The sequence below is a fragment of the Gordonia westfalica genome, from assembly GCF_900105725.1.
Taxonomy (GTDB): domain Bacteria; phylum Actinomycetota; class Actinomycetes; order Mycobacteriales; family Mycobacteriaceae; genus Gordonia; species Gordonia westfalica.
Map to the genome: position 1 here is coordinate 517809 of NZ_FNLM01000036.1, position 56795 is coordinate 574603.

General features: G+C 67.9%; 53 protein-coding genes and 3 pseudogenes (2 of these 56 cut by a window edge). 36 read left to right on the forward strand and 20 right to left on the reverse strand.

Annotation, left to right across the window (positions count from 1 at the left end; genetic code table 11):
• Positions 1-1012, forward strand: the 3' portion of a protein-coding gene (locus tag BLU62_RS28705) for a zinc-dependent metalloprotease (protein WP_074854307.1). 86 nt of this gene lie to the left of the window's left edge; the window shows 1012 of its 1098 coding nt (coding positions 87-1098); its start codon lies off the left edge, out of view; it ends in the stop codon at positions 1010-1012.
• A complete protein-coding gene (gene tilS, locus BLU62_RS28710; protein WP_208863710.1) occupies positions 1009-1947 on the forward strand; it encodes a tRNA lysidine(34) synthetase TilS in 939 nt (312 codons plus the stop codon). Before BLU62_RS28705 ends, tilS begins: the two co-directional genes overlap by 4 nt.
• A 27-nt stretch (positions 1948-1974) precedes the next feature.
• On the opposite strand, the gene BLU62_RS28715 is transcribed toward tilS, so the two are convergent.
• Entirely contained in the window at positions 1975-2694 is a 720-nt protein-coding gene (locus BLU62_RS28715; protein WP_074853906.1) for a DUF8020 domain-containing protein, read from the reverse strand.
• Between the two features lie 302 nt (positions 2695-2996).
• Between BLU62_RS28715 and hpt the strand changes: the two genes are divergently transcribed.
• The 9 genes from hpt (at position 2997) to BLU62_RS28760 (ending at position 11464) form a co-directional block, all read left to right on the forward strand.
• Entirely contained in the window at positions 2997-3560 is a 564-nt protein-coding gene (hpt, locus tag BLU62_RS28720) for a hypoxanthine phosphoribosyltransferase (RefSeq protein ID WP_074854308.1), read from the forward strand.
• 182 nt (positions 3561-3742) lie between these two features.
• On the forward strand, positions 3743-6139 hold the full coding sequence (gene ftsH / locus BLU62_RS28725; RefSeq protein WP_074853907.1) for an ATP-dependent zinc metalloprotease FtsH: 2397 nt from the start codon (positions 3743-3745) through the stop codon (positions 6137-6139).
• 10 nt (positions 6140-6149) lie between these two features.
• A complete protein-coding gene (folE, locus tag BLU62_RS28730; RefSeq protein ID WP_074853908.1) occupies positions 6150-6761 on the forward strand; it encodes a GTP cyclohydrolase I FolE in 612 nt (203 codons plus the stop codon).
• A gap of 17 nt (positions 6762-6778) precedes the next feature.
• A complete protein-coding gene (gene folP, locus BLU62_RS28735; protein ID WP_483099068.1) occupies positions 6779-7687 on the forward strand; it encodes a dihydropteroate synthase in 909 nt (302 codons plus the stop codon).
• A complete protein-coding gene (folB, locus tag BLU62_RS28740; RefSeq protein WP_074853909.1) occupies positions 7680-8051 on the forward strand; it encodes a dihydroneopterin aldolase in 372 nt (123 codons plus the stop codon). The genes folP and folB overlap by 8 nt, the downstream gene beginning before the upstream one ends.
• A complete protein-coding gene (folK, locus tag BLU62_RS28745; protein ID WP_074853910.1) occupies positions 8048-8581 on the forward strand; it encodes a 2-amino-4-hydroxy-6-hydroxymethyldihydropteridine diphosphokinase in 534 nt (177 codons plus the stop codon). The genes folB and folK overlap by 4 nt, the downstream gene beginning before the upstream one ends.
• Positions 8578-9093, forward strand: coding sequence for a DUF3180 domain-containing protein (locus BLU62_RS28750; RefSeq protein ID WP_074853911.1), 516 nt, complete (start codon positions 8578-8580; stop codon positions 9091-9093). The genes folK and BLU62_RS28750 overlap by 4 nt, the downstream gene beginning before the upstream one ends.
• A gap of 158 nt (positions 9094-9251) precedes the next feature.
• Positions 9252-10376 (forward strand): DUF6779 domain-containing protein, encoded by a 1125-nt coding sequence (locus BLU62_RS28755; protein ID WP_074853912.1) that lies wholly within the window; start codon positions 9252-9254, stop codon positions 10374-10376.
• Between the two features lie 302 nt (positions 10377-10678).
• Positions 10679-11464: a hypothetical protein gene (locus tag BLU62_RS28760; RefSeq protein WP_074853913.1), complete on the forward strand. Its 786-nt coding sequence runs from the start codon at positions 10679-10681 to the stop codon at positions 11462-11464.
• A 24-nt stretch (positions 11465-11488) separates the two neighbouring features.
• Here BLU62_RS28760 and BLU62_RS28765 read toward each other — a convergent pair.
• Positions 11489-12918, reverse strand: a pseudogene (locus BLU62_RS28765) (serine/threonine-protein kinase).
• Positions 12919-13220: 302 nt separating this feature from the next.
• Between BLU62_RS28765 and BLU62_RS28770 the strand changes: the two are divergent.
• The 4 genes from BLU62_RS28770 to BLU62_RS28785 all read left to right on the forward strand — a co-directional run bounded on the left by BLU62_RS28770 (position 13221) and on the right by BLU62_RS28785 (position 16541).
• The gene (locus BLU62_RS28770) at positions 13221-14273 is read left to right on the forward strand and encodes a Rossmann-like and DUF2520 domain-containing protein (protein ID WP_074853914.1); all 1053 of its coding nucleotides are present in this window, start codon (positions 13221-13223) and stop codon (positions 14271-14273) included.
• Positions 14274-14365: 92 nt separating this feature from the next.
• The gene (gene panC / locus BLU62_RS28775) at positions 14366-15268 is read left to right on the forward strand and encodes a pantoate--beta-alanine ligase (protein WP_425284632.1); all 903 of its coding nucleotides are present in this window, start codon (positions 14366-14368) and stop codon (positions 15266-15268) included.
• Positions 15269-15270: 2 nt separating this feature from the next.
• Positions 15271-15711: an aspartate 1-decarboxylase gene (panD, locus tag BLU62_RS28780; RefSeq protein WP_074853915.1), complete on the forward strand. Its 441-nt coding sequence runs from the start codon at positions 15271-15273 to the stop codon at positions 15709-15711.
• 26 nt (positions 15712-15737) lie between these two features.
• On the forward strand, positions 15738-16541 hold the full coding sequence (locus BLU62_RS28785; RefSeq protein WP_074853916.1) for a type III pantothenate kinase: 804 nt from the start codon (positions 15738-15740) through the stop codon (positions 16539-16541).
• An 8-nt stretch (positions 16542-16549) separates the two neighbouring features.
• Here the strand turns inward: BLU62_RS28785 and BLU62_RS28790 are convergent, their stop codons facing one another.
• Entirely contained in the window at positions 16550-17137 is a 588-nt protein-coding gene (locus tag BLU62_RS28790) for a TetR/AcrR family transcriptional regulator (RefSeq protein WP_074853917.1), read from the reverse strand.
• A gap of 60 nt (positions 17138-17197) precedes the next feature.
• Here BLU62_RS28790 and BLU62_RS28795 point away from each other — a divergent pair, with 60 nt between their 5' ends.
• Positions 17198-18184: an alpha/beta fold hydrolase gene (locus tag BLU62_RS28795; protein WP_074853918.1), complete on the forward strand. Its 987-nt coding sequence runs from the start codon at positions 17198-17200 to the stop codon at positions 18182-18184.
• Here the strand turns inward: BLU62_RS28795 and BLU62_RS28800 are convergent.
• Entirely contained in the window at positions 18164-18667 is a 504-nt protein-coding gene (locus BLU62_RS28800; RefSeq protein WP_074853919.1) for a TetR/AcrR family transcriptional regulator, read from the reverse strand. The genes BLU62_RS28795 and BLU62_RS28800 overlap by 21 nt on opposite strands.
• A gap of 48 nt (positions 18668-18715) precedes the next feature.
• On the opposite strand from BLU62_RS28800, the gene BLU62_RS28805 reads away from it, so the two are divergent.
• The 3 genes from BLU62_RS28805 to lysS all read left to right on the forward strand — a co-directional run bounded on the left by BLU62_RS28805 (position 18716) and on the right by lysS (position 22091).
• Complete coding sequence (locus tag BLU62_RS28805) at positions 18716-19837, forward strand: FAD-dependent monooxygenase (RefSeq protein WP_074854311.1); 1122 nt, start codon at positions 18716-18718, stop codon at positions 19835-19837.
• 153 nt (positions 19838-19990) lie between these two features.
• Positions 19991-20446, forward strand: coding sequence for a hypothetical protein (locus BLU62_RS28810; RefSeq protein ID WP_074853920.1), 456 nt, complete (start codon positions 19991-19993; stop codon positions 20444-20446).
• An 88-nt stretch (positions 20447-20534) separates the two neighbouring features.
• Positions 20535-22091: a lysine--tRNA ligase gene (gene lysS / locus BLU62_RS28815; RefSeq protein WP_074853921.1), complete on the forward strand. Its 1557-nt coding sequence runs from the start codon at positions 20535-20537 to the stop codon at positions 22089-22091.
• Positions 22092-22096: 5 nt separating this feature from the next.
• On the opposite strand, the gene BLU62_RS28820 is transcribed toward lysS, so the two are convergent.
• Together BLU62_RS28820 and BLU62_RS28825 are read right to left on the reverse strand one after the other, a co-directional pair.
• Positions 22097-23029 (reverse strand): DUF559 domain-containing protein, encoded by a 933-nt coding sequence (locus tag BLU62_RS28820; protein ID WP_342028665.1) that lies wholly within the window; start codon positions 23027-23029, stop codon positions 22097-22099.
• 44 nt (positions 23030-23073) lie between these two features.
• On the reverse strand, positions 23074-24654 hold the full coding sequence (locus BLU62_RS28825; RefSeq protein ID WP_074853923.1) for a FadD3 family acyl-CoA ligase: 1581 nt from the start codon (positions 24652-24654) through the stop codon (positions 23074-23076).
• Between the two features lie 41 nt (positions 24655-24695).
• Here BLU62_RS28825 and BLU62_RS28830 point away from each other — a divergent pair, with 41 nt between their 5' ends.
• The 7 genes from BLU62_RS28830 to BLU62_RS28865 all read left to right on the forward strand — a co-directional run bounded on the left by BLU62_RS28830 (position 24696) and on the right by BLU62_RS28865 (position 34623).
• Positions 24696-25955: an acyl-CoA dehydrogenase family protein gene (locus BLU62_RS28830; RefSeq protein WP_074853924.1), complete on the forward strand. Its 1260-nt coding sequence runs from the start codon at positions 24696-24698 to the stop codon at positions 25953-25955.
• Positions 25956-26780 (forward strand): SDR family oxidoreductase, encoded by an 825-nt coding sequence (locus tag BLU62_RS28835; RefSeq protein ID WP_074853925.1) that lies wholly within the window; start codon positions 25956-25958, stop codon positions 26778-26780. It begins immediately after the preceding gene.
• 35 nt (positions 26781-26815) lie between these two features.
• Positions 26816-27973, forward strand: a complete 1158-nt coding sequence (locus tag BLU62_RS28840; RefSeq protein WP_074853926.1) for an acetyl-CoA C-acetyltransferase — start codon at positions 26816-26818, stop codon at positions 27971-27973.
• A 631-nt stretch (positions 27974-28604) separates the two neighbouring features.
• Positions 28605-30134 (forward strand): aldehyde dehydrogenase family protein, encoded by a 1530-nt coding sequence (locus BLU62_RS28850; protein WP_074854312.1) that lies wholly within the window; start codon positions 28605-28607, stop codon positions 30132-30134.
• 124 nt (positions 30135-30258) lie between these two features.
• Entirely contained in the window at positions 30259-30909 is a 651-nt protein-coding gene (locus BLU62_RS28855; protein WP_074853928.1) for a TetR/AcrR family transcriptional regulator, read from the forward strand.
• A gap of 58 nt (positions 30910-30967) precedes the next feature.
• Positions 30968-32890 carry an ABC transporter ATP-binding protein gene (locus BLU62_RS28860; protein WP_074853929.1) on the forward strand — a complete coding sequence of 641 codons (1923 nt, stop codon included), beginning with the start codon at positions 30968-30970 and terminating at the stop codon, positions 32888-32890.
• Positions 32887-34623 (forward strand): ABC transporter ATP-binding protein, encoded by a 1737-nt coding sequence (locus tag BLU62_RS28865; protein WP_074853930.1) that lies wholly within the window; start codon positions 32887-32889, stop codon positions 34621-34623. The genes BLU62_RS28860 and BLU62_RS28865 overlap by 4 nt, the downstream gene beginning before the upstream one ends.
• 77 nt (positions 34624-34700) lie before the next feature.
• On the opposite strand, the gene BLU62_RS28870 is transcribed toward BLU62_RS28865, so the two are convergent.
• From BLU62_RS28870 to echA20, 5 genes are all read right to left on the reverse strand, one after another.
• Positions 34701-35486 carry an ABC transporter ATP-binding protein gene (locus tag BLU62_RS28870; RefSeq protein WP_074853931.1) on the reverse strand — a complete coding sequence of 262 codons (786 nt, stop codon included), beginning with the start codon at positions 35484-35486 and terminating at the stop codon, positions 34701-34703.
• A 135-nt stretch (positions 35487-35621) separates the two neighbouring features.
• On the reverse strand, positions 35622-36710 hold the full coding sequence (locus BLU62_RS28875; RefSeq protein WP_074853932.1) for an NAD(P)H-dependent flavin oxidoreductase: 1089 nt from the start codon (positions 36708-36710) through the stop codon (positions 35622-35624).
• Complete coding sequence (locus BLU62_RS28880) at positions 36707-37498, reverse strand: CoA-transferase subunit beta (RefSeq protein WP_074853933.1); 792 nt, start codon at positions 37496-37498, stop codon at positions 36707-36709. The genes BLU62_RS28875 and BLU62_RS28880 overlap by 4 nt, the downstream gene beginning before the upstream one ends.
• A complete protein-coding gene (locus tag BLU62_RS28885) occupies positions 37495-38388 on the reverse strand; it encodes a CoA transferase subunit A (RefSeq protein WP_074853934.1) in 894 nt (297 codons plus the stop codon). The genes BLU62_RS28880 and BLU62_RS28885 overlap by 4 nt, the downstream gene beginning before the upstream one ends.
• A 1-nt stretch (position 38389) precedes the next feature.
• Positions 38390-39175, reverse strand: a complete 786-nt coding sequence (gene echA20, locus BLU62_RS28890; protein WP_074853935.1) for a (7aS)-7a-methyl-1,5-dioxo-2,3,5,6,7,7a-hexahydro-1H-indene-carboxyl-CoA hydrolase — start codon at positions 39173-39175, stop codon at positions 38390-38392.
• Between the two features lie 92 nt (positions 39176-39267).
• On the opposite strand from echA20, the gene BLU62_RS28895 reads away from it, so the two are divergent.
• From BLU62_RS28895 to BLU62_RS28905, 3 genes and pseudogenes are all read left to right on the forward strand, one after another.
• The gene (locus BLU62_RS28895; RefSeq protein ID WP_074853936.1) at positions 39268-40056 is read left to right on the forward strand and encodes an SDR family oxidoreductase; all 789 of its coding nucleotides are present in this window, start codon (positions 39268-39270) and stop codon (positions 40054-40056) included.
• A 44-nt stretch (positions 40057-40100) separates the two neighbouring features.
• A pseudogene (locus tag BLU62_RS28900) lies at positions 40101-40996 on the forward strand (SDR family oxidoreductase).
• Positions 40993-41370, forward strand: coding sequence for a DUF8021 domain-containing protein (locus BLU62_RS28905; RefSeq protein ID WP_074853937.1), 378 nt, complete (start codon positions 40993-40995; stop codon positions 41368-41370). Before BLU62_RS28900 ends, BLU62_RS28905 begins: the two are co-directional and overlap by 4 nt.
• A 9-nt stretch (positions 41371-41379) precedes the next feature.
• On the opposite strand, the gene BLU62_RS28910 is transcribed toward BLU62_RS28905, so the two are convergent.
• Complete coding sequence (locus BLU62_RS28910; RefSeq protein WP_074853938.1) at positions 41380-42036, reverse strand: GNAT family N-acetyltransferase; 657 nt, start codon at positions 42034-42036, stop codon at positions 41380-41382.
• 155 nt (positions 42037-42191) lie between these two features.
• Between BLU62_RS28910 and fadD8 the strand changes: the two are divergent.
• Positions 42192-43837 (forward strand): annotated as a pseudogene (fadD8, locus tag BLU62_RS28915) (fatty-acid--CoA ligase FadD8).
• 130 nt (positions 43838-43967) lie between these two features.
• Here the strand turns inward: fadD8 and BLU62_RS28920 are convergent.
• Positions 43968-44909, reverse strand: coding sequence for a helix-turn-helix transcriptional regulator (locus BLU62_RS28920; RefSeq protein ID WP_074853940.1), 942 nt, complete (start codon positions 44907-44909; stop codon positions 43968-43970).
• Positions 44910-44998: 89 nt separating this feature from the next.
• On the opposite strand from BLU62_RS28920, the gene BLU62_RS28925 reads away from it, so the two are divergent.
• A complete protein-coding gene (locus tag BLU62_RS28925) occupies positions 44999-45604 on the forward strand; it encodes a TIGR03086 family metal-binding protein (protein WP_074853941.1) in 606 nt (201 codons plus the stop codon).
• A 15-nt stretch (positions 45605-45619) separates the two neighbouring features.
• Here the strand turns inward: BLU62_RS28925 and BLU62_RS28930 are convergent, their stop codons facing one another.
• The gene (locus tag BLU62_RS28930; protein ID WP_074853942.1) at positions 45620-46864 is read right to left on the reverse strand and encodes a cytochrome P450; all 1245 of its coding nucleotides are present in this window, start codon (positions 46862-46864) and stop codon (positions 45620-45622) included.
• 167 nt (positions 46865-47031) lie between these two features.
• Between BLU62_RS28930 and BLU62_RS28935 the strand changes: the two genes are divergently transcribed.
• On the forward strand, positions 47032-47652 hold the full coding sequence (locus BLU62_RS28935; RefSeq protein WP_074853943.1) for a TetR/AcrR family transcriptional regulator: 621 nt from the start codon (positions 47032-47034) through the stop codon (positions 47650-47652).
• Between the two features lie 14 nt (positions 47653-47666).
• On the opposite strand, the gene BLU62_RS28940 is transcribed toward BLU62_RS28935, so the two are convergent.
• From BLU62_RS28940 to BLU62_RS28950, 3 genes are all read right to left on the reverse strand, one after another.
• A complete protein-coding gene (locus BLU62_RS28940; protein ID WP_074853944.1) occupies positions 47667-48785 on the reverse strand; it encodes an IS110 family RNA-guided transposase in 1119 nt (372 codons plus the stop codon).
• 363 nt (positions 48786-49148) lie between these two features.
• Entirely contained in the window at positions 49149-49640 is a 492-nt protein-coding gene (locus BLU62_RS28945) for a nitroreductase family deazaflavin-dependent oxidoreductase (RefSeq protein ID WP_074853945.1), read from the reverse strand.
• Between the two features lie 8 nt (positions 49641-49648).
• Positions 49649-50812: a steroid 3-ketoacyl-CoA thiolase gene (locus BLU62_RS28950; RefSeq protein WP_074854313.1), complete on the reverse strand. Its 1164-nt coding sequence runs from the start codon at positions 50810-50812 to the stop codon at positions 49649-49651.
• A gap of 344 nt (positions 50813-51156) precedes the next feature.
• On the opposite strand from BLU62_RS28950, the gene BLU62_RS28955 reads away from it, so the two are divergent.
• The 3 genes from BLU62_RS28955 to BLU62_RS28965 all read left to right on the forward strand — a co-directional run bounded on the left by BLU62_RS28955 (position 51157) and on the right by BLU62_RS28965 (position 53576).
• Positions 51157-52476: a cytochrome P450 gene (locus tag BLU62_RS28955; RefSeq protein WP_074853946.1), complete on the forward strand. Its 1320-nt coding sequence runs from the start codon at positions 51157-51159 to the stop codon at positions 52474-52476.
• On the forward strand, positions 52473-52922 hold the full coding sequence (locus BLU62_RS28960; protein ID WP_074853947.1) for a nuclear transport factor 2 family protein: 450 nt from the start codon (positions 52473-52475) through the stop codon (positions 52920-52922). The genes BLU62_RS28955 and BLU62_RS28960 overlap by 4 nt, the downstream gene beginning before the upstream one ends.
• A 174-nt stretch (positions 52923-53096) precedes the next feature.
• A complete protein-coding gene (locus tag BLU62_RS28965) occupies positions 53097-53576 on the forward strand; it encodes an RNA polymerase sigma factor (protein WP_074853948.1) in 480 nt (159 codons plus the stop codon).
• Between the two features lie 175 nt (positions 53577-53751).
• Here the strand turns inward: BLU62_RS28965 and BLU62_RS35130 are convergent, their stop codons facing one another.
• Positions 53752-54051 carry a hypothetical protein gene (locus BLU62_RS35130; protein WP_483099067.1) on the reverse strand — a complete coding sequence of 100 codons (300 nt, stop codon included), beginning with the start codon at positions 54049-54051 and terminating at the stop codon, positions 53752-53754.
• 144 nt (positions 54052-54195) lie between these two features.
• Here BLU62_RS35130 and BLU62_RS28975 point away from each other — a divergent pair, with 144 nt between their 5' ends.
• A complete protein-coding gene (locus BLU62_RS28975) occupies positions 54196-54744 on the forward strand; it encodes a carboxymuconolactone decarboxylase family protein (RefSeq protein WP_074853949.1) in 549 nt (182 codons plus the stop codon).
• A 42-nt stretch (positions 54745-54786) separates the two neighbouring features.
• Here the strand turns inward: BLU62_RS28975 and BLU62_RS28980 are convergent, their stop codons facing one another.
• Together BLU62_RS28980 and BLU62_RS28985 are read right to left on the reverse strand one after the other, a co-directional pair.
• The gene (locus tag BLU62_RS28980) at positions 54787-55965 is read right to left on the reverse strand and encodes a thiolase domain-containing protein (protein ID WP_074853950.1); all 1179 of its coding nucleotides are present in this window, start codon (positions 55963-55965) and stop codon (positions 54787-54789) included.
• A protein-coding gene (locus BLU62_RS28985) for a thiolase domain-containing protein (protein ID WP_074853951.1) crosses the window boundary here: on the reverse strand, positions 55965-56795 show its 3' portion. The gene runs 219 nt beyond the window's last position; only the last 831 of its 1050 coding nucleotides appear in the window; the start codon falls outside the window, past its right edge — the gene reads right to left on this strand; it ends in the stop codon at positions 55965-55967. The genes BLU62_RS28980 and BLU62_RS28985 overlap by 1 nt, the downstream gene beginning before the upstream one ends.

Consider the following 56795-nt stretch of genomic DNA (forward strand, 5'->3'; position numbering starts at 1 on the left):
GCCGCTCGCCGCGTCGACCGCGAAACGGCTCGTCCGGCCCGGTCCCAAGACCACGGCCTACACCTACGAGACCGCACAGGCCGAGCTCGCCGACGCGGCGACGCGTGCGGAGGCGCCGGTTCGCGAGGTCACGGGTCTCGCCGACGGACTCCGCGTCCCGAATACCCGCATCCTCGATCGGCCGGGCTGGATCGACGCGGCATCCGACTCGATGCGCTCGATGCTCGGGTCCGACGCCGGCGGCGTGGAGGCGGGCTCGTCGGGGCTGGCCGCCAAGTTCGGCGGCGTCCAGGCCGGCGGTCTCCTGGCCTTCCTCTCCACGGCCATCCTCGGCCAGTACGACCCCTTCACCCCGGACCCGGAGACCGGTGAACCCGGTGTGCTGATGGTCGTGACGCCCAACATCATCAACGTCGAACGCCAGCTCAAGGTCGTGCCGTCGGACTTCCGCCTCTGGGTGTGCCTGCACGAGGTCACCCACCGGGTGCAGTTCTCGGCCAATCCGTGGCTGCGTGACTACATGCAGGACAACGTCGCCGTGCTCACGTCCGAGACGGGCGAGTCGACCACCGAGATCGTCACGCGGATGACCAGGGCGCTCAAGGGTTCCGAACCCCGCGAGAAGGGCATCATCGGCGCCATGCAGCTGCTGCAGAGCCCCGAGCAGTTCGAGGCCTTCCGGCGGATGATGGTTCTGGGCACGCTGCTCGAGGGCCACGCCGACCACGTGATGGACGCCGTCGGTCCGGCGCACGTTCCGTCCGTCGCCCGCATCCGCACCGCGTTCGACAAGCGCCGCAAGGCGCCGCGGAACCCGGTGCAGCGCATCATCCGCGCGTTGATCGGCATGGACGCCAAGATGGCGCAGTACATCCGCGGCAAGGCCTTCGTCGACGAGGTGGTGGAGACCGTCGGCATGGAGCGGTTCAACACCGTGTGGACCTCGCCCGAGACGATGCCGCTCCCGGACGAGATCGACACCCCGCAGGCATGGATACGACGCGTGCTGTGACGCAGGTGGTCGCGGATTACGCGGCCACCTCTCTCGCCGGTCCGCGCGCATCCGTCTGCGTCGGGCTCTCCGGCGGTGCCGACTCGCTCGCCCTGACGGCGACGGCGGTCCGCGCGGGACTCGACGTCACCGCGCTGGTCGTCGACCACGGACTGCAGGAGGGTTCCGCCCACGTCGCCGCCCGAGCCGCCTCCATCGCACGCGAACTCGGCGCCGACGCACGCGTGCTCGAGGTCGGCGTCGGGACCCGCGGGGGACTCGAAGCCGCTGCCCGGGACGCGCGGTACGCGGCGCTCGACGCCGCGCGGGACGGTCGCCCGGTTCTTCTCGCGCACACCGCCGACGACCAGGCCGAGACGGTGTTGCTCGGACTCGCACGCGGTTCAGGGTCGCGTTCGATCGCCGGTATGCGTGCGTGGAAGGCCCCGTGGGGGCGGCCGCTGCTGCGGGTGCGCCGGATGCAGACGCTCGCGGTGTGTACCGAACTCGGACTGGCCGTGCACCACGACCCGCACAACCGCGACCCCCGGTTCACCCGGGTTCGATTGCGTGCCGAGGTGATCCCGCTGCTCGACGACGTCCTCCGGGGCGGTGTCGTGGATGCGCTGGGACGCACCGCGGACGGCCTGCAGGACGACAACGATGCGCTCGATGGCTGGGCGGAGGCGGTGTGGGAGAGGGCCGGCACTCCCGACGGCCTGGAGATCGCGCCGCTGCACGACCTGCCGAGGGCCGTGCGTACCAGGGTCATCCGACGCTGGTTGCTCGACGTCGGGGCCACCGAACCGACGCATCGGGTGATCGCCGCGGTCGATCGGCTCGTCGTGGACTCCGGAACGGTGCGCGCGCAGGTGGCGATCGGCGGCGATCCGGACGTGCGGACCGTCGTGGAACGAAGCGCTGAGACACTGACGGTCCGCCTCACCGAGAGGTGAGACGGACCGTCGTGTGAATGGTCGGACTTACTTCCTGGGTGGCGTGAACGGCGAGTTGATCGTGTTGAAGTACTGGATCGCCGTTCCGATCAGAGTGCCGCCGCCGCCGAGGACGAGACCGACGAGACCGCCGACCGCGGCCGCCGGGGCGACTCCGACGAGACAACCCACGACGGCGGCCGTGATCCCGAAGATGCAGCCGATCATCCCGCCGACGATCGCGCCGATGATCGTGCCGACCAGCGAAGAGACGGTCGTTCCCGCACTGAGCTGCTGCTGGAAACGGACGAGTGCCTGGTCGTCCCGCTCCTGGCGGGTCTGCGGGGCCGCCACCTGATGCCGTGCGATGCCGCGGACGTTCTCGACCTCGGTCGGATTGACCTGCACCGATCGCGCAATGTTACGAGAAGGAATGAGCGTTATTTTGTTGCCGGCCTGGCGAGCGTCGATCGGGAACTGCCGGTACTCATTGCGATATGCAAGAGGCATACGGAAGAGCTCCGCGCCGGCTCGATCGCGAATGGTCAGCTTCCCGTTATCGGTGCTTGCCGAGGCATTGTGCAGCGTGAGGGTCAGCGACGTCGCATTCCAGGATGCGTCGTAGGTCGACGGCCCGAATTGCTTGGGGGCGGCCTGCGCGGTCCCGGCGAGGGCTGTGATCGCAACCGTGGCAAGGGAAATGACAACGGCGACCAATGTGCGCGTGCGTATGCGCGACAAGGCCCCGTCCTGTCGTTCAGTTGACATGAAGGAATTCTTTCCATCGAGGGGAGTTCCCCGAGGGGGGAATAGGGGAACTGGGATCGATCATATTCACAGGTCGAAAAACCCCTGCTGCCCACGTTGCTGGCGGGTGGTCTAACGTTCACAAACCCGACAAAACAATTGTTTGAAAATGTTTCGCGAGTGACCAATGTTAAACTTCGTTATCTCACTGTTATCTTCGCGAACGGTTTTGCCCCGTCGGCCGACGCGTACCCGTGGGTAATTTCCGGCCATGGATCCCACCCGTCGGCCATGTGACCCGCGAAACATGACAAGCTGTGAAGGTGCAGTCCGCAGACCCCTATGCCGCTGACATCGATGCTGTTCTGATCACCGAGGAACAGATCCGGCAGCGCACCGTCGAACTCGCCCACTCCGTCGCCTCCCGGTACACCGACATCGAGGACGATCTGGTCCTGATCGGTGTGCTCAAGGGAGCGGTCATGTTCATGACCGACTTCGCCCGGGCCCTGCCGATCCCCTCCCAGCTGGAGTTCATGGCGGTGTCGAGCTACGGGTCGTCGACGTCGTCGTCGGGTGTCGTGCGGATCCTCAAGGACCTCGACCGCGACATCGAGGGCCGCGACGTGCTGATCGTCGAGGACATCATCGATTCCGGCCTCACGCTGTCGTGGCTGATGAAGAACCTCGCCACACGCTCGCCGCGCAGCCTCGAGGTGTGCACGCTGCTCCGCAAACCCGAGGCCGTGCGGTCGCCGGTGCGTGTCGCCGAGGTCGGCTTCGACATCCCGAACGAGTTCGTCGTCGGCTACGGACTCGACTACTCCGAGCGTTACCGGGACCTGCCGTACATCGGGCGCCTCAAGCCCGCGGTCTACAGCAGCTGACCCCGCCGGGTGCTCCACCCGCCGTGGCCTGCGCGTCGTGGCGGCAGATCTGCGTCGGGAACGGTTTCACCAGCGTGATCGTTGACCGGTAGCCTCAATGTGTACGTCGATGGGAAGGACATGGGAACGGAGTGGGCGCCGGGACTCGATCCCGCACGCCGGTCGAACCCCCACCAACTGGCATGAACCGTAAGACAGTCTTCCGCAACCTCGCCATCCTGGCGCTCGTCCTGCTCGCCCTGTGGGGCTGGAGCGTGATGAGCAACTCCGACCGCGAGTACCGGGGCGTCGACACCTCCGTCGCGCTGGAGCAGCTGAACAAGAAGAACACCAAGTTCATCAGCATCGACGACCGCGAGCAGCAGCTGCGCATCGAGCTCAACACCCCGATCAAGGTGAACGACGCCGACGCGGACAAGATCAGCACCAAGTACCCCGCGCAGGCCGGTGAGCAGATCTTCGACGCGGTCCAGAACACCGGCACGAAGTACACGACGAATGTCAACGAGCAGTCGGTGCTCTGGCAGATCCTCATCTTCGTGCTGCCGATGATCCTGCTGTTCGGCCTGTTCTTCTTCGTGATGAGTCGCATGCAGGGCGGTGGCCGCGGCGGCGTCATGGGATTCGGCAAATCGAAGGCCAAGCAGCTGTCCAAGGACATGCCGAAGACGACCTTCGCCGATGTCGCCGGCGCCGACGAGGCCGTCGAGGAGCTCTACGAGATCAAGGACTTCCTCCAGAACCCGGCGCGCTACCAGGCGCTGGGCGCGAAGATCCCCAGGGGCGTACTGCTGTTCGGTCCGCCCGGAACCGGCAAGACGCTGCTGGCCCGCGCCGTTGCGGGCGAGGCGGGGGTGCCGTTCTTCACGATCTCCGGCTCGGACTTCGTCGAGATGTTCGTCGGTGTCGGTGCGTCTCGTGTCCGCGACCTGTTCGAACAGGCCAAGAACAACAGCCCGTGCATCATCTTCGTCGACGAGATCGACGCCGTCGGCCGCCAGCGTGGTGCCGGTCTCGGCGGTGGTCACGACGAGCGCGAGCAGACACTCAACCAGCTCCTCGTCGAGATGGACGGTTTCGGTGACCGTTCGGGTGTCATCCTGATCGCGGCCACCAACCGCCCCGACATCCTCGACCCGGCACTGTTGCGCCCCGGTCGCTTCGACCGCCAGATCCCGGTCGGCAACCCCGACATGGCCGGCCGGCGCGCGATCCTCAAGGTGCACGCCAAGGGCAAGCCGATCGACTCCACCGCCGATCTCGACGGTCTCGCCAAGCGCACGCCGGGCATGTCCGGCGCCGACCTGGCCAACGTCGTCAACGAGGCCGCACTGCTCACCGCGCGTGAGAACAAGCAGACGATCACCGCCGAGGCGCTCGAGGAAGCGGTCGACCGGGTGATCGGCGGTCCGCGTCGCAAGGGCCGGATCATCAGCGAGCACGAGCGCAAGGTCGTGGCGTACCACGAGGGCGGCCACACCCTGGCTGCCTGGGCCATGCCCGATCTGGACCCGATCTACAAGGTCACGATCCTCGCGCGCGGACGCACCGGCGGCCACGCCCTCGCCGTTCCCGAGCAGGACAAGGACCTGATGACGCGGTCGGAGATGATCGCACGTCTGGTGATGGCGATGGGCGGCCGGGCCGCCGAGGAACTGGTGTTCCACGAGCCGACCACCGGCGCGTCGTCGGACATCGACCAGGCCACCAAGATCGCCCGTGCGATGGTCACCGAATACGGCATGAGCGCCAAGCTCGGCGCCGTGCGATACGGCCAGGATCAGGGTGACCCGTTCCTGGGCCGTTCGATGGGTGCGCAGTCGGCCTACTCCGCCGAGATCGCCAGCGAGATCGACGACGAGGTCCGTCGCCTCATCGAGGCGGCGCACACCGAGGCGTGGGCGATCCTCACCGAGTACCGCGACACCCTCGACGTGCTCGCCACCGAGCTGCTCGAGAAGGAGACGCTCACCCGCAAGGATCTGGAGAAGATCTTCTCCGAGGTCGTCAAGCGCCCGCGGATCACCGCGTTCAACGAATTCGGTGACCGGACCCCGAGCGACAAGCCGCCGGTGAAGACGCCGGGCGAGCTCGCTATCGAGCGCGGCGAGCCGTGGCCCCCGCCGGAGGAGGCGAAGGTCGCCGAGCCCGTCGGTGCCGGGTACCCGGGTGGTGCGCAGGTACCGGGTCACGTGCCGAACTACCCGCCGATCTACCCGGAGCCGGGTGCTTCGGGAGGACCGGTTCCGCCGGCGCCGGGGAATCCGGATCCCCAGTACCCCAACCCCCAGTATCCGAACCCCCAGTACCCGGGACCTCAGGACCAGGCTCCTCGGTACCCGAACCCCCAGTACCCGAACCCGGGTCAGTCCGCGCCGCCGCCCGGTGGTCCGTACACCGGTGGCTCGCGGCCGGATTACGGTGCGCCGCGCGACTGGTCGGCACCGGGGTGGCCGCCGGAGCAGTCCTCCACCGATCGTCCCGCCACCAACGGGACCAACGGCTGGGGACGGCCCGGCGACAACGGGAATCCCGGATCGGACAGTGCCGGTGACGGCGAGAACGGACGAAGCTCGTAAGGTTTGACGAATGACGATCAGCGAGGGGCGCGACGCCGTGGTGAATGGGCACCGATCGGAGTTCGATCAGGCGCGCGCCGAGGCCGCGGTTCGGGAGCTGCTGCTGGCCGTCGGCGAGGACCCCGACCGTGAAGGTCTCGTCCGCACGCCGACGCGAGTGGCGAACGCCTATCGCGAGATGTTCGCGGGTCTGTACACCGATCCCGACGAGGTTCTCGCGACCACCTTCGACGAGGACCACGACGAGCTGGTGCTGGTGAAGGACATCCCGATGTACTCCACCTGCGAGCATCACCTGGTGTCCTTCCACGGCGTCGCGCACGTCGGCTACATCCCGGGCACGTCGGGCCGGGTCACGGGTCTGTCGAAGCTCGCGCGACTGGTCGACCTGTACGCCAAGCGGCCGCAGGTGCAGGAGCGGCTGACGAGCCAGGTCGCCGACGCCGTCATGCGCAAGCTCGAACCCCGCGGCGTCATCGTCGTGATCGAGGCCGAGCACCTGTGCATGGCGATGCGCGGCATCCGGAAGCCGGGAGCGACCACCACCACCTCGGCCGTCCGCGGAATCTTCAAGACCAGTGCGGTGTCCCGCGGCGAAGCCCTCGACCTGATCACCCGGTGAGTCCGGCCGTTCACCAGATGACCCAGGCACGCGCGATCCCGGTCGGTGGTGGGAACCACCGGACGCTGGTGATGGGTGTCCTGAACGTCACCGCCGACTCCTTCTCCGACGGCGGCCGATACCTCGACACCGACGCCGCGATCGCGCACGGGCTCCAACTGGTGGAGCAGGGTGCCGACCTCATCGACGTCGGCGGTGAATCGACACGGCCGGGAGCGGTACGCGTCGATCCCGGGCTCGAGGCGGAGCGTGTCGCCCCGGTCATCGCTGCCCTCGCCTCGCGCGGCGTCGTGGTGTCGGTCGACACCATGCGGGCCGACGTGGCGTCCGCCGCGATCGACGCCGGTGCCGCGATCATCAACGACGTCTCGGGCGGACGCGCCGACGCCGACATGGCGCGTGTGGTCGCCGACGCCGGTCTGCCGTGGATCCTGATGCACTGGCGGCCCGCGGGGGAGAGCTCGGACCGCCGGTTCACCCATCGCACCGGCGACGTCGGCGGCTACCGCGACGTGGTCGCCGAGGTGAGCGGCGAGTTGCTGGCGCAGGTCGACGCCGCGGTCTCGGCGGGTGTAGATCCGGACCGACTCATCCTCGATCCCGGACTCGGCTTCGCCAAGACCGCCGAACACAACTGGGCTCTGCTGCATGCGCTGCCGACCTTCATCGGCCTGGGCTTCCCCGTCCTCGTCGGTGCTTCCCGCAAGCGGTTCCTCGGCACGCTGCTCGGTCACGACGGCATCGACCGTCCGCCGGCGGGCCGCGACGCCGCGACCGCGTCGATCTCGGCGCTGACCGCGGCGGCGGGAGCCTGGGGTGTGCGCGTCCACGATGTCGCGAGCAGCTACGACGCCGTGACCGTCGCCGAGGCCTGGCGTGCGGGCGGTTCACGGACAACGTTCGGAGCAGGAGGGTCGCATGGCTGACCGGATCGAACTACGCGGACTGAAGGTCCGGGGCAATCACGGGGTCTTCGACCACGAACGCGCCGACGGCCAGGACTTCTTCATCGACGTCATCCTGTGGCTCGATCTGCGTGCCGCCGCCGACTCCGACGACCTCGCCGAGACCGTCGACTACGGTGCACTCGCGCAGCAGGTCGCCTCGATCGTCGGGGGCGAGCCGCGCAACCTCATCGAGACGGTCGGGGCGGAGGTCGCGGAGACGATCATGGCCGACGAACGCATCTCCGCATGCGAGGTCACCGTGCACAAGCCGTCGGCGCCGATCCCGCTGACCTTCGACGACGTCGCGGTGGTGACCCGCCGCTCCAGGAAGGGCATGCGATGAGTCGCGCGGTTCTCTCGGCGGGCTCCAATGTCGGTGACTCGCTCGGTCATCTGCGATCGGTGGTCGAGGGCTTCGCCGACGAACTCGTCGCGGTGTCCGCGGTGTACGCGACACCGCCCTGGGGCGGGGTCGAACAGGACGACTTCCTCAACGTCACGCTGGTCGTCGAGGGGCCGCTGAGCGCCCGGGAGTGGCTCGACCGGGGTGCAGGTCTGGAGCAGGCCGCCGACCGTACCCGCGAAGTCCGCTGGGGCCCAAGAACACTCGACGTCGATGTGATCTCGGTGGCCGAGGCCGGACGCGTCGTCGTCGACGACGATCCGGTTCTGACGCTTCCCCATCCACGGGCCGTGGACCGTGCGTTCGTGCTCATCCCGTGGCTGGAGATCGAACCGGATGCCACGTTGTGGACGCCCGAGGGCGAGCGTCCGGTGCGCGAGCTCATCGATGCGCTCGACCCCGCCGAACGGGACGCGGTGCGTGCCGTCGCGCGGTTGACGGGTGGCCCGGCCGGGGGTGGGGCGTCATGACCCGGCCCGACCCGCGCCGCCCGGGACAGGACGACGAGGAGACCGGCCTCGGTCCCACCCGCATCCGCGACCTCCTCGTCATCGCCGTGGTCACCGCGATCGCCGCGTGGATCCTGGTGCGGTACAACTACAACGAATTCCCGCCGATGCCTCTCCTGGCCGGGATCGTGCTCTACGTACTCGCCGCGCTCGAGGTCGTCATCGCCTTCGTCGTGCGGTCGAGGGTCGAGTCCCGCGACGTGGGTCGTGCTCGCGGACAGCTTCATCCGCTGACCGCGGCACGAGTGCTCGCCCTCGCCAAGGCTTCTGCCATCCTCGGCGCGATCGCCGTCGGGGTCTGGACCGGTCTGCTCGTCTTCCTTCTCAGCCAGCAGCACGTGGCGGCCGCCGACCAGGACCGGCCCGGTGCGATCGTGGGTCTGATCGGAGGCGTGGTGCTGGTGGGTGCGGCCATGTGGCTCGAGTACTGCTGCCGGGCGCCCGACGATCCGCCCCCCGTCGGCGATTCGTGACATTCGCGCACCGGTGACCGTGGAAAAGACACCCGCCGGCAGGATCGAGCCGATATCGAAGAGCGGGTCGAATATGCGAGACATAACACGTCGGCGATCTGAGAAACTCCGCGCCCGGTTGGCCTCTGAATGTACTCACAGCGGGTAAGTTCACGATCATGACGACCTCGAACGGCCGTTCTGCCGACTCGCGACGTTCCAGTCGGTCGGCGGCGCAGTGGCTGCTCGGTCTGCTGATCGTGCTCGCCCTCGCGGCCAGCGTACTGATGGTCTTCACCGACCGCTTGTCGATTCTCGGTTCGCTGGCGGTGATCGCGGCCCTGTGGGCGGCGGTCATCGGCGCGATCCTCGTCACCAAGTTCCGGCGCCAGGCCGAGAGCGCGGAGGCGAAGAGCCGGGACCTCCGACTGGTGTACGAATTGCAGCTCGAGCGTGAGATCGCGGCGCGCCGTCAGTACGAACTCGACGTCGAGACGACCATCCGCAAGGAGGTCACCGCCGAGTCCAACGAGGAGCTCTCCGAGCTCAAGGCCCAGGTGCTCGCACTCCGGTCGAGCCTCGAAATGCTTCTCGGGGAACCGCTCCCGGATCAGCGTGCGGCGCTGTCGAGCGAGAAGATGCGCGAGCTGGCCTCCGGATTGTCCGGCACCAAGCCGGGGTCACCCTTCGGCGGCGAGTTCGGCGGCGTCCCGCCGTACAGCTCGACCTACGACGACGACGGCCTGCTCGCCGCACGCGACTTCGCGGCCACCGCACCGACCTCGGACGACGGCCGCCACATCGACTCGGTCGACCCGAACGAGATGACCGAGGTCATCCCCGTGGTCACCGACGACCCGATCTCCGGTCGCATCGCGACCGAGGTTCCGGTCGAAGAGGTCGACGAGCACGCCGCCGGCGTCGCCGAGGAAGTGTCCGACGCGGAGGTCGTCGACGATGTGCAGACCGGCGACGACGCATCCGTCTACACCGACGAGACGCCGACCGACGAGTGGGCGACCGGTGCGAGTGCCGAGCCCGAATCCGCCGACGCGACCCCGACCCCGGTGGAGGAAACATCCGCGACCTCCGACGTCGACGCTCCTGCGTTCTCCGGTGCAGGACGTCACGAGGGGAGTGTCGGGCGCCCGGCCTCCACCTACGGAGGAGGTCGTCGCCGACGCGCCTCCGACGACGACTCCGAGTCGGCCCACTCGGCAGGCCTCCCGGTTTCGGAGTTGCTCAGCCAGTTGCGCCAGCAGACCGGCTCGGCCGGCGGCGGCCGTCGCCGGCGCGAGAGCTGACGCGGCCTCTCGCCGGACAGGTGTGATTCCCGTATTCGGGGGTATCGCCTTTCTCACCAGTGGGTCAATGACTTCCGGATCGTTTTCGGCCACCTGACTCAAAGGTGCCGGAAACGACCACGGGTTATGTGCCCAAAGCGGCACGGATAACGCCTCGGGTCGTTTTTGCATCGGTGATGTCCTGGCCCGGCGCAGACGATTCTTCGAATTCGTATCAGTTTCGTCATCCGGTCGGATCAGTTCTGTGACGTAAGCTCCTGATTCGCTGAGTAGAAGTTGGACGATCGCCCTACACTTCCCGCATGAGCGGAGCTCTGGCGGGTGGTGAGCCCGGTCTGGTCGGCCGGACCGGCACTCCCTATGCGCCGGTCCGCTACACCGACCGGGGCACTTCGATCAAACGGACGATGGTCAGTGCCGCGCTCTTCCTGCCGCTGCTCGCCTGGTGGCCGATGGTGTTGTGGCTGTTCACCTTCGACCCGCTCAACGAGACCCCGTTCCCCGAGTACTACGCCGACTACCTCGCCAACGGGCCGGCGATGAGCCTGATCCTGATCTGGGCGCTCACCGCGCTGATGCCGGTCTACATGGTCCTCGTGCTCGCGTTCTGGTCCCGAAGTGTGGTCCGCGCGGCGATCGCGGTTCCCCTCGGAGCGATCGGAGCACTGGGATTCTGGGGCGGTCAGATCCCGGTTCTGGTGCGGTCGGGTGAGTACGGGATTCTCAATCTCTGTTCCGACCACATGCCGGTCTGGGTGGTGATGCTGATCGTCGCCTGGTCGATCGCACGCCGACGACAATTGTGGTGGGTGCTCGCGGTTCCGGTGATTGCGCTGCTCGCCATCAATGCCTACGAGGGGTGGGCAGTGAATCCGGTCGACGGCATCGTCGACGGCGCCGGTGATCTGCTGGGCGTGCCCGCCGCCAAGGTCCTCGATCCGTTCTCACCGCGTTTCCGGTCGCCGTTCGACGATGCCGTCGACATCATCGCCGGCGTGGTGACGCTGTGGATCTTCGATGCGGTGATCGGTGCGCTCGCAGGCCAGGGGAAACCCGGGCAGTCGCCCTACACGCTCGACGAGCGGTGACCGCGAGGGGCGTCGGCGGGTACGTCAGAACTGCAGGGCGATCGCCCGGCCGACGGTGAAGCCGAGGAGACCGAAGCTCAACAGCATCCCGAGGACGCACAGGGTCCGGGCCAGTCGCGCGGCCGACGAGGCGCGCCCGCGGCCGGCCAGGTACCAGCCCGCGATGCCCATGGGCAGGCCGAGGCCGCCGACGACGCTCAGCGGTACCGCGGCGATCCCGCAGGCCAGCGACGCCGTCGTGAGGCGCTCCGCCTCGGCCCCGGTCGGGGGCGGGTCGATCACGTGGAGGTCGCCGGAGGCCCGGATCATCGTCGACTCGAGTGCGGGCCCGGGGACCGTCTGCCCCGGGAGTTCCGAGTACGCCGTCGCCGTGTGGAACCCGTGACCGGGTGAGGAGGGCGGCGATGGGTGTCCGGTGTCCGATGTTGCCGGGGGTGTGGTCGGTACCGCCGTGGTGCGCAACGCCGCGACCTCGGTCGGGGGCGTGGCGCCGCGGGCGCGCATCGTCTGGGTGTGCGGCCGGCTCGGGGTGTTCGATCCCGTGCGCGTCCGGCTCCCTGCGCGGGGGTGTGCGCCCGGTGCGGGGAAGAAACCGGTGGTGTCGACCGCGTGCCGGAACTCCGCGGCGAATGCGCCCGCCGAGGGCGGCCGGTCCGCGGGGTTCTTCGCGAGCCCGTGGCGCACCGCCTCGGACACCGCCGGCGGGAGGCCCGGCCGAAGGGAGGAGACGTCCGGCGGCGGAGTCGCGAGGTGATGATGGATCAGCATCATCGGTGTCCGTCCGGTGAACGGGACTGTGCCGGTGAGCAACTCGAAGATCGAGCAGGCCAGCGAGTAGACGTCGCTGCGCGCGTCGAGGGTCTCCGCCGACAGTTGCTCGGGTGATGAATAGGGGAACGATCCGAGGACCAGGTTGGCCGACGTCAGCGACGTGCTGCCGCCGTCGGTCTGGCGTGCGATCCCGAAGTCGGCGAGTCGAATCCGACGTTCCTCGGGTTCCCCGGTTCCGGATTCGGCGGCGCTGATGAGGATGTTGGCGGGTTTCACGTCGCGGTGCAGGAGGCCGTGTCGATGCGCATGGTCGAGGGCGGCGCCGATCGAATCGCTTACCGCCGCAACGTCATCGAGGGGGAGGCCGCCGGGGGACGACTTGACGAGAGCCGCCGCGTCGGTCCCCGCCACGTACTGCATCGAGATCCACAGCCGGCCGTCGACGTCGCCGCGGTCGTAGACGCTGACGATGCACGGGTGGTCGAGCTGGGCGGCCAGGTCGGCTTCGCGGGTGAAGCGCGCACGGAAGGTCGGGTCGTTGGACACATGCTCGGCGAGCACCTTGATGACGTCGAGGCGGGGAGCCGGGGGTGTTGCGCGAGATAGACCTCTCCCATGCCACCGGCACCGATCTTGCGCACGATCGTGTAACCGGCGAATCGTGTACCCGCTTCCAGGCTCATCTGCGGACCCCCTGAGGTCTGGCGTGGAGTGACGAGATGCCTCGGACGGCATCAGCGTACGCCGGTTCGGGCCAGGTCACAGCTGTCGTCGGTCGCGCAGCGGACCGGACTGCGGTCCGCTCACCACCGGCGGCGGTCGGCGGTGGCGGGTGACACCTGTCACAAGGTTGGCTCCGACCGCGGTGAGAGTCCTACCCTGGCTCTGCAACGTCTGGTACCCGTGCCGACGCCGTTGTGGAGAGCTCGTTCTTCCACGCGGAGTCCGGCGACGACGGGACTGGAACGAACCATGGAGGACAGCGGTGACCTCACCGACCGGTGATCCCGGCGTGCCGTTCGCGCGGCAGACCGGTGGCGACGATGCTGTCGGCAGCCACGCCGACTCGGCCTTCGGTGATCGTCCGTACCCGGTCCACCCCGATCCGTTCCCCGGAACCTCGAACCTGCCCGCGCCCGCCCGCCTCACCGTCGGCATCGTTTCCGCCGGACGCGTCGGGACCGCGCTGGGCGAGGCCCTGGAGAAGGCCGGCCACGTCGTCGGCGCGGTCGTCGCCCGGTCCGCGCAGTCGCGGGAGCGGGTCGCGCAGCGCCTCCCCGATTCCGAGATCCTCGAACTCGACGCCGTCGTCGCCCGATCGGAGTTGCTGCTGGTCAGCGTGCCCGACGCCGAGCTGACCGCGGTGATCGACGAGATCGCGGAGTCGGGTTCGCTGCGTCCCGGCACGATCGTCGCGCACACCGCCGGCGCCCAGGGAGTCGACATCCTCACCCCGGTGACCGCGCGCGGGGCTCTCGGGCTGGCCCTGCATCCCGCGATGACCTTCGTCGGCACCGCCGAGGACACCGCCCGCCTGACCAACGCATGCTTCGCCATCACCGCCGCCGACCCCGTCGGCGAGGCCATCGCGTCATCGCTCGTCCTGGAGATGGGCGGCGAACCGGTCCGGATCGCCGAAGCCGACCGCATGCTCTACCACGCGGCCCTTGCACACGGCGCGAATCACCTGATCGCGCTGATCTCCGACGCCGTGGCGTCGCTGAATGCCGCCATCGACCATTCTGGACGCGATGTCGCGACCGTCGACGGGAGCGGCGCCCGGCTCGCCGAACGAATCCTCACCCCGCTCGTCACCGCGTCGTTGAGCAATGTCCTCGATCTCGGACCGTCGGCGCTCACCGGTCCGGTGGCCCGGGGCGACGCCGAGGCCGTTCGGAAGCATCTCGTCGCGCTCCGCGCCCTCCCCGGCGGGGCGGGCGACCACGGGATCGCCGAGGCCTACCGCACGATGGCTCGACGCGCCGCCGAGCGCACCGACGCGCCCGCCGACCTCCTCGACCTCCTGGAGGAGCGATGAGCGAGGCCCGGACCACCCATCCGACACCGCCGATCAAAGGAGATGCCGTGAGTGTCCAGCCCGACGAGACGCCGACCTACAAGGCCGGTCAGATGACCGTGCACCGCGAACCGGCGACCCTGTCCCGGGTGACCCGGACGCTGCGCGCTGCGGGCAAGCGGGTGGTCCTGGTCCCGACCATGGGAGCCCTGCACGCCGGACACCTGCAACTGGTCCGGGCCGCGAAGGCCAAGGGCAACACGATCGTCGTGGTGTCGATCTTCGTCAATCCGCTGCAGTTCGGGGCGAACGAGGATCTCGATGCCTACCCGCGCACCCTCGACGCCGACCTCGCCTTGCTCGAGCCGCTCGGCGTCGAGCTGGTCTTCGCGCCCAACGCGGCGTCGATGTACCCCAACGGACAGCGGACGACCGTGCACCCCGGCGAGGCCGGCGCGATCCTCGACGGCATCTCCCGCCCGACGCACTTCGCCGGGATGCTGACCGTCGTCCTGAAGCTGCTCAACATCGTCGGACCCAATTCCGCCTACTTCGGTGAGAAGGACTATCAGCAGCTCGTGCTGATCAAGCAGATGGTCACCGACCTCGATCTCGACGTCGAGATCGTCGGCGTACCGACCGTCCGCGAATCCGACGGGCTGGCGATGTCGTCGCGCAACCGCTATCTGAGCCCCGAGCAGCGTGAGCTGGCCACGACGCTGTCGGCCGCGCTGGTCGCCGGCGCCCATTCCGCCGCGGGCGGCCGGGACGCGATCGTCGCGGCGGCACGGTCGGTGCTCGACACCGTCCCCGAGATCGACGTCGAATACCTGGCTCTTCGCGGACGTCAGCTGGAGGAGGCGCCGGAGAAGGGAGCCGCCCGGCTGCTCGTCGCCGCGCGCCTCGGCCCCGCCCGCCTCATCGACAACGTCGGTGTGAACGTCGGCGGTCTCGCCGCACTCGAAGAAGAAATCGCCTGGAACAACGCCGGCACCACCACGACAGAGGGACGATGACCATGCTGCGCACCATGATGACCTCGAAGATCCACCGCGCCACCGTGACCCAGGCCGATCTGCACTATGTCGGCTCGGTGACGATCGACCAGGATCTGCTCGACGCCGCGGGGCTGCTCGAGGGTGAACAGGTCACCATCGTCGACATCGACAACGGCTCCCGGCTCGTGACCTACGCGATCGCCGGTGAGCGCGGTAGCGGTGTCATCGGGATCAACGGCGCCGCAGCCCATCTCGTTCACCCCGGCGACCTCGTCATCATCATCGCCTACGGCATGCTGAACGAGGCCGAGCTCAAGGAGTATTCGCCGAACGTCGTCTTCGTCGACGACCACAACCGCATCCTCGAATCCGGCGACGACCCGGCCCACGCACCCGAGGGCTCGGGCCTGCTCGACCCGCGGCAGCTCGACGGCCCGGTCTTCGCCGACGCGACGGTCTGACGCCGGCGAACGACACGGAGCCATCGATGCTGCTCACCGTCGACGTCGGCAACACCAACATCCACCTCGGCGCCTACGCCGGGGTGGGGGATCACGCACGGCTGGTGCGTGATTGGCGGATCCACACCGACCCGCATTACACCGCCGACGAACTCGCCTGGGTCTTCCGCGGCATGCTCGGCTCGGACATCGAGCAGGTCACCGGAGTCAGTGCCCTGTCGACGGTGCCGTCGTTGCTGCGCGAGCTGCGGGTCATGTTGCCCCGCTACTTCGGCGACGGCCCGCACGTCCTGCTCGAACCCGGCGTGCGGACCGGGGTGCCGCTGCTGGTCGACAACCCCAAGGAGGTCGGCACCGACCGCGTCTCCAACTGCCTTGCCGCACATCACGAATACGGTGGTCCCTGCATCGTGGTGGCCTTCGGGACCGCGACCGTCGTCGATGCGGTGTCGGCGAAGGGCGAATTCCTCGGCGGCGCCATCGCCCCCGGCGTGAACCTGGCCGTCGAGGCGCTCTCGGAGCACACCGTGACCGTGCGCAAGGTCGAGTTGATGCCGCCGCGCAGCGTGCTCGGCAAGAACACGGTCGAAGCCCTGCAGTCGGGCATCCTCTACGGCTTCGCCGGCCAGGTCGACGCCCTCGTCGACCGCGTCTGCGACACCGTGCCTGGCTTCGACGGCGACGACGTCACCGTGGTCGCGACCGGTTACCTCGCTCCGCTGATGTTCGACGAATGCCGATCACTCACCGACCACCACCCGCACCTCACCCTCGACGGCCTGCGGCTCGTGCACGAGCGGTCCAAGGCGAATCCGCGCCGGGGTAAGTAGCCCGCCCCTCACCGCCGGCCCCGCAGCGCCCCTTCGGTATACGCCGCGATCTGTTCGGCGAGTTCGGTCGCGTCCAGGCCGGTGCCGGCCAGCTGATGGATCTGCGCGTCGAGCGCGGGGAACGTGAGGCGCAGGTCGGCCTCTGCTTCGTCGGGTGTCCATCCGTCGGCGACGAGGTAGGCGCTCAACCGGGAGACGAGGCGTTGCGCCATGGCGGTGTAGAGGTCGCCGACGACGGCTGTGCTCGCCAGTTCGCGCAGGCGGCCGTGCGCCCGGCCATGACTCGCGTTCTCCGCCACCGCAACGGCGACGATCTCGCGCAGCACCGTCGGCCAGGCGGTCCCCTCGACCGGGTGGGCGTCGAGGACGGCCACCATCCGCGCCTCCGCGTCGGCGAGATGTCGTGCCGCCAGCTCGTCGAAGATGGCCTGTTTGTCGCCGAAGTACTGATAGACCGAACCGACCGAGACCCCGGCGGTCTCGGCTATCCGGTTGGTGGTCATCGCGGCGCCCTCGGTGTCCAGAAGCTGAGTCGTCGCCTCCAGGATCACCTCGACGGTGAACGAAGATCGTTGTTGCCGTGGTCTTTTGCGCATGTCCGAGGTTCTGCGTGAACGCGAGTTGTGCCGGTCTCGCCGGCGCCCGACGATTGATGGGTGACTTCCGAATCGTACATACGCTTCCTGCCCGAACCCTGGCGTTCGGCCGCCGCGGGCGTCGAGGCCACGTCGTCGTGGTGGAGGTGGCCGGCGAGCGAGACCCGCCCGTCGGGACCCGTCGACGTCCACATCCTGCGTGCGTCACGGCCGGCGGCACCGCTACGGGTGCTCCTACTGCACGGGGGCGGCGGACACAGCGAACTGGTCTGGCCGCTGGGGGCGGTGCTGGCGGGGGAGGGTTACGACGTGCTGGCCCCCGACCTTCCCCAGTACGGGAGGACGCGCGTCGCCGATCCCGGTCGCGTGCGCTATCGGGACTGGGTCGATCTGGTCGGCGATCTGATCGCCGCGGAGACCGAGGACGATCCGCGACCGATCGTCGTGTTCGGCGCGAGTCTCGGCGGCATGCTGGGTTACGAGGTCGCGGCACGGGGTGCGCGGGTCGCCGCGGTCGTGGCCACGTGTTTCCTCGACCTTGCCGGTGATCCCGCGGCACGACGAGCAGCTGCCCGGCCCCCCGCGTTGGCGCGCCTGCTCCCGCTGATGTCGTCCGCTGCCCGAGTCGGGGTTCTCGGCCGACTGCGCTTCCCGATCCGCTGGGTTGCGCCGATGTCGAAGATCAGCCTGAACCCGGAACTCGCGCAGGCCTGCATCGACGACGCCCGCGGGGCAGGTGCTGTTGTCTCCCTGGGATTCCTGGCTGACCTCATGACCCACGAGGTGCCGGTGCCGGAGAACTACCGGGGGCCGCGGGTGGTGCTCGTCCACCCGGCCGCGGACACCTGGACCTCGCCGGAGGTCAGTGTCCGCTTCGCCCGCCGGATCGCGGCGAGAGCCGACATTCATCTGCTGACCGGATGCGGGCACTTCCCGGTCGAACAACCCGGCGTCGACGAACTCGCGCGGCATCTGCGTGCACTCGGCGAGGACCTGCTTGCCGAATCGGGTTCTGCGCAGCCGGATTCAGCGGAACGCGCCCAGTAGACGCGTCGGATCGTGGTCGGCGTCGGTGCCGTCCGAGTCGCGCAGCAGGGCGTCGAGAACCAGTCCGTCGAGTGCCGCGACGAGCTGCCGGGCGTCGGTTCGCAGCATCCCACGGTCGACAAGGCGCTCCACGAATCGGTCGCGGCCGGCGACCATGCGGACGCGCATGTCCTCGTCGCGGGTGGCCATCAGCATCAGCTCATAGCGGGCGCGGGTGCGGACGCGGCCGGCGCCCAGCCAACGCGCCATAACGTCGTGGGTCGACTCGCCGTCCACCGGGACGTCGCGGACGAAGACGTGTTCGACCAGCGCGCCGAGAAAGCCGTCCTGACCGCCGAAGTGATGCCGAATGCTGCCGTGGGGGACTCCGGACGCGTCCTCGACGGCGCGGGCCGACGCCTGCCTGATCCCGACCGTCCCGATCAGTTCGAGACCGGTGTCGAGCAAGGTCTCGCGCGTCGATCGTCCGACTGATTTCTCCACGTGGAGAAGTGTATCTGCTATCGTTTTCTCCATGTGGAGAAGATGGGCATGAGGGCCGTTGTCGTCGGCGCGGGCATCGGCGGACTGTGCACCGCCGCCGGGCTGTCGTCGCTGGGAGCGGACGTCATCGTGCTCGAGCGTGCGCCGGAGGTTCGTGGGGGAGGCTCGGGCCTCAGTCTGTTCGGCAACGGGCTTCGAGCGCTCAAATCGCTCGGGCTCCGATCTGCGGTTCCCGACGCCGTCAGGGTTTCACCCACCCTGAACGGAACCCGTCGCCCCGACGGCCGATGGCTCACTCGCTTCGATCAGTCGGCCATCGAGCAACTCCGGGTGGTGCGTCGCCGGGACCTCCACGAGGCACTCGTGGCCCGGCTCGGTGCCGGCGTCGAGATCCGGACGGGAACCGGCGTGCGTGAAGTCCGCGATGCGACCGTCCAGCTCGACGACGGCACCACGATCGACGACTGCGACCTGATCGTCGGGGCCGACGGTCTACGGAGTCGGGTGCGTCCCGCGGTCACCCGCGACCCGGGTGCGGCCTATGCCGGTTACGTCGCCTGGCGGGCCATCACCGCGCGGCCCGTCGACCTCGACGCCGCGGGCGAGACGATGGGGCGCGGGCATCGGTTCGGCATCGCGCCGCTTCCGGATGGGCACGTCTACTGGTTCGCCGCCGTCAGCTACGACGAGGGCGTCGAAGTAGGCGGAATCGACGAAGTGCGAGAACGTTTCTCGGGATGGCATGCGCCAATCGAGGAGATCGTCGACGCGACCGATCCGAAGGACGTCGGGGTGCTGCCCATCGAAGAACTGGCACGGCCGTTGGCCGGCTTCGTGCGGGGTCGAAGCGTGCTCGTCGGCGACGCCGCTCACGCCATGACCCCGAACCTCGGGCAGGGCGCGAACCAGGCCATGGAAGATGCGGCGACGCTCACCGCGCTACTGGGTCGTGCGGGGGCGGATGTCGACGACGCCCTGCGTTCCTACAACCAACTGCGGCGGCGGCGTACCCAGAGCATCGCGCGTCAGGCGTCGGCGATCGGAAAGGTCGGTCAGTGGCGGTCGGCGCCCACGGTCCGGCTGCGCGACCTGGCCATGCGGGCGGTGCCCGATGCGGCGCTCAGCGCGCAGTTGCGTCGTATTCAGGACTGGCAACCCCCGATGCGGTGATCGTCACTCGACTCTGGTCCCGTGCGCGGAGCTGTGGCATACTCGTCGCCGTGATCAAGAGCTGTCAGGAGTGTTGTCAGGGCTAGTACCGCATCTGCGGCTGCCCTCCTTCGCGCTCCCCGCTCGTTTTCGATCACTCGAGGATTCCCTCTCATGACCGCTTCGGTTGTTTCCCCTGTTCTTTCCCGCACCGTCTTCGCCGCGACCGCGCCGACCGTTGCGCCGGCACCGGCCGCACCCCTGTCGCTGCAGGTCAGCGACTACGCGACGGCCGTCGCCGAAGGTGCCACCCCGGTCGACGTCCGCTCCCACCGTCGACGCCAGGTCGACGGCGCACTGTTCGGCGCACTCGCCATCGACGCCGTCGAGGTCCTGGATCGGCTGACCCCCGGCACCTCCGAGTCGCTCCGCGCGGCCCGCACCGACTCCCGCTGGATTCTCGTCAGCGAAGACGGCCACGAGGCCGAATGGCTCGCCTGGCACCTGCAGGCGCGCGGCGTCCGGGGCGCGGTGTTCGTCGTCGGCGGTCATCGCCGGATGCGCCGGGCCAAGGTGAACGGGCGCATCCGCCCGGACGAACTCGCCGTCATCTCCGCACACGAGAGCTGAGCCGACCCCGCCGGCGGTCGGTGTCACCGCTGTCACAGCAGGTGCGGCGAGTTGGGAGTCGGTGATCGGCCCCGATAGTGTGCGTGGGGTGAGTGACAGCCCGACCAGTGCCGCCTCCACCGCGGCCGAGAAGACCACGGACGCCGACGACCAGACTCCCGAGCAGCTGCGAATCCGACGTGAGAAGCGCGAGCGCATCCTGTCCGAGGGTCGCGAGGCGTACCCGGTCTCGATTCCGCGCACCCACTCGCTCGGCGAGATCCGCGCCGCCTACCCCGATCTCGAGGCCGGCACCGAAACCGGTCAGCACGTCGGTGTCTCCGGGCGCGTCATCTTCCTGCGGAACAAGGGCAAGCTGTGCTTCGCGACCCTCCAGGAGGGCGACGGCACGCAGCTTCAGGCGATGATCAGCTTCAACGGTGTCGGCGAGGATGCGCTGACCCGCTGGAAGTCCGACGTCGATCTCGGCGACATCGTCTTCATCTCCGGTGAGGTGATCAGCTCGCGCACCGGTGAGCTGTCGGTGATGGCCGACGGCTGGCAGATGGCATCGAAGTCGTTGCGGCCGTTGCCTGTTGCCCACAAGGACATGAACGAGGAAACTCGGGTCCGGCAGCGCTACGTCGACCTCATCATGCGTCCGGAGGCCCGCGACACCGCCCGCACCCGCATCAAGGTGATGGCCGAACTCCGTGCGGCACTGGATCGTCGGGGATTCCTCGAGGTCGAGACGCCGATGCTGCAGACCCTGCACGGTGGTGCCGCTGCACGTCCGTTCGTCACGCACTCCAACGCCTTCGACATGGACCTGTTCCTGCGTATCGCGCCGGAGCTGTTCCTCAAGCGGTGCGTCGTCGGCGGTATCGAGCGCGTCTTCGAGATCAACCGCAACTTCCGCAACGAGGGCGCCGATTCCACGCACTCGCCGGAGTTCGCGATGCTCGAGACCTACCAGGCCTACGGCACCTACGACGACTCCGCCAAAATGATCCGCGAACTGGTGCAAGAGGTTTCGCAGGCCGCGCTGGGCACCCAGACCCCGACCATGCCCGACGGTTCGACCTACGACCTGTCCGGCGAGTGGACCGCCCTCGAGATGTACCCGTCGCTGTCGGAGGCGCTCGGCGAGGAGATCGTGCCCGCCGGCAACCCGGGCGAGACCACCGTCGAACAGCTGCTCACGATCGCGAAGCGCGTCGGCCTGGAGGTCCCCAAGGACAAGGGGTACGGCCACGGCAAGCTCGTCGAGGAGCTGTGGGAGCACATGGTCGGCCAGAAGCTGAGTCAGCCGGTGTTCATCCGCGACTTCCCGGTCGAGACCTCGCCGCTGGTGCGCTCCCACCGGTCGATCAAGGGCGTCGTCGAGAAGTGGGACCTCTACGTCCGCGGGTTCGAGCTGGCCACCGGCTACTCCGAGCTCATCGACCCGGTCATCCAGCGCGAGCGGTTCGTCGACCAGGCGCGTCTCGCCGCCGCCGGCGACGACGAGGCCATGGTCCTCGACGAGGAGTTCCTCGCCGCGATGGAGTACGGCATGCCGCCGACCACCGGCACCGGCATGGGCATCGACCGCCTGCTGATGGCCCTCACCGGCCTCGGCATCCGCGAGACCATCCTGTTCCCGCTGGTGAAGCCCCGCACCTAGCCGTTTTATAGCTCGAAACCGCGGTCGTCGCGGTTTCGAGCTATCGATGCGCGCACGTTGGCCAGCACCGACGCCGGTTGGCCGGTGATGTCCTGCCAGGTGAACCGCAGCACGGTCCATCCGTTCGCGATGAGAGCATTCTGTCGAGTGCGGTCGTGCTGGAACGACGCCGCGTCGCTGTGGAATGCGAAGCCGTCGATCTCGACGGCGACCTTCTGCTCGATGAAGGCGATGTCGACCAGATAGCCGCATACCTTCGCGTTGGCAGTCCAGCCGGTGATATCTGCGGACCGGAGCAAGGCGAGCGCTTTCCGCTCGGCCTCTGAGCGGGAGCCGTCCGTGATGGCGGCGACCATCTCGCGAGATCTGGTGGAGCCCCGACGCCCGCTGTTGCGGATCTGAGCGTCGACGACGTCGGCAACCTTCGTGTGCTCGCGCAGCAGGGCGGAGTCCAGCAGTCGGGACCCACCGTCGACGGCCGCGTCGAGAACTGTCAGCGCCTTCGTCGTGACCCGGAGGCCGTCGACGTCGGTGAGGTCTTGAGGTGCGACCGTTCGATGCCAGATGCGGACGCCGTCGATGGCGCGTCCGTGGCGCCCCTGCGGCGTGACCACATGGATCTGCTTGGGTGCCTTCGTCGTGAGGCCGTGCCACCAATAGGCGGATTCGGAACACAACGCGGCGCGTGGCGACGTCGACAACACAGCGATGCGTGCGCGCATGCGGTCATCGAGGCGACGGTCTCCGACGTGGAAGACGCCGCGCGAGACCCGAACCCACTCGCCCGACTTCACCCGGCAGAACGCGGCGTCGGAGCTGATGGCGCAGGCACTGACGTCGGCGGCGGTGAACACGCCGTCGCGAGCGGCGACCAGCTCGCGGAATTTGACGAAGTCGGGCACGCAACTTCGACGCGGCAGCCCGGCGGCCGGTTCCACCGCCCCGTCTTATAGCCCCAAGCCGCGTCCACCGCGTGTTCGAGCTATAGATCGCGCTTGAGGATCTTGCCCGAGGCATTGCGCGGGAAGGCGTCCACGAACACCACCGATCGGGGCACCTTGAAGTTCGCGAGGTGCTGCTTGGCGTAGGCGATGACCGTCGCCTCGTCGAGGTCGGCGCCGTCCTGGACGGTGAGGTAGGCCCGGCCCACCTCGCCGAGCCGGTCGTCGGGGACGCCGACGACGGCCGATTCGGTGACGCCGTCGAGGCGTGCGAGGGTCTGCTCGATCTCGGCGGGATACACGTTGAAGCCGCCGCAGATGTACATGTCCTTGAGGCGGTCGGTGATCTTGAGGTTGCCGTGTTCGTCGAGGGTGCCGATGTCGCCGGTGTGCAGCCAGCCGTCGGCGTCGATGGCCTCGGCGGTCGCCTGCGGGTCGTCGAGGTACCCGACCATCACATTCTCGCCGCGGGTGAGGACCTCGCCGACATCGGACAGCTTGATCTCCATGCCGGGGAACGCCCGGCCGCAGGTGTTGGCGACGGTCTCGTCATCGTCGTCGGGGGTGCACGTGGAGACGAACCCGCTGGCCTCGGTCAGCCCGTACGCGGTGATCACGGTGTCGACGCCGAGGTCCTTCTGTAGTCGTTCGACGAGGACGACGGGCACGATCGACGCCCCGGTGATCACGATGCGCAGGGAGGAGAGGTCGTATTCGGAACGCCTCGGGTCGTCGAGGATGGTCTGGAAGATGGTCGGCGCGCCGGGGAAGACCGTCGCGCGTTCGTCGGAGACGAGCTTGCACGCCTCGGTCGGCGAGTACACCGCGAGCGGCAGCATCGTGACGCCGAAGAGCACGCTCGGCAGGATGCCCGCCTTGTAGCCGAAGGTGTGGAAGTACGGGTTGACCATCAGGTATCGGTCGCCGGGGTGCAGGCCCGCGTTGGCCCCCCACCCGTGCGACCCGTTGAGCGTCTGGCGGTGGGTTGCCAACACGCCCTTGGACTTTCCGGTCGTCCCGGAGGTGAACAGGATGTCCGAGATGTCTTCGGGGGAGACCGCGTCGGCACGACGATCCGCCTCGGTCAGTGTCTCGGGGGTCTCGCGCTCGAGGAAGTCGTGCCAGTCCACCGCGCCCTCGGGTGCCGGCGCCCCGCGCGTCAACGGGACACGTACGACGAGGTCGGGCATCGAGTCGCGATGGTCGCGCAGGAGCTCCGTCGCGTGGTCGGCGCCGAGGAACTCGCCCGACACGACGAGGCCGCGCGCCCCGGAACGTTCGATGATCTCCACGGCCTCGCCGGCGGTGTAACGCGTGTTGAGGGGGACCAGCGTCGCACCGGCGTAGTGGACGCCGAGCGCGGCGATCGGCCAGTGGAAGCTGTTCGGCGACCAGATCGCCACCCGGTCGCCGGGCTCGATCCCGGAGGCGACCAGCGCGGCCGCGAAGGCGCGCACCACGCCGTGGAACTGCGCCCACGTCAGTTCGAGGCGCGGATGTGACGAAGGGTGCCACTGGCCGTCGACGATGGCGATACGGTCGGGCCAACTGCGCGCTGCGTGACGCAGTGCAGCCGGCGTCGTCGTCGCGGAGAGAGTCCCGGTCCGGGAGGTCTGCGGCATGCGCCCAACCTAGCACTTGCTTGGTGGGTTATGCTAGCGCCATGACCTCGATCAATCTCGCGGATCGTGGCGTCGACCTGGGTGAATGGGCCAAGTCGACGCCGAATGCCGCCGACGAGTTCGCCACCGCGGTGCGGTCCTGGCTCGACGAGAACCTGACGGGCGCCTTCGCTGATCTGAAAGGTCGCGGGGGACCGGGCAGCGAGCACGAGTTCTTCGCCGAGCGCCTCGAATGGGACCGGCACCTCGCGCAGGCCGGCTGGACCTGCATCGGCTGGCCCACCGAATACGGCGGCCGTGGGGCGACGCTGGAACAGCGCATCATCTTCCACCGCGAATACGCCCGCGCCAACGCGCCCGCGCGCGTGAACCACCTCGGCGAGGAACTCCTCGGCCCGACGCTGATCGAGTACGGCACCGAAGAGCAGAAGAAGCGGTTCCTGCCAGGCATCGTCGACGTCACCGAACTCTGGTCACAGGGCTACTCCGAACCCGGCGCCGGCTCCGACCTCGCCGGCGTCTCGACCAGCGCCCGTGTGGAAGACGGCAAGTGGATCATCAACGGACAGAAGATCTGGACCTCCCTCGCCCATGTCGCGCAGTGGGTGTTCGTGATCGCGCGAACGGAGAAAGGGTCGACGCGGCACGCCGGCCTCAGCTTCCTCCTGGTCCCGCTCGATCAGCCGGGCATCGAGGTTCGTCCGATCCAACAGCTCACCGGCACATCGGAATTCAACGAGGTCTTCTTCGACGACGCGGTGACCGACGCCGGTCTGATCGTCGGCGAACCCGGCGACGGCTGGAAGGTCGCCATGGGGTTGCTGCAGTTCGAGCGCGGTGTATCGACGTTGGGCCAGCAGGTCGGTTTCGCCCGTGAGCTGGAAAATCTCACCGAGGTGGCCCGGGCAAGCGGCGCGGTCGACGACCCCGAACTCGCCTCCCGGCTGGCTCGAGCCGACATCGGGCTGAAAGTCATGCGGGCCCATGCCCAGCGGACGCTCGACGGTGACGTCACCTCGCAGGCGGGCGCGGCATCGGTGTCGAAGCTGCTGTGGGCCAATTGGCATCGCGACCTCGGCGAACTGGCGATGGACGTCGTCGGGGCGTCGTCGCTGATCGGGCCCGCCGCCACCGCCGAGGGACAACCCAACGATATCGCCGACCCCGAACACGTCGAACTCGACGAATGGCAACGGCTCTACCTCTTCACCCGCGCCGACACCATCTACGGCGGCTCGAACGAGGTGCAGCGCAACATCATCGCCGAGCGGGTGCTCGGCCTTCCCCGAGAGGCACGCTGAATGACCGCAACGGACGCAGGTACCCAAGTGATCTCACCGCTCGCCACCCCGCCCGCCGAGACCCCCGGGCACGACCTGCTGCTCGGCAAGAAGGTCGTGGTCACCGCCGCCGCCGGAACCGGCATCGGATTCGCGTCGGCGCGTCGCGCGTTGCTGGAGGGCGCCGACGTCCTCATCAGCGACTGGCACGAACGCCGCCTCGGCGAGGCGGCCGAGAAACTCGCCGCCGAATTCCCCGAGCGGACGATCGCCCAGCGCACCTGCAACGTCCAGGTGACCGCCGAGGTCGACGCCCTGATCGCCGACGCCGCAACCCAACTCGGCCGCATCGACGTCCTGGTCAACAATGCGGGGCTCGGCGGCGAGACCCCGGTTGCGGAGATGACCGACGAGGAGTGGGACCGCGTCCTCGACATCACCCTGACCGGCACCTTCCGTGCCACGCGGGCCGCCCTGCGGTACTTCGGGTCGGTCGAGCACGGCGGCGTCATCGTCAACAACGCCTCGGTCCTCGGCTGGCGCGCCCAACGCGGACAGGCCCACTACGCCGCCGCGAAAGCCGGCGTCATGGCGCTGACCCGCTGCTCGGCACTGGAAGCCGCCGACGTGGGCGTGCGCATCAACGCGATCGCACCGTCGATCGCGAAGCACCCGTTCCTCGCGAAGGTCACCAGCGACGACCTGCTCGACGAACTCGCCTCGCGCGAGGCGTACGGCCGCGCAGCCGACGTGTGGGAGGTCGCCGCGACCGTCGCCATGCTCGCCAGCGACTACACCACCTACCTCACCGGCGAGGTCGTCTCGATCTCCAGCCAGCGTGCCTGAGTAAGACTCACCCGAAACACCAAGGAGTACCGACCATGTCCACACCGCAGGCCTACATCGTCGACGCGATCCGCACCCCGGTCGGCAAGCGCAACGGTTCGCTCGCCAAGACCCACCCGGCCGACCTCGGCGCCCACATCATCTCGGCTCTCGTCGAGCGCACCGGCATCGATCCGGCCGTCGTCGACGACGTCGTCTTCGGCTGCCTCGACACCATCGGCGGCCAGGCCGGAAACGTCGCCCGCACCGCATGGCTCGCCGCGGGTATGCCGCTCGAGGTGCCCGGCACCACCGTCGACCGCCAGTGCGGCTCGAGCCAGCAGGCCATCCACTTCGCCGCGCAGGGCGTCATGAGCGGTACGCAGGACATCGTCGTCGCCGGCGGCCTGCAGAACATGAGCGCGATCCCGATCTCGCAGGCCATGATCTCCGGCAAGGAGTTCGGATTCACCACGCCCACAGCCGAATCCAAGGGCTGGCAGGAACGCTTCGGTGATTCGCAGATCTCGCAGTTCCTCGGTGCCGACATGATGGCCAAGAAGTGGGACATCAGCCGCGAGGACATGGAGGAGTGGGCGCTGCAGTCGCATGAGCGCGCCCGCGCCGCCATCGCCGCCGGCAAGTTCGACAACGAGAACGTCGCACTCGGCGACTGCGTCGTCGACGAATGCCCGCGCGAGACATCGCTGGAGAAGATGGCCGGCCTGCAGGTCCTCGCCGAGGGCTCACGCCTCACCGCCGCCGTCGCCTCACAGATCGCCGACGGCTCGTCCGCGACCCTCGTCGTCTCGGAGCGCGCTCTCAAGGAACACAACCTGACCCCGCGCGCCCGCATCCACCACATGTCCGTCCGCGGCGACGACCCGGTGATGATGCTGTCCGCACCGATCCCCGCCACCAAGTACGCCCTCGACAAGACCGGCCTGTCGATCGACGACATCGACGTCGTCGAGATCAACGAGGCGTTCGCGCCCGTGGTGCTGGCCTGGCTCAAGGAGACCGGCGCCGACCCCGCCAAGGTCAACCCCAACGGCGGCGCCATCGCCCTCGGTCACCCGCTCGGCGCCACCGGCGCCAAGCTGTTCGCAACCCTGCTCAACGAACTCGAGCGCACCGGCGGCCGCTACGGCCTCCAGACGATGTGTGAGGGCGGCGGGACCGCCAACGTCACGATCATCGAGCGCCTCGGCTGAGCTGACCCCTCGCTCCCTCTCCGCGCGGGAGTTGAACCCCTCGCTCTCCGCGCGGGAGTTGAACCCCTCGCTCTCCGCGCGGGAGTTGAACCCCTCGCTCTCCGCGCGGGAGTTGAACCCCTCGCTCTCCGCGCGGGAGTTGAACCCCTCGCTCTCCGCGCGGGAGTTGAACCCCTCGCTCTCCGCGCGGGAGTTGAACCCCTCGCTCTCCGCACGGGAGTTGAACCCCTTGCTCCCTGAGGTGCGAGGAGCGTAAGCGACGAGCCTCGAAGGGCTGGTGAGATGACGTCGCCAGGCCCTTCGTGGCTCGCTGCGCTCGCACCTCAGGGAGCGGAGGATGGCTCGCTGCGCTCGCACCTCAAGGAGCGGTGGCTCGCTGCGCTCGCACCTCAAGGAGCGGTGGGTGGTTGCGCTCGCACCTCAGGAAGCAGAGACCTCCCCGAAGATCCCCCGGGCGAGGTCTCGACCTTTCGGCGTACCGGTCGTACCATTCTGACAACGGACGTACCCACATCCAGTTGTGATCTGGCGCATACTATGGTGTGGGACAAGCGGAGCATTTCGTTCCAAGCGACCTGTTTCACGACGCCGCACGACCCAGATGCAGCACGAACTACCTGAGGGGATCTCGATGACCAAGCCTGCTGAGCACACCAGCGCCGGGGCGACGACCGCGAAGCGTGGCGTCTCGTCGGAAGAGCACACACTGACCGAGCTGGTCGAGATCCAGCGCGCTGCGTTCCTGCGTGACGGCATCCCCGACGCCGACACCCGCATCGACCGCATCACCCGTCTCGCCGCGCTGCTGCTCGACCACTCTGACGAGATCGCCGCCGCACTGACCGAGGACTACGGCTCACGTCCGCGCGAGCTGTCGCTCGCCGCCGACGTCGCGGGCTGCATGATCGACCTCGCGCACCAGCGTCGTGGCGTCAAGGAGTGGATGGGCGAGACCAAGTACGCCAAGTTCCAGGGCCTCATCGGCTACAAGCAGAGCCTTCGTCACGACCCCCTCGGCGTCGTCGGGATCATGGGCCCGTGGAACTTCCCGCTGCAGCTGACCATCGTTCCGGCCGGCTCCGCCTTCGCCGCGGGTAACCGCGTCGTGATGCGTCCGTCGTCGATCACCGCGAAGACCACGGATGTCCTCGCCAAGTACGCACCCGACTACTTCTCCATCGAAGAGCTGGCCATCGTCACCTCCAAGCACGGCTCGGGCTCGGACTTCGCGAAGCTGAAGGTCGACCACATGTTCTTCACCGGCTCGCCCGAGGTGGGCGCCTCGGTGGCCCAGGAGGCCGCGAAGAACCTGATCCCGGTCACCCTCGAGCTGGGCGGCAAGAACCCGGCCATCGTCGACGTCGACGCCGACATCGACAAGGCCGCCAACATGCTCGCCGACGCCCGCCTGGTCAACGGCGGCCAGGTGTGCCTGTGCCCCGACTACGTCTTCGTCCCGGAGGCCAAGCTCGGCGAGTTCACCGACAAGGTCGTCGCGCGCTGGACCGAGCACTTCCCGACGATCTTCGACAACGACCAGTACACCGCGACGATCAACCAGAAGAACTTCGACCGCATCGTCGGCCTCATCGACGACGCCGTGCAGCTCGGCGCCGAGAAGCGCCAGGTGATCCCCGGTGGCGAGCCGCTGCCGAGCGCCGAGCGTCGCAAGATCCCGCCGACGCTGCTCACCGGCGTCAAGGCCGGCATGAAGATCGAAGAGGACGAGGTCTTCGGCCCGGTGCTGACCGTGTACCCGTACCGCGAGCTGTCCGAGGTCATCAGCCACATCTCGTCGCACCCGCATCCGCTGACCATGTACTGGTGCGGCGATCGCAACGACCGCTTCGAGAAGCTGGCCGACAATACCCGCAGCGGCTCGATCAACGGCAACGACTTCGCGATCCACCTGTTCAGCGGCGACCTGCCGTTCGGTGGTGTCGGACGCTCCGGAATGGGTGGCTACCACGGCAAGACCGGTTTCGAGACCTTCAGCCACGCACGCGCGGTCGCCTTCTCGACGCTGCCGCTCACCGTGGCCGAGATGATGTCGCCGCCGTTCCTGCCCAAGGACACGAAGATGACCGATCAGCAGCTCAAGCTGTTCAAGTTCTTCAACACCCGCGCCATGAAGAAGGTGCGCAAGCGCCTGGGTGCATAACACCTGGTTGCATTACGCCGGGGCGCACGACCTGTGCGTATGATTCTCCGCTTGGCCGGGTTCGTCTGATGACGTTCCCGGCCAAGCGCTTGCTAGGGTGATGGCAGACTCTCCAGGAGGATGCGTGTCACCACGTGGTCAGACCAGGACCAAGGACAAAGCCGGGACCGACGCGAAAGCCGGCGCCGACACCGGCGTCCGTTCGTCGCGCCGCGACGAGTTGCTCGCCACCGCCGGACGGATGTTCGCCGAGAACGGCCTGCGTTCGACGACGGTCCGCGACATCGCCGACGCCGCGGGCATCCTGTCCGGAAGCCTCTATCACCACTTCGACTCCAAAGAGTCGATGGTCGACGAGATCCTGCGGCGGTTTCTCGACGACCTGTTCGCCCGCTACCGCGAGATCGCCGGAGCCGGGCTCTCGGCTTCCGAGACGCTCCGCGGTCTCGTCGTGGCGTCGTTCGAATCCATCGACGCCGAACGCAACGCGGTCGCGATCTACCAGGACGAGGCCAAGCGGTTGTCGGGGCAGGAGCGGTTCGGCTACATCTCCGAGCTGAACGTCGAATTCCGTCAGTTGTGGCATGCGGTGCTGCAGCGGGGCGTCGACGACGGTGAGTTCCGTCCCGACCTCGACGTCGAACTGGTCTATCGCTTCATGCGCGACACCGTGTGGGTCGCCGTCCGTTGGTACCGGCCCGGCGGCGCGATGACGGTCGAGGCGATCGCCGACCAGTATCTGTCGATCGTGCTCGACGGCATCCTGCCGCGCTGACCCCGCGCGAAGTTAGGGTACCTTTCCTTCGCGTGTCCGCGGCCGATAAGGTGCGGCTATGACTATTGGCGGAACCGATGTGGCCGCACCTGCACCGACTCGGGAGCCCGACGAGGTCCCGGAGGACCCGAAGGCGGCCAGGACCAAGGCCCGCGCGGAGGCCAAGGCCAAGTCGGCGGCCCTCGCCGACGTGCTGGCGCCGGTGAAGGCGCGGACCACCCTCGCGCAGATCGTCCAGATCTTCGCCTCGGCCGCGACCGTGGTGCCGTTCATCGGCATCGTCGAACTCGGTCGCACACTGCTGGAACCGGGGCCGGTCGACACCGGCCGGGTGTGGCTGGTGGTGTGGCTGGTCGTCGGCGGTCTCGCGGCGCGCGCCGGATTCGCGTTCCTGGCGCTGGCGATCACCCATTTCGCCGACCTCGATCTCCAGGCGCAGCTGCGAATCCGCATCGCCGACAAGCTCGGCCGGCTACCACTCGGCTGGTTCAGCCGGACGAGTTCGGGCGCGGTGCGTAAATCGGTGCAGAACGACGTCGCCGACTTGCACTACCTGGTTGCGCACGCGCAGGTCGAGGCGACCGCCGCGGTGCTGTCGCCGATCTTCGCGCTGATCTACTGCTTCATCCTCGACTGGCGCCTGGGTCTGCTGGCCATCGCCACGGTGCCGCTGTACGCCCTGACCTACTCCTACATGGCGCGGGATCTGACCGCCGAGATGGAGAAGATGGACAAGGGCGTGGCACGCATCAGCGCCACCATCGTCGAGTTCATCGCCGGTGTCGCCGTGGTCAAGACGTTCGGGCAGACCGGAAAGGCGCACCGGCGCTTCATCGATGCCGCCGACGAGTTCAACGACGACTTCGCCGGCTACATGGGGCCGATGCTGCGCGTCCAGGCCGTCACCACGGTCCTCATCTCGGCTCCGCTGATCCTGCTGGTCAATCTCGGCGTCGGTTACTGGCTCGTCGACTCCGGCTGGGTGTCGCCGATCGAGCTCGTCGGTTCGACGCTGATCGCGATGATCCTGCCGACCGCGCTGCTCACCGTGTCGACCGCCGTGCACACCCGTCAGCAGGCCTCGGCCGCGGCGCTGCGCATCGCGGACCTGCTCGCCGAACCCGAGCTGACCGTCCCGGAGAACCCGAAGGTGCCCGCCGGTCACGACGTCAGCATCGACGATGTGCACTTCACCTACCCGCCGCGACTCGGCGTCCCGTCCGGCGTGAAGGCGCTCGACGGCGTCAGCGTCGAACTCCGCGAGGGAACCGTCACCGCACTCGTCGGACCGTCGGGCAGCGGCAAGTCGACGCTGGCGACGATGCTGCCGCGCTTCGGCGACCCCGACTCCGGTGCGGTGCGCATCGGCGGCGTCGACGTCCGCGACATCGTCCCGACCGAGCTCTACCGTCACGTCGGTTTCGTGCTGCAGGACGTGCAGCTGCTGACGATGTCGGTGCGCGACAACATCCGTCTCGGTCGCCCCGAGGCCTCCGACGAACAGGTCTACGACGCCGCGCTTGCCGCCCAGATCCACGAGCGCATTCTGGAACTGCCCGACGGTTACGACACCGTCGTCGGCGACGGCGCGCACTTCTCCGGCGGTGAGGCACAGCGTGTCTCGATTGCACGGGCGCTCCTGGCCGACACCCCGATCCTCGTGCTCGACGAGGCGACCGCCTTCGCCGACCCGGAGTCGGAGGCCCAGATCCAGCAGGCCATCGGCGCACTGATGGTCGGTCGCACGGTCCTCGTCATCGCGCACCGGCTCGGATCGATCACGCACGCCGACAACATCGTCGTGCTCGACCGGGGACGCGTCGTCGAACAGGGGCGTCACGAGGAACTCCTCGCGCGCGGCGGTCTGTATTCGACGATGTGGGCCAGCTACGAGGCCGGCACGACCCGGCAGGACGAGAAGATCGCGCGTGGCGTGGTCGCGACGGACAGCAACACCGAAACCGAGGAGGTGGCACGGTGATCCGCGGCTTCTACACGATCCTGGGCTCCGAGCGTGCCCGCATGGTCGTCTTCCTCAGCTGGGTCTTCCTCTACGGCGTCGCGCAGGGACTGGCGATGCTGACACTGGTCCCGATCTCGGAGAACCTGCTCACCGGTGACTACTCCGGTGCGGCGAAGTGGCTGTGGCCGTTGGGAATCCTGGTCGCGATCTGCGCCGTCAGTGCCTACATCCAGTCGCTCAAGGGCATGACGATGGCCCTGTACGCGATGCGCATGCTGCATCACCGCCTCGGCGATCACATGGTCACGCTGCCGCTCGGCTGGTTCACCCGCGAACGCATCGGCGATGTCTCGCAGATCGCGGTCAAGGGCACCATGTTCGTGGGAAGTACCGGCGCGCACTACATCACGCCGGTCGTCGTGAACACGGTGAGCTCGGTGGTCGTCGTGCTCGGCATCTGCTTCTTCGACTGGCGGATCGGCCTGCTGATGGTCGCCGGGACCCTGGTCCTGATGTACGTCGGCAAGCTGTCGAGCAAGTTCCTCGCGAAAGCCGAGGGCCGCAAACGTGCCGAGGCGGTCAAGGTCAACAACCGGGTGCTCGAATACGCGCGCTGCCAGGCGGTCCTGCGTGCCTTCGGCGATGCCGACTCGGCGCACGCGCCGCTCGCCGATGCGCTGAAAGACCAAGCGCGGGTGGGCAAGGCGATGCTGTGGCGCTCGATCCTCGGCATCCTGCTCAACGGCCTGTCGGTGCAGGTCGTGTTCAGCGCGGTCCTCGCCTTCGGTGCGTGGCTCGCCGTCTCCGGCAACGTCGAACCGGCGCTGCTCATCGCGGTCTTCGGTCTCGCGGCCCGCTTCTTCGGACCGATCGGTGAACTCGCCGAACTCGGTTCGACGCTGCGCATGTCGACCGACGAGATCAACCGCATCACCGGCGTTCTGGACACCGACCGGATGCCGGCTCCCGCCGAACCCAAGCCGATCGCCGAGCCGGGCGCCGTCGAACTGTCGAAGGTCGCCTTCGGCTACGAGAACGGCACCCCCGTCCTGCGCGAGGTCTCGCTGCGTGCGCAGCCTGGCACGATGACCGCGCTCGTCGGACCGTCGGGTTCGGGCAAGTCGACCATCTTCCGTCTCATCGCCCGGTTCTACGACGTCGACGGCGGCGTGGTGAAGGTCGGCGGCGTCGACGTCCGCGACCAGGAGACCGGCCAGCTGATGGGCCAGCTGTCGCAGGTGTTTCAGGACGTCTACCTCTTCGACGACACCCTGTGGGAGAACATCAAACTCGGCCGTCCCGACGCCACCGACGCGGAGATCCGCGCGGCCGCCGGGACCGCCGGTGTCACCTCGATCGTCGAGCGTCTGCCCGACGGTTGGGACACCGTCGTCGGCGAGGGCGGATCGGCCCTGTCCGGTGGTGAGCGGCAACGCGTCTCGATCGCCCGTGCCCTGCTCAAGGATGCCCCGATTGTGCTCTTCGACGAGGCCACCAGCGCCCTCGACCCGGAGAACGAAGCGCATGTCGCCGAATCGATCCGGCGCCTGTCGGACCGCAGCACTGTGCTCGTCATCGCACACAAGCTGTCGACGGTGGTCGCGGCCGACCAGATCGTCGTCCTCGACGACCAGGGCGGCGTCGACGACATCGGCACCCACAACGAGCTCATCGCGCGCGGTGGCCGCTACACCGAGTTCTGGCAGCAACGCACCGCCGCTGCCGGTTGGACGCTGGCTGCGTCGTCGTAGTTCTCAAGGAATCGCCACTTCGGGCCAGAAGCGCTAGCTGTAAGTAGCGCGCCTGTGCGGGAAGTGGCGATTCTGGTTCAGGCGCCTCGCGCCGACCACCGCCCGTCTCGGTAGTCGATCTCGATCGGGTAGTCAAAGCAGCGGGTGACCAGCTCGGTGGTGAGCACGTCGTGCACGGGACCCGCGGCGAGGACGCGACCGCCGCTGACCAACACGGCGTGTGTCGTGGTCTCCGGCAGCTCCTCGAGGTGGTGCGTGACGAGCACCGTGGCCAGGTCGGGATGTGAACGGTGCAGGGTGTCGACGGTGCGCAGGAGTCGTTCGCGCGCAGCCACATCCAACCCCGTCGACGGCTCGTCGAGTAGTAGCAGCCGGGGGCTCGGGAGCAATGCGCGGGCGATGAGTGTGCGCCCTCGCTCGCCCTGCGACAGATTGGTCCACGGTGCCGAAGCGAGCGCGCTCAGGCCCAACGTCTCGATGAGTTCGTCGGCGCGGGCCAGCGTCTCGTTGTCGGGCGTCCAGTGGTCCATCACCTCGGTCGTGCCGGTGGCACCGGTGAGCACGACCTCGCGGATCGTCAACGGTGACCGCAGCGGGTGGCGTGGGTTCACGTGCCCGATCGACTCCCGCAACCGCCTGATCTCGACGCGACCGAGGCGGTGGCCCAGGACGTCGACGGTGCCGCGGGTCGGGAACTGTTCTGCTCCGCACAGACTCAGGATCGTCGACTTTCCTGCTCCGTTCGGCCCGATCAGTGCCCACCGTTCGCCGGCGCGGACCGTCCAGTCGACGTCGGAGAGTATCGAGCGTCCCTGCCGGACGAAGTCGACCGAATCAAGGCGCAGAACATCGGGAGTCGTCACGGTGCGGAACTTACCGGACCCTTCGTGGCTCGCTTCGCTCGCACCTCAGGGAGCATGAGATCGGAATCGCGACTTCGGGCACAGAAGCGCTGGTTGGAAATAGCGATTCTGTGCCCGAAGTAGCGATTCTGCGAATCAGCCCAGCGACCCGAGCGTCTTCAGCCGTTCGTGCGCCTGATGCATGATCGACTGGACGAGCTCGTCGCAGCTCGGCAGGTCGTCGATCATCCCGACGACCTGGCCCGACGCGAGAACGCCGGCCCGGGTGTCACCCTCGACGAGGCCGGCCTTCAGCAGCATCGGGGTGTTGCCGGCCATGATGACCTGCTGCCAGGTGCGCTCGCCCGACTTCTTCATCGTGCGACCGTCTTTGAGCATGGTCGTCCAGCGCATGCCGGTCATCTGCTTGAACTCGTTGGCATTTCGGGCCGCGGCGAACAGCGCTTTCACCGGACTGCCGCTCTCGAGTGCCTCGACGAGCGGGGTGCGCAGCACGCGGTGGGGCATGCCGTCGACCTTGACGGAGACGACGGTGTCGTTGAGGCCACGACCCAGGTACTCCTGTTTCACCGAGTCGGGGACCGCGCTGTCGGAGGTCAGCAGGAAGCGGGTTCCCATGGCGACACCCTGGGCGCCGTACGCCAGTGCCGCCGCCAGGCCGCGACCGTCGAAGAAGCCGCCGGCTGCGACCACCGGCATGTCGATGTTCCTGGCCGCCAGGGCATCCAGCACCGACGGGAGCAGCAGGGTCGTGGCGACCGGGCCGGTGTGACCGCCGCCCTCGCCGCCCTGCACGATCACCGCGTCGGCGCCCCAGGAGGCGACCTTGACGGCGTGCTTGGCCGCACCGATCGACGGGATCACCACGATGCCGTGGTCTTTGAGCTTCGCGATCAGTTCAGGCTTCGGTGCGAGCGCGAACGACGCGACCTTGACCCCTTCGCGGATCAGCAGATCGATCCGCTCCGGAGCGTCGGTGGCGTCGGCGCGCATGTTCACGCCGAACGGCTTGTCGGTCAACGACTTCGTCTTGGCGATGGCGGTCTCGAGTTCGGCGAACGTCATCGTCGCCGACGCCAGGATGCCGAGACCGCCGGCGTTCGACGTCGCCGAGGTCAGCGACGGCCCGGACACCCAGCCCATACCCGTCTGCACGATCGGGTACTCGACCCCGACCAGTTCGGTGAACGACGTGGACAGGCCGGCCGCCCTGGCCGGACTCATCGGACTTCCTTGTTGCGAACGCCCTTGGGATCGAGGACGTCTCGGATGAGGCCGAGTTCCTCGGCGGTGGGCTGCCGTGTCTCCGGGGCGTCGGCGAGGCCCTCGATCTCGAAGCCGGTGTTCTCCGCGACCTCGTCGGCGGTGACCCCGGGATGCAGCGACAGCGCCCGCATCGTGTGCCCCTCGCCGCCGAAGTCGAAGACGCCCAGGTTGGTGACGACGCGATGGATGTTCAGGTCGTCGTACGCCGGGTTGTCGGGGTCGACCTTGTCGTATCCGATGCCGGACACGATGTCGACGGTCTTCCCGAAGACGCGTGCCGTGTGACGCGGCACCCAGTAGCTCGTCGGGTGGTTGATGGTGTTGCCGGGTGCGCCGCGGACGCCGAACATCTGGCGCGTCGGGTGCTGCAGCGGTCCGAACGCCGACAGGTTCTGGTTTCCGTGACGATCGATCTGGTTGGCGCCCATGACCACATGGCGACGGCCCGACGCCACGACGTCGAACACCTTGCGGAACGGCATCCAGCCCTCGATGGGACCGGTCTTGCCGATCGGCGGGGTGTCGGCGAGGATCAGTGCCTCGCCGTCGGTGATCAGCAGGTCGGGCTCGGTGGTGAGGCGTGCCAGGCGGGCTCCCAGCAGGGGAGTGGGCGCCATCGGCGACGCCATGATCTCGCCGGCACCGGCGAAGATGCCGGCGCACGAGATGACGCAGTACTCGGCGCGCGTGGCTTCGACAGGCTCAGCCGGCGGGATATTCGTTGCCTGGGTCTCTGTGGTGCTCACTGTGCGTTCTCCTCCTGCTCGGCCTGCCATGCGGTCACCTCTCGCTGGTAGGTCGCCTCGTCGACCTGAAGGAATCGACGCGAGAACGCTTCCCAGGTGTCGGGTTCCTTGGCGCTGGCGACATAGAACTGCTGGAACTTCTCGTCGCGTCCGTAGTCACCCGCAAAGGTGAAGTGGGCACCGTTGGGGGTGTGCACCACCCGGTCGACGTTCATCCTGTTGAGCAGGAGTCGCTGATGCGGAACGGTTTTCACCAGTACCTCGGTCGAGACGAGCTGGTCTGTCTCCAGGTAGCGACGTTCGGCGGCCGCGCAGTAGAGGTCGTCGAAGTACGGGTCGACGCCGGTGTAGGCGGCGTTGCCGTGGGCGTCGGCCAGATCCAGGTGGACGAAGGCCGCGTCGAGCTTCAGGGCCGGCATCGCGACCAGTGTCTGGGTCCGTCCGTCGGCGTCCGGGTACGGCGATTCGACGGTCTTCAGTTCGCCCTCCCAGAAGTTCAGGACGTCGGAACCGAGTCCGGCGCGGATCGGGAGGAACGGCAGGCGGGCTGCCGCGGCCTCGAGCCCGCACTTCACCATTCCCTCGTCCATCTCGCGCACCTCGATCTCGCCGTTGGTGCGCGCCTTGGCGAACCACGGGTCGTAGAAGGGTGCGGAGTCGAGGGAGACGAAGCCGTAGTAGGCGCGGCGCACCTTGCCTGCGGCACAGAGCAATCCGAGGTCAGGGCCGCCATAGGTGACGACGGTGAGGTCCTTGACGTCCGAACGTGCGATCGCGCGCACGAGCGCCATCGGCTTGCGGCGCGAACCCCAGCCGCCGATGCCGATGGTCATCCCGTCGCGGAGTTCCGCGACGACGTCGTCGAGTGTGCTTGTCTTGTCGGTCGGCATCTCAGGCGTGTCCTCCGTTGTGCGAAGCGTTCGAGGCGAGCGGCTTGCCGGTCGAGACGAAGGCATCACGATGCTCATCGGCGACGCCGGCCAGGTTCAGTTCGAAGGTGAAGCCCTGTTCGAGGCGATAGCTGGCCTTAACATCGACCGGGTCGATGTGGTTGATGGCTTCCTTGGCCGCACGGATCACCCGGGTGTCCTTGGCGGCGATGGCCTCGGCGACCTCGAGCGCAGCGTCGAGCAGCTCTTCCCGCGGTACGACGCGGTAGACCGAGCCGAAGTGCTCCAGCTGCTGGGCGGTCACGTTCTTCGCGGTGAAATACAGGGTCCGCATCATGTGCTGCGGCACCAGACGCGCGAGATGCGTTGCGGCGCCCAGCGCTCCGCGATCCACCTCGGGCAGGCCGAAGACCGCGTCGTCGGAGGCGACGATGACGTCGGCGTTGCCGACCAGCCCGATCCCGCCGCCGACGCAGAAGCCGTTGACCGCGACGATGACCGGGACCGCGCAGTCGTAGACCGCGCTGAATGCGGCCGCACAACCCCGGTTGGCGCCGATCAGGGCGTCGAAGCCCTCGGTGGCCTGCATCTCCTTGATGTCGACGCCGGCATTGAAGCCGCGTCCTTCAGCGCGCAACACCACGACGTGCGTGGCCGGATCGTCGCCCGCCGCGGTGACGGCGTCGGCGAGTTCGAACCATGCGGCCGATGGCAGCGCGTTGACCGGCGGGTAGTCGACCGTGATGGTCACGATGCCGGATTCGGTACGTGTCGTGGTGATCGGCACGCGTGCTCCTCTCGTGGCTGCGTTGGGCAACCGCGGGGGCTGCACAAGCATTGAACCAAGCAAGTGCTTGGTTGTTTGGTAGGGTAGCACCCATGCAGACGCAGTCACAGGTCGAGCTGGGCCTGGTCGGGAAGGTTGTCCTGGTCACCGGAGGTGCGCGCGGTGTCGGAGCCGGTATCACCCGGGTGTTGTCGTCCCTGGGGGCCAGGCCGGTGATCTGCGGCCGCAGCGCCGACAACCTCGTCGACGACCTCCGCGAGATCGACTTCTTCTCCTGCGACGTCCGCGACGCCGCTGCTGTGGAGGCGATGATCGACGGCATCGTCGGTCGCGCCGGACGCATCGACGGGGTGGTCAACAACGCCGGCGGGTCGCCCTTCGCGCTCGCCGCCGATACATCCGTCCGGTTCGCGAGCAAGATCGTCGACCTGAATCTCCTGGCCCCGCTCGCCGTGGCCAAGGCCGCCAACGCGGTCATGCAGAGCCAGCCGGACGGCGGCGCGATCGTCAACGTCTCGAGCGTCAGCGGGCACCGGCCGTCGCCCGGGACGTCTGCGTACGGCGCCGCGAAGGCCGGCCTCGACAATCTGATGACCTCACTGGCCGTCGAATGGGCCCCGAAGGTGCGGGTCAACTCGGTCGTCGCCGGTCCCGTGGAGACCGAGCAATCGCACCTCCACTACGGCGACGACGCCGGGGTCGCAGCCGTCGGCGCCACCATCCCGCTGGGCCGGATGGCGACGCCCACCGACGTGGGCAACGCCGTCGCCTTCCTGCTGTCACCGCTGGCCGGTTACATCAGCGGTTCGACGCTCACCGTGCACGGCGGTGGCGAGAAGCCCGCTTTTCTCGACGCCGCAACCGCAGGCAACGCCGTCTGACCCAGCTGATCCCCGAGTCTTTTGCAGTTCAGAAAGGAAACACCTTGAGTAGCAAGTTGAATGAGGGCCGCGTCGCCATCGTGACCGGTGCCGGACAGGGTATCGGACGCGCCCACGCCCTCGCCTTCGCCGCCGACGGCGCCAAGGTCGTGGTCAACGACTACGCGGAGAACCTGGCTGCCGGGGTCGTCGACGAGATCCGCGCGTCCGGGGGGAAGCCGTCGCATCCGTGGGTGACGTGGCGGACTGGAAGAGCGGGGAGGCCATGGTGGCCACGGCGATCGACACGTTCGGTCAACTCGACATCCTCGTCAACAACGCCGGTTTCGTCCGCGACCGGATGCTGGTGTCGCTCTCCGAGGACGAGTGGGACGCCGTCATCCGCGTGCACCTGAAGGGGCACTTCGTCGGACTGCGCCATGCCGCGGCGTACTGGCGTGCCGAGGCAAAGGCGGGCCGCACGCGCCAGGCGCGGATCATCAACACGAGTTCCGGTGCCGGACTGTACGGTTCGGTGGGCCAGGGCAACTACGTCGCCGCGAAGGCGGGGATCTCCGCGCTCACCATCCAGGCGGCCGCCGAGCTGGGCGGCTACGGCATCACGGCCAATGCCATCGCGCCCGCGGCCCGCACCCAGATGACGATGGGCGCCGGCGACGAGATGGCCGCGCAGATGGCCGCACCTGCAGACGGCTCCTTCGACGCGATGGACCCGGCGAACATCTCGCCGCTCGTCGTGTGGCTCGGCTCGCCCGAGGCCGCGTCGGTGACCGGTCGGGTCTTCGAGGTCGAGGGCGGCAAGATCTCGGTGACCGACGGCTGGCAGCGAAGCGTCGAGCAGGACAAGGGATCTCGCTGGGAGGTCGCGGAGCTCGGCCCGGTGGTCGAGGAGATCCTGGCGAAGGCGCCCGTCCCGATGCCGGTCTACGGCGCGCGGTGACCTCACCGGACAGAGACCCGCAGCGGGTCGCGGCGGCCCGGGCATATGTCGATGCCCTGGTCAGCCACGACCCGTCGGCGGTGTCGTTGCATCCGGATTGCACCCGCGTCGAATTCGGTGTGCGGACCGGTCGCAACGGACCGCACATCGCCCGCAGCCTCGCGAAGGGTCCGCAGTTCCGCCTGATCCACCGGGTCTCGGATTTCACCGCGACGGTCGACGGGCACAGCGTCACCACGCGATATGTGGTGCACGTCCGGCCGCGGGTCCTCCGGCTCGGTGCTCCGGTGTCGGAGACCTTCGTCGTCGACGAGGAGAACCGGATTCGCGCGATCGTAGCGCGGTTCGGGCTGCCGCGCCGTCAGCCCGCCTGACCCGCGAGTTCAGGCGCCGGGGGCGCGCACGACCATCGGCACCCCGGGGAAGTAGGCGGCCATCTCCGAGCGCGACTTGCGCAGTGCGGCGGTGCCGTAGCCGGACTTGCGGAACTGCGGGTGAATCCAGATGCGGAGGTCCACCTCGCCGTCCTTGAGCTCGCCGAACACGAAGCCGACCTTGGAGTCCCCTTCAACGGCGACGAGCCACACGGCCTCCTCGGCGTCGACGCGGTCGGTGGCGGCGCTGATCTCGGCGGCGACGTCACCGGCCGGTGCGCCGGAACCGTCGCCGGCGGTTCCGAGTTCATCGGTGCGGGCGGCGAAGAGTTCGGTATCGGCTTCGGGGTCGAACGGACGCAGGTCGAGGGTGTCCCCGCTGCTGGCCGGACGCTCCGCGAGTGTGAAGGTCAGGGCCTTGTTCAGGTCGTCGAGCTCGGCCTGGTTCTTGCGGCGCTCGTCCTTGGTCAGCTGGTCGAGCTTCATGTCCAGGATGGCCTTGGCGCCCAGCTGCGACTTGCCGAGCAACTCCACGATCGCGGTCACCGCTTCGTCGTGGTCCTCCGCGTCGACGATGGCGTCGAGGACCTCGTGTCGACGCTCCAGGGCGGTCAGCAGGGCATCGGCGATGTCGCGGCGAGTGGTGGCCAGGTCCAGATCAGTCATGCTTCGATCGTAGACACGATGGTCGTTCCGCGCGCCGACATTGCGAGTGCGCTGCGGGCGTCATCGGCGGAATAGTGGAACAGGTTCCAATGTCGTTAACCGCCTTTTTCGTGGACCTTCTTTCCTAAATCTGTAACACGTCCTAGTCTTGTGGAATGACGAACGAGGGTACGACGACAGCACCGACCGACTTCGATCACCTTCGCGGGGTACACACATGGGCGACCTGATGGTCGCCGCGCTACGACGCCATGCCGATCGCACGGTGTTGTCCCTGGGGGAGACGGAGATGACGGGTGGCGAGATGGCCGCCGCCATCAGCCGCTACATCCAGGCGTTCGAGGGGCTGGGCGCCGGTACCGGTACCGCGGTCGGCCTGCTGGCGCTGAACCGACCCGAGGTGTTGTTCGTGATCGGTGCCGGCCAGACCCAGGGATGGCGGCGCACCGCGCTGCACCCGCTCGGTTCGCTCGACGATCACGCCTACGTGCTGGCCGACGCCGGCGTCTCGACCCTCATCATCGACCCGGTGCCGATGTTCGTCGAACGTGCCGCGGCGCTCCTGGAACGAGTCCCCGGCCTCAAGCAGGTGCTCACCCTCGGGCCGGTGCCCGAGCAGCTGTCGGCGCAGGCTCGCGACGTCATCGCCGAAGCCGACACTTTCGAGCCGAAACCCCTTGTGTCGGCTCATCTGTCACCTGACCACGTCGTATCGATCACCTATACCGGCGGTACCACCGGAAAACCCAAGGGCGTCATCGGAACCGCCCGTGCGATGGCGACGATGACCCAGATCCAGCTCGCCGAGTGGGAGTGGCCGGAGCATCCTCGGTTCCTGCTCTGCACACCGCTGTCGCATGCGGGTGCTGCCTTCTTCATCCCCACCCTCATGAAGGGCGGGTCGATGGTGGTGCTGTCGAAGTTCGATCCCGCGGAGGTTCTCAAGACCATCGAGGAACAGAAGATCACCGCGACCATGCTGGTGCCGTCGATGTTGTATGCGCTGATGGACCACCCGGATTCCCGGACGCGAGACCTGTCGTCGCTCGAGACCGTGTATTACGGTGCGTCGCCGATCAATCCGGTGCGGCTCGCGGAGGCGATCGAACGGTTCGGACCGATCTTCGCCCAGTACTACGGCCAGTCCGAGGCGCCGATGGTCATCAGCTACCTCGCCAAGGACGACCATCCGGGTCCGGGTGAGGACCAGCGACGCCTGAGCAGTTGTGGCCGGCCGTCGGCCTTCTTGCGCACCGCGCTCCTCGGCGCCGACGACCAGCCCGTCCCGCAGGGCGAGCCGGGCGAGATCTGCGTCGCCGGACCGCTTCTCGCCGGTGGCTACCTCGGACTCCCGGAACAGACCGCCGAGACCTTCCGCGACGGATGGCTGCGGACCGGTGACGTCGCCCGTGAAGACGAGGACGGTTTCTGGTTCATCGTCGACCGCACGAAGGACATGATCGTCACGGGCGGTTTCAACGTGTTCCCGCGGGAGGTCGAGGACGTGGTGGCCGAGCATCCCGCGGTCGGCCAGGTCGGGGTCATCGGTGTGCCCGACGAGAAGTGGGGCGAGGCGGTGACCGCGATCGTCGTACTGCGTGCCGACGCGGACGCCGACGACGCGGCGAAAGAGCGCATCACCGCGGAGATCCAGCAGACCGTCAAGGACCGCAAGGGTGCCGTGCAGTCGCCGAAGCAGGTGATCTTCGCCGATGCACTGCCGCTGACCGCGCTGGGCAAGCCGGACAAGAAGGCTCTGCGGGCGCAGTACTGGGCCGACGCCGAGCGCGGGGTCGGCTAGGCTTCCCGCCCCTGGAAACAGCCCCTCGAAACCGCCCCTCGAAACCGCCCCTCGAAACCGCGCTGAACAGCCGGAACGTCGAAACAGTGTCGTCGAGTCGCCTGTGGAGGGCGGTTTCCAGGGGCGGATTTCAGCTGCGGGCGAGCACCGCTCGCGCCCGGTCGGCCAACGACTCCCGGACCCACTGCGGTTCGAGGACTGCGATGTCGAGGTCGAACATCGCCGCCCACAGCGCACCGACGGCATGCCGACCGTCGGCGAATCGGAGTTCGACGCGTCGACGAACTCCGTCGTCACCCAACGCTTTCGAGGATGCCGCGATCGCGCGGACCCGATCGACATCATCGGGGGCGCATTCGACGACGACGTCGACCGGATCGAACGAGGAACGAAACGCCGTACGACGCCGCTCCCAGATCTCTTCCAGATCCACGTCCGCGTCGCGCACCGCAGGTTCGTCCAGGACCTCCACCTCGCTCATCCGGGACAACCGGTACATCCGTTCCTCGGTCCGGTCACCCGCACCGTGTGCGACGAGGTACCAGGTGTCACCCGCGATGATGAGCCCGATCGGATCGAGAATCCGCTCCCGTGCCTCGTCCGCTCCACGCGGGCGATAGCGAGTGCGGATACGCCTGCCCGCGAAGACCGCGAACTGCACCGGGTCGAGAGCATCGAGTGCCTCCGGCGGCCGCACGAATCCCTCGGGGCGGACCAGAACCCGCTGAGCGGCCCGCACCGCTGTACCTCGGTACGCCTCGGGCAGTGCTGCGGTGACCTTGCGCATCGCGCTGGCGAAGGCGGGCGAGTCGAGCCGTCCGGTTCCGGCGAGCAGCGAGGTCGCCTCCTCGACCGTCAGGCCGGTGAGATCCGTGCGATAGCCGGGGACGAGTGAGAACCCGCCGTGCCGGCCGCGCTCGGCATACACGGGCACCCCGGACAGCGACAGTGCCTCGATGTCGCGCAGCACGGTTCGCTCCGACACCCCGAGTTCGCCGGCGATCATCGACGCGGTCACCCGATCGTGTTTCTTGAGCAGCATCAGGACCGCGATGAGACGTTCGGCGCGCATGCCCGGAATCATCTCGCACAAACATGACAGAAGATGTCAGGTTTCACGGTTTGACTGGACTCGTCAGCCACCGAGGAGAGGAAAGACCCATGAACGCGCAGACCACCCCGCCGGATCCCCGCCCGGCCTTCGCGGCCGCCACCGGCTGGGTCACCGAACTGCTCTCCGCGGTGACAGCCGAGCAGTTCGCCGTGCCGACGCCGTGCGATGACTTCGACGTACGCACGCTCGGAGCTCATCTGCTGGCGACCGCGCAGCGCGCGGCCGCATTGCCCGAGGGCGTCGACGTGCGGTCGATGCCGTTCATCGCCGACCGTTTCGACGCGAACGAGTATGCGGCGGTCGTGGCTCGTGCGCTCGACCTCTGGTCCGATGACGCCACGCTCACCGCGCCGGTGCAGGTCCCGTGGGGTGAGGTTCCCGGCGCCGGTGCGTTGTGGGGCTACGTCAACGAAAGTCTCGTGCACGGTTGGGATCTCGCCGTCGCGACCGGGCAACCGTCGGAGGCCGATCCCGAGGCCGCCACCGCGACTCTGGCGATCGCCCGCCAGTTCATCCCGGCCGAGATCCGCGAGGACCCGAACGTTCCCTTCGGCGTCGTCGTCGAGCCGCGGGCCGGCGCCGGGCCGACCGAGACGCTCGCGAACTGGTCCGGTCGGAACTCCGCCGCATGGATTCCGGCCGCGACCCGGTGAACCGGTCCGGCGAACTCAGCTTCGATAGGTGACGTCGAGCTGTTTGACCCCGTTCAACCAACCCGACCGCACGCGACGCAGTTCGCCGGCCCGCGCGATGTCGGGCAGGGTGTCGGCGATCGCGTTGAAGATCAGGTTGAGTTCGAGCCGGGCGAGGTTGGCGCCGATGCAGAAGTGGGCGCCGTTGCCGCCGAAGGAGAGATGCGGGTTGGGATCTCGCGTGATGTCGAAGGTGAACGGGTCGTCGAAGACCTCTTCGTCGTAGTTCGCGGAGCTGTAGAACAGCCCGACGCGCTGGCCGGCTGCGATGTCGACGTCGCCGAGTCTGGTGTCGGCCAGGGCGGTCCGCTGGAAGCCGTGGACCGGCGTCGACCACCGCAGTATCTCCTCGATCGCCGTCGCGGGGCGTTCGGACTTGTAGAGATCCCACATCTCCGGGTGGTCCAGGAAGGCGTTCATCCCATGCGACGTCGCGTTGCGGGTGGTCTCGTTACCCGCCGTGATGAGCAGGACGACGAAGAACCCGAACTCGATCTCGCTCATCCCCTCGCCGTCGACGTCGGCCTCGATGAGTGTGGTGATGAGGTCGTCGGTCGGGTTCTTGCGGCGTTCCTCCGCCATCGCGTAGGCGTAGCCGAGTACCTCGGCATTCGCGGTTGCCGGGTCGATGGTCTCGTCGGGGTCGTCGTTGTTGATCATCGCGTCGACGAGCACGTGGAGGCGTTCACGGTCGGCCTGCGGGACGCCGATGAGGTCCAGGATCGACTGTAGGGGTAGGTGTACCGCGATGTCGTCGACGAAGTTGCCGCTGCCCTTGGCGGCCGCGGCTTCGACGATCTCGTGGGCCGAGGCCGCCAGTTGTTCTTCGAGCAACGCGACGGACCGCGGAGTGAACATGCGCGACACGATCTTTCGCAGTCGGGTGTGCTCAGGCGGATCGTGGTTGATGAGCAGCGCCTTGGTCAGTTCGATCTGATCCGGTGTCACGTAGTCGGGGAGGCGCAGGATCGCGCCCTTGGCGTTGGTGGACCACAACTGGTGGTTCTTAGAGATCTCCCGGACATGCGCGTGCTTCGAGATCACCCAGAATCCGCCGTCGGTGAAGCCGGACGTACCTTCCGGTTGCGCATTCCACCAGACCGGCGCGGTGCGTCGGAGCTCGGCGAACTCCTGCACCGGCATGCCGTGCTGCTGGAGCAGATCGGGATCGGTGAAGTCGAAGCCGTCGTGGAACGGGCCGGTCTTCATCGGTGTCGTCATCTCGAACCTCCGGGTGGACGAGCATGCGCGTACGCGCTGTGTGCTGCGTCACCACACCATACATGAAGTGCCCGCGCGTATGGTCTGGACGATCCGCCGGTGAACGGGCTGGTCTGGCTCCCTGAGGAGCGAGCGCAGCGAGCCGCGAAGGGTAGGCTCATGAGCTGATGCGCACACATGGTTGGAGTGGTCGGGTCCCCGTCAACGACGCCGAGGCGGTGGCTCGAATCCTGGCGGCGACCCGCGCGACCATCGACCGCCGCGGCACGGCCACCAGCATCGCCGACGTGGCACGCGAACTCGGGGTCACCCGGCAGACCGTCTATCGCTATTTCTCCGGCACCGAGGAGTTGCTGTCGGCGACCGCACTCGACGCCGTCGAAGGGCTGCTCGAACGGGTGATGACACGACTGACCGGCATAACCGAACCCGACGCCGCCCTCGTGGAGGGCATCGCGGCAGTGCTCGAGGAGCTCGCCGAGGACGACTACGTCGGCCTACTCCTGCGGGCCGACAAGCTGAGCGTGCCGGTCGTCGGCGGGTTCACCTCCGACGACGCACGACGATTCGCGCGCACGATGGTCGAGCGGCTCGAGGTCGACTGGGCGTCTCGCGGCTATGACGATTCCGCGCTCGACCTCATCGCCGAAATCGTGCTGCGCACACTGCAATCGATGGTCCTCGATGTGATGTCGCACCGGACCGGCGCCGAACTCCGGGCCTTCCTCGACGCCTGGACCGGTGCCGCGGTGCGTGAACTGGCGCGCGGTGATGTCGCTGCTCCCTGAGGTGCGGGCGGGCGTCACCACTCTCCTCCCTGAGGTGCGAGCGAAGCGAGACGGTCCCATAGCTTGTCAAGGGTTCCGAGGTCGGTGGTGAGGTCGCGGAACACTTCGCGGGCGATGTAGCGCTTGAGGCAGCGGATGATGTCTTTCTTCGTTTTGTGTTCCGCGGAACGCCGCTCGACGTAGGCGCGGGTGGGTGCGTGGGATTTCATCCGGCCGACCGCGATCATGTGCAGAGCACTGTTGGCTTGCCTGTCCCCGCCCCGGTTGAGTCGGTGACGGCTGGTCTTGCCCGAGGATGCCGGTAGCGGTGCGGCGCCGACGAGTTTGGCAAACGTCGCCTCGGTGCGCATCCGCTCCACATTGTCACCAGCGGTGATCACCAGTCGTGCGGCGGTGACCGGTCCGATCTGCGGTCGGGACAACAGGGTCGGCACCACCGTGGCCAGCAGCCGCTCGAGTTCGCGGGTCAACGAACCGACCTCGCGTCGGGCGAGTCGGTGACGCTCGAGCAGTGACCGTGCGGCACGCACGAACGCCGCGGCCGGCCCGGACAGCTCAGCGGTGTCCGCTGGTACGGGTAGACCCGCGATGAACGCCGCCCGCGCAGCGATGGTGCGTGCCTGGCGGGCCTGGTCGGCGAACTCCACTGGTGCGGTGGTGCACAGGTCGCGGATCTGGTTACCGATCCGGGTGGCCTCTTCCACCGCCGAAGTCCGTGCCAGGGCGAGCATTCGGATCGATTCGACAGCGCCGCGGGTGTCTTTGGCGACCGCGGTGGCACGCCCGGTGATGACCGCCATCGCCGCGGCATAAGCGTCGAGTTGATCGGTCTTGCCGTGGGCGTAACGGCGCGGTAGGTCCGGGGTGTTGACCTCGATGACCGTCACCCCATGGTCGGTGAGCATGCGGGTCAATCCGGCCCCGTAGGAGGCGCTGGACTCCACCGCGGCGTGCTCGATCCGGCCGAAACCACAGGCCCACTGCCACATCTCGGTGTAGCCGGCAGTGGTGGTCGGGAACTCCCGATCGGCCAGTGGGCGGCCGTCGGCGGCGACAATGGCGGCGGGGTGGGTGCGTTGATGGGTATCCACGCCCAGGACCACCACTTGCGTATCGATCATGGTCGGGGTCATCGTGGTGGTGTCTCCTTCACACTCGTGTGTTGGATGACCTCACCGGGGCGGGTGGACAGGACAGTGAAGAGTCACGGCCCACCAGCCAGACAGGGTCCTAATCAAGTCACACCCGCCCCGGCCCTCAGGTCTCATGGCGCGGGTAGCCGACCGCAGGTTCCGGATCGACACATCTCGCTCATGACAGCAACCGTCAGCCTCGAAGTAAGTCAGACCCAGACCCGGTCGACCACCCACGCCCATTCTCACTGCCTCGAAGGGCTGGCGAGGTCGGCTCACCAGCCCTTCGAGGCTCGTCGCTGACGCTCCTCGCACCTCAGGGATCGAGGGTGGCGTCGCTGACGCTCCTCGCTCTTGGTGCCTTCAGGCCGCCGGCTCGCAGATGACGACCGGGATCGTGCGGTCCGTCCAGGCGACGTAGGTGTCGAAGTCCGCGTAGACCTTGACCAGTTCCGGCCACAGCTCCGTCCGCTCGGCGTCGGTGGCGGTGCGCGCCACGTGGTCGAACCTCTCCTTGCCGAGTTGAATGGTGACGCTCGGGTTGTCGCGCAGATTGAGGTACCACGCAGGGTGTTTCGCCGAACCGCCCTGGGAGGCGACGACGACGAACCGGTCACCGCGTCGGAGGTAGACCAGGGGTACCGTTCGGGGCTCGCCCGACTTGCGGCCGATGGTGGTCAGCAGGCACACCGGCGCGGGCTTCTTGAGTCCCGCGCCGACGCGCCACGTGCCGCCGAGCCGACCACCGGTCGCCTTGTACAGCCGGGTGTTCAGCCGCGACCCGACCTTGATGATCGTGCTGACGACGGGCGAATCGAGCTGTGCCGGCTTCTTGTCCGGATCGAGGAGGGGCATCCCTCTGCTCAGATCCGCTCGAGGATGGTGCCGGTGGCCATCGCGCCGCCTGCACACATCGTGACGAGCGCGGTCTGACCGTCGCGGCGCTCGAGCTCGTGCAGTGCGGTGGTGATCAGGCGAGAACCGGTGCTGCCCACGGGATGTCCGAGCGCGATGGCGCCGCCGTTGACGTTGACGCGATCCATGTCGGCCTGGTGGACCTGGGCCCAGCTGAGCACCACGGACGCAAAGGCCTCGTTGATCTCGACGATGTCGATGTCCGACAACGACATTCCCGACTTCGCCAGGACCCGCTCGGTCGCCTGGACGGGGCCGTCGAGGTGGAAGTGCGGCTCCGACCCGACGAGCGCCTGTGCCTTGATGCGGGCGCGCGGCGTCAGGCCGAGGGCACGGGCCTTGGCCTCGTCCATGATCAGGACGGCTGCGGCGCCGTCGGAGATCTGCGACGACGTGCCGGCGGTGTGGATGCCGCCCTCGATGACGGGCTTGAGTGCGCCGAGTGATTCGAGGGTGGTCTCGCGCAGTCCCTGGTCGCGGTTGACGTCGATGATGTTGCCGGTCAGTTCGCCCTCCTTGGTTCGCTCGGGCGCCTTGAAGGTGAGGAGTTCACGGTCGAAACGCCACTCGTCCCAGGCCTGGCGGGCGAGGCGCTGACTGCGTTCGCCGAGCGCGTCGACGTCGGCGCGGGTGATCCCGCGGCGCTTCGCGATCCGCTCGGCAGCCTCGAACTGATTCGGCAGGTCCACGTTCCACGAGTCCGCGTGGTACGGACCGGCATTGGTGCCGACGTTGGCGCCGAGAGGCACAGCGGTCATCGTCTCCACGCCGCAGGCGATGCCGACCTCGATGGCATCCGAGGCGATGAGGCCGGCGATGAGGTGGTTGGCCTGCTGGGCCGAACCGCACTGGGCGTCGATCGTCGTGGCGCCGGTGTGTTCCGGGAGCCCGGCCGACAGCCAGGCCTTGCGGGTCACGTTGCCCGCCTGCGAGCCGGCCTGCGTGACGCAGCCGCCGATGACCTGCTCGACGAGTGCCGGATCGATCCCGGCCTTCTCGATGAGACCGCGCTGCGTGATGCCCAGCAACTCCTCTGCATGGAGGCCCGACAACCACCCGGCGCGCTTGCCGATCGGCGTGCGTGCTGCTTCCACGATGACCGGAACGCCCATCTCCACTCCTTCGTTCACCCGGCGGAACTCGTCCGTCGTCTGCGGGTCGACGGCACTTCGACGGAGGTGTCGAGGCCGTGCATTCAAGCTAGAACATGTTCTATGTTTGCGTCCATGGCGAGTGTTCGGAGGCTGGTGGCGGTCGCTTCCAGGTGTGTCCCGCCGGACTTCCGACACCCTCTGGGGCGTACTGGATGTTACGTCCTCGGAGGTCGAACTCTGCAGGTGGGGCGCATGTCTGGATCGGAAACTAGAACAAGTTCTCATCGGGGGCTGTCGCGTGTGTCACAATGTGGTCTAATGAGATTGAAACAGGTTCTAAATCTCCAGCGAGGTGGTGTGACGTGACCCAGGCCCAGAGTGCCCCGATCGGCAGCGAGCCGGCCACGGCGGATTCTGCGCACACGAGCCCTTCCGGCGTCGTCGGAAAGTGTTCGTTCATGGAGCAGGAGGGTTGGGACTTCACCAACCCGGATCTGCTCGAGCAGGGAATTCCGGTGGACGAGTTCGCCCAGCTCCGCAAGACCGCGCCGGTCTGGTGGAATGCCCAGGCGCCCGGCAAGGGCGGTGGTTTCCACGACGGCGGCTACTGGGTGATCTCCAAGCACGCCCACGTCCGCGAGATCTCCAAGAACAACGATGATTGGGAGACCAACGCCAATGGCGTGATCATGCGTTTCGACGACGAGATGACCGCCGAGCAGATCGAGATCACCAAGGCTCTGCTGATCAACCACGATCCGCCGGAGCACACCCGTCTGCGCAAGCTGGTCTCCAAGCTGTTCACGCCTCGTGCGGTGCACTCCCTGGAGGAGAAGCTCGACGACGCCGCTCGGGAGATCGTCACGCGCGCTTTGGAGAAGGGCACCGGCGACTTCGTCAAGGACGTCGCCGTGGACCTGCCGCTGCTGGCCATCGCCGACCTCCTGGGTGTCCCGGAGCAGGATCGCGAGAAGCTGTTCGACTGGTCGAACTCGATGATGAACGCCGACGACCCGGATTACACCACCGATCCTCAGCAGGCGAACGCCGAGATCCTGGGCTACGGCTACACGATGGCCGAGGAGAAGCGCCGCAACCCGGGCGAGGACATCGTCACCAAGCTCGTGAACGCCGACATCGACGGGCAGTCGCTCGACGAGACCGAGTTCGGTTTCTTCTTCATCCTGCTGACCGTCGCCGGCAACGAGACCACGCGAAATGCCATCAGCCACGGCATGAACGCCTTCTTGGACAACCCCGACCAGTGGGAACTGTTCAAGAAGGAACGCCCGGCGACCGCGGTCGACGAGATCGTCCGCTGGGCGACCCCGGTCAACTGCTTCCAGCGGACGGCCAAGCGTGACACCCAGGTCGGCGGCATCGACATCAAGATGGGCGAGCGCGTCGGCATGTTCTACGGCTCGGCCAACTACGACGAGGACGTGTTCGACGATCCGTTCTCGTTCAACATCCTCCGGGACCCGAACCCGCACGTCGGCTTCGGCGGCAACGGCGCGCACTTCTGCGTCGGCGCCAACCTGGCGCGCATGGAGATCAACCTGATGTTCAACGCGCTGGCCGATCTCGTCCCGGACATCACCAAGGTCGCCGCGCCGCGTCGTCTCCGCCACGGGTGGATCAACGGCGTCAAGGAACTCCGCGTCGACTACGGAACGAAGTGACCGCTACCGACCCGAAGCCGGCCTATCTGGACATCGATCGCGAGAACCATCCCGCGGTCGTGGCGGGTCGTCGTTCCCGGGAGTTCGTGGAGTCCCGCGACAAGCAGGCGTGGATCGACAACTTCGCGCCGGATGCCATCGTCCAGGACCCGGTCGGTCCCTCGATGTTCGACCCGGAGGGTGTCGGATTCCGCGGATACGACCGCATCTCGGAGTTCTGGGACAAGTCGATAGGGGCCACGGAGAGCATCGAGTTCCGCTTCGACGAGGAGATCATCTGCGGGAACGAGGTCGCCTACATCGGCAGCATCGTCACCCACATCGCAGGTCACGTCTCCGAGGCGCGCGGGGTGTTCACCTATCAGGCCGACCGTGAGGGCCGGCTCTCGGCACTGCGGGCCTACTGGGAGGTCGAGAAGACGATCAACTCGGTGCGCAAGGCCTGACCGACGCATACGAACCGCCGCGGGCGGGACAGATGAACTCCATCTGTCCCGCCCGCGGTGTTTTCTCCGGATCGGACGTTACGGCCGGCGCGTCATACCGGAAGATGTGTCAGGGGACGGCGACACGAAAGGTGTGAGGACTCGGAGTCCGGCGCGATCGGTCAGTTCGACGCGGTGTACCGCGAACACGTTGCGGGGGTGTGGCGCTACGTGCGAACACGCGTGCCCGGAAACGCGGACGCCGACGACGTGACCGCGGAGGTGTTCGCCAAGGCGATCCGGTCCTGGAACGGCTTCGACGACCGCCGCGGCTCCGTGGGTTCGTGGCTGATCGGGATCGCCCGGCACGTCGTCGCGGACTGGTGGGCGCGCAATGTGCGGGAGGTACCGGTCGCGGAGGTGAACGTCGGCGCCGACGGTCCCGGGCAGGTGGCGGATGATCCGGAGACGGCGATGCTGCGGGCTGCGGACGTCGACGATGTCCGCAGCCGGCTGTGGGTGCTCACCGCACGCGAACGCGAGGCGGTCACGCTGCGATTCGCCACCGAACTGACCTCCGAGGAGATCGGGTCGGCCATGGGTATCTCGGCAACCGCTGCCCGGATGCTCGTCTACCGGGGCGTGGCGAAGCTCAGGGAGGTGATGCCGCAGTGACGAGGCACGATCCGTACGACGCCGAGCCGCCCTTCGATCCCGCGGAGATCGCGGCCGCCGAACGTCTCGACGACGACATCGCCGCAGTTCTGGCCGGTTCCGACCGACCGGGATCGGTGGACCCCGACCTGGTGGTGATGGCCAACGCGTTCCGGCGGGAGCCGTCCGTGTCGACCTATGCCGCCGTCGAACGGCGGGTCGCAGAGTCGGGGCCGCGTGCGGCCGGTCGGTGGAGGTGGTCGATCGCGCAGGTCGCGGCGGCGGTGCTCGGACTCGTCCTCGTCGTCCACGGCGTGGTCAACATGGTTGCCGGCGAATGGATCTCGACCTCGCTCGGTGAGCCGTACAACCAGCACGCGATGATCGACGGCGGGCTGGCGTTCATGGCGATCGGGGCCGCGATCGCCGTGGCGTCGACGCGACGCAGGTGGTTGCCGGTCGCGGTCATCGTCGGGGTCCCGCTCGGACTGGTCATGGGCGGCCGGGGCGTGCACGAGCTCGGGGTCTTCGCGTGGGGAGCCGTCGCGCACGGGTCGGTCGGACTGGCGGCCATTGTGCTGCTCGTCACATACTTGATCGCATGGCGTTACAGCCGCCCGCGTCAACGGGAAGGACGGGTATGGGAGCACTACATCGAATCCGACACTTCGTCCGTGCGTTCGGACAGGCGAAACGTCATCGCACCGACCTCATCCGGCAGATCGGACGACGTCCGCTGCTCGCCGGGGCGACGGTCGGGGTGGAGACCGCGATGCTGCTGTCGAACAAGGTGGACCCGAAGCTCAAAGACCTCGCCGAACTCAAGACGGCGGGCCTGGTGAGTTGCGAGTTCTGCCTCGACATCGGTTCGGCACTGGCGACGAGCTCCGGCGTCACCGAACAGCAGATCCGCGACCTGCCGCGGTATCAGGACTCGGCGGCATACAGCGAGGTCGAGAAACTCGTCATCGCGTTCGCCGAAGCGATGACCCGGACCCCGGCGGTGGGTGATGACCTCGCCGACCTGCGTCGACGACTCTCCGAGCATCTGACCGACACGCAGATCGTCGAACTCGCGATGACCGTCGCCTGGGAGAACCAGCGGGCACGCCTCAACCAGTCTCTGGGTGTCCGTCCGACCGGGATGTCCGACGGCGCGGCCTGCGCTCTGCCCGAACGCGTTTCGTAGCATTCATGCGCTCATGGCGCGCATGAATGCTACGAAAACCGGTCAGTGGAGCGGTTTGTCGGCTCCGACGAGCCACATCGAGAAGTACTGTGAGCCACCGCCGTAGGCGTGACCCAGTGCCTTGCGGGCGCCGTCGACCTGGTGGTCGCCGGCCTTGCCCATGACCTGGATCGCGGCTTCGGCGAAGCGGATCATGCCCGACGCGCCGATCGGATTCGACGACAGCACGCCGCCCGAGGCGTTGAGCGGGATGCGGCCACCGATCTCGGTGTCGCCGGACTCGGTCAGCTTCCAGCCCTCGCCCTCGGCGGCGAACCCGAGGTTCTCCAGCCACATCGGTTCGAACCAGGAGAACGGCACATAGATCTCGGCGACGTCGATCTCCTCGAGCGGATTGCTGATCCCGCCCGACTTCCACAGGGCGGCAGCGGCATCCCGGCCGGCCTGCGGGCTGACCACGTTGCGATGTGCATACGACAGCGGCTCGGTGCGCATCGCGGTGGCGTGAATCCAGGCGACCGGGTGGCCGGCGGCGACCTGGTCATCGGCGACCTGCTCATCGCCGATGACCACGGCACATGCGCCGTCCGACGACGGGCACGTCTCGTCGTAGCGGATGGGGTCCCAGAGCATCTGCGAGCTCATGACCTTCTCGACGCTCTGATCCGGCTGATGAAGGTGTGCAAGGGGATTGAGTGCACCGTTGCGGCGGTCCTTGGCCGCGACCATGGCGCCGATGTGCTCGGGGGCACCCGACTGGCGGATGTACGCGCGCACGTGCGGTGCGAAGAAGCCGCCCGCACCGGCGCCGACCGGTTTGGTGAACGGCACCGGGATCGACAGTGCCCACATGGCGTTGGACTCGGACTGCTTCTCCCAGGCGACGGCGAGGACGCGCTTGTGGACCCCGGCGAAGACCAGGGATGCGGCGACGTTCGCCGTCGAGCCGCCGACCGAGCCGGCGGTGTGCACGCGGATCAGGCGCTTGCCGACCGCGCCGATGGCCTCGGCCATCGCCAGTTCGGGCATCATCGAGCCCTCGAAGAGGTCGGGGGCCTTGCCGATGACGATCGCGTCGATGTCGTCGAGGGAGACCTTGGAGTCGATCAGCGCGGCGTCGATGGCCTCGCGGACCATGCCGGCCATCGTGACATCGGATCGTTTTGCGACATAGCGGGTCTGGCCTGTACCGAGGACGGCCGCACGGTTCTTGTGTCCCATCAGTTCCCGCCTCCGGAGTTTTTCTGGTCGCTCAGGGTGACCACCATGTTCTGCTGCAGCAGCGGACCGCTCGACGCATGGGCGACGGCGCTTCCGGCGTTGCCGGCGAGGATCTCGTGTGCCGCATAGCCGATACGCTGCAGCCCCGCGGAGAACAGCGAGTTGCCGGCCAGCGCGCCGCCCGAGGGATTGATCCGCACCGAATCCGGGAGACCCAGAGCGTTGCGGACGATGATCTCCTGGTGCGAGTACGCCGCGTGGATCTCGGCGACGTCCACCGCGCGGCTGCCGTCGCCGAACGCGGTGTCGCCGGCGAGCTTGGTCGACGGCGAGACGGTGAGGTCCCGTGCCCCGAAGTTCGGGGTGTCGATCCGATGGTCCCAGCCGGTGACGAACGCCGGATTGGCCACCAGTTCACGGGCTTTGCGTTCGCTGGCGATGACGACCGCCGCTGCGGCGTCGGTGTAGGGCGCGATGTCGTGGCGGCGCAGGGGATTCGCGACGTAGTCGCTCGCCAGCAGGTCGTCGACGGAACCGCCGGACGTACGGGCGCCGATGGCGGCCATGTCGGCCTCGGTCCAGGTCCCGGCGTCGATGCCGGCCCGCGCCTGGAGAGCGGCGAGCGACCGGGCGTCGGGACGCAGCGGTGCGACCGTGTACGGGTCGGTCTGCAGTGCGAGGGTCTGGTCGGTGTTGCCTGCGGAGGCCTTGCCGAAGCCGTAGGCGAGCGCCAGGTCGACCTCGCCGGTGGCGATCTTCACCCAGGCCTCATAGAGCGCCCAGGCGCCGTCCATCTCGACGTGGGACTCGTTGATCGGCGGCATCGCGCC

Excerpts from the sequence above, each read along its gene's own strand:
- BLU62_RS28750 (WP_074853911.1), top strand. The coding sequence starts at position 8,578 with ATGACCCGGCCCGACCCGCGCCGCCCGGGACAGGACGACGAGGAGACC.
- folK (WP_074853910.1), top strand. The coding sequence starts at position 8,048 with ATGAGTCGCGCGGTTCTCTCGGCGGGCTCCAATGTCGGTGACTCGCTC.
- BLU62_RS28945 (WP_074853945.1), bottom strand. The coding sequence starts at position 49,640 with ATGCCCCTCCTCGATCCGGACAAGAAGCCGGCACAGCTCGATTCGCCC.
- folB (WP_074853909.1), top strand. The coding sequence starts at position 7,680 with ATGGCTGACCGGATCGAACTACGCGGACTGAAGGTCCGGGGCAATCAC.
- folP (WP_483099068.1), top strand. The coding sequence starts at position 6,779 with ATGACCCAGGCACGCGCGATCCCGGTCGGTGGTGGGAACCACCGGACG.
- BLU62_RS28950 (WP_074854313.1), bottom strand. The coding sequence starts at position 50,812 with ATGGGCGTTCCGGTCATCGTGGAAGCAGCACGCACGCCGATCGGCAAG.
- BLU62_RS28925 (WP_074853941.1), top strand. The coding sequence starts at position 44,999 with ATGAACGCGCAGACCACCCCGCCGGATCCCCGCCCGGCCTTCGCGGCC.
- BLU62_RS28805 (WP_074854311.1), top strand. The coding sequence starts at position 18,716 with ATGAGGGCCGTTGTCGTCGGCGCGGGCATCGGCGGACTGTGCACCGCC.
- ftsH (WP_074853907.1), top strand. The coding sequence starts at position 3,743 with ATGAACCGTAAGACAGTCTTCCGCAACCTCGCCATCCTGGCGCTCGTC.
- BLU62_RS28910 (WP_074853938.1), bottom strand. The coding sequence starts at position 42,036 with ATGACTGATCTGGACCTGGCCACCACTCGCCGCGACATCGCCGATGCC.
- BLU62_RS28850 (WP_074854312.1), top strand. The coding sequence starts at position 28,605 with ATGACCAAGCCTGCTGAGCACACCAGCGCCGGGGCGACGACCGCGAAG.
- BLU62_RS28835 (WP_074853925.1), top strand. The coding sequence starts at position 25,956 with ATGACCGCAACGGACGCAGGTACCCAAGTGATCTCACCGCTCGCCACC.
- BLU62_RS28810 (WP_074853920.1), top strand. The coding sequence starts at position 19,991 with ATGACCGCTTCGGTTGTTTCCCCTGTTCTTTCCCGCACCGTCTTCGCC.
- BLU62_RS28860 (WP_074853929.1), top strand. The coding sequence starts at position 30,968 with ATGACTATTGGCGGAACCGATGTGGCCGCACCTGCACCGACTCGGGAG.
- BLU62_RS28875 (WP_074853932.1), bottom strand. The coding sequence starts at position 36,710 with ATGAGTCCGGCCAGGGCGGCCGGCCTGTCCACGTCGTTCACCGAACTG.
- BLU62_RS35130 (WP_483099067.1), bottom strand. The coding sequence starts at position 54,051 with ATGACCAGTCCGAGCGGGACCCCGACGATGACCGCGACCGGCAACCAC.
- BLU62_RS28840 (WP_074853926.1), top strand. The coding sequence starts at position 26,816 with ATGTCCACACCGCAGGCCTACATCGTCGACGCGATCCGCACCCCGGTC.
- BLU62_RS28825 (WP_074853923.1), bottom strand. The coding sequence starts at position 24,654 with ATGCCGCAGACCTCCCGGACCGGGACTCTCTCCGCGACGACGACGCCG.
- BLU62_RS28980 (WP_074853950.1), bottom strand. The coding sequence starts at position 55,965 with ATGGGACACAAGAACCGTGCGGCCGTCCTCGGTACAGGCCAGACCCGC.
- folE (WP_074853908.1), top strand. The coding sequence starts at position 6,150 with ATGACGATCAGCGAGGGGCGCGACGCCGTGGTGAATGGGCACCGATCG.
- BLU62_RS28760 (WP_074853913.1), top strand. The coding sequence starts at position 10,679 with ATGAGCGGAGCTCTGGCGGGTGGTGAGCCCGGTCTGGTCGGCCGGACC.
- BLU62_RS28895 (WP_074853936.1), top strand. The coding sequence starts at position 39,268 with ATGCAGACGCAGTCACAGGTCGAGCTGGGCCTGGTCGGGAAGGTTGTC.
- panD (WP_074853915.1), top strand. The coding sequence starts at position 15,271 with ATGCTGCGCACCATGATGACCTCGAAGATCCACCGCGCCACCGTGACC.
- BLU62_RS28935 (WP_074853943.1), top strand. The coding sequence starts at position 47,032 with ATGCGCACACATGGTTGGAGTGGTCGGGTCCCCGTCAACGACGCCGAG.
- BLU62_RS28755 (WP_074853912.1), top strand. The coding sequence starts at position 9,252 with ATGACGACCTCGAACGGCCGTTCTGCCGACTCGCGACGTTCCAGTCGG.
- BLU62_RS28885 (WP_074853934.1), bottom strand. The coding sequence starts at position 38,388 with ATGCCGACCGACAAGACAAGCACACTCGACGACGTCGTCGCGGAACTC.
- panC (WP_425284632.1), top strand. The coding sequence starts at position 14,366 with ATGACCGTGCACCGCGAACCGGCGACCCTGTCCCGGGTGACCCGGACG.
- BLU62_RS28975 (WP_074853949.1), top strand. The coding sequence starts at position 54,196 with ATGGGAGCACTACATCGAATCCGACACTTCGTCCGTGCGTTCGGACAG.
- BLU62_RS28785 (WP_074853916.1), top strand. The coding sequence starts at position 15,738 with ATGCTGCTCACCGTCGACGTCGGCAACACCAACATCCACCTCGGCGCC.
- BLU62_RS28830 (WP_074853924.1), top strand. The coding sequence starts at position 24,696 with ATGACCTCGATCAATCTCGCGGATCGTGGCGTCGACCTGGGTGAATGG.
- BLU62_RS28940 (WP_074853944.1), bottom strand. The coding sequence starts at position 48,785 with ATGACCCCGACCATGATCGATACGCAAGTGGTGGTCCTGGGCGTGGAT.
- BLU62_RS28920 (WP_074853940.1), bottom strand. The coding sequence starts at position 44,909 with ATGCGCGCCGAACGTCTCATCGCGGTCCTGATGCTGCTCAAGAAACAC.
- BLU62_RS28930 (WP_074853942.1), bottom strand. The coding sequence starts at position 46,864 with ATGACGACACCGATGAAGACCGGCCCGTTCCACGACGGCTTCGACTTC.
- BLU62_RS28715 (WP_074853906.1), bottom strand. The coding sequence starts at position 2,694 with ATGTCAACTGAACGACAGGACGGGGCCTTGTCGCGCATACGCACGCGC.
- BLU62_RS28790 (WP_074853917.1), bottom strand. The coding sequence starts at position 17,137 with ATGCGCAAAAGACCACGGCAACAACGATCTTCGTTCACCGTCGAGGTG.